Genomic DNA, 57,671 nt, shown 5'->3' on the forward strand with positions numbered 1-57,671 from the left:
TGGCGGGGCGCGGTGCAGCACAGCCCGGACGTGCTGATCGCCGCGCGCGACGCGCAGGCCGTGCGGGACGGCGACTACCGGTGGGTGCTGGGCGAGGTGCACCCCGGCGTGAACACCGCGCGGTCGGCGCTGTTCGTGTCGCAGCACCCCGACCCGGAGCAGCTGCGCACCGCGATGGCCCGGGACCTGGGCGGGCCGCGGGTCGTGCTGGCCACCACCCGCGAGGAGGGCGGCACGCCGCAGCGGCTGGCCGACGCGCTCGTGCTGCCGAGGGACCTCAAGATCGTGTTCGGGCACGACGCGTGCGGGCCGGGCCTGGCGGGCGCGGTGCCGGTGGGCGCGTGCGAGGTCGTCGAGGTCGGCGGGCGGCTGCTGGCCCGCAGCCGGGACGGCCGGGTGGACCACGACCTGGTCGAGCTGCTCAACGAGCAGGTCATGGCGCAGCTGGTGCAGCACTTCCGGCTGCTGCCGGCGGGCGGGCACACGCCCCGGGTGAGCGTCGACCGGCTCGTCGTCGCCCGCGAGGGCTGGCGATTACCCGCCGGGAGGTCCGCGTTCGCCTTCGCCGCCGACGAGGGGACCCGCTTCCTGCGCGCGCAGGCGTGGCGCCGCGAGCACGGGATGCCGAGGTTCGTGTTCGTCAAGAGCCCGGTGGAGCACAAACCGTTCTACGTGGACCTGGAGAGCCGGCCGTCGGTCGAGCTGTTCGCGCACGCGGTGCGCGCGCTGGACCGCGAGAAGCCCGGCGCCCCGATGGGCGTGGGCGAGATGCTGCCCGGTCCGGACCAGCTGTGGTTGACCGACGCGCACGGCGCGCGGCACACCGCGGAGTTCCGGGTCGTGGCGGTGGACAGACGTGGTTGGCCGGACAAGGGGGAGGAACCGCGGTGAGCGCAGTGGTACCGGAGGGTCGGGCGGACGAGGTCTTCCTGTTCCCCGCGTCGTCGGGGCAGCGCAGGCTGTGGCTGGTCGACCAGCTGCTGCCCGGCAGCCCCGTCTACAACATCGGCTGGCGGGTCGGCGTCGACGGCCCGCTGGACGTCGCCGCGCTGCGCGCCGCCCTGGACGCCCTGGTCGCGCGGCACGAGGCGCTGCGGACCCGGTTCGCCGTGGACGACGGCGTGCCGGTGCAGGTCGTGTCGGCGACGTCGCCCGTGCGGCTGCACCTGGCCGACGCGCCCGACGTGGACGCCGCGGTGCGCGCGGAGGTCGGCCGGCCGTTCGCGCTGCACGACGGGCCGCTGCTGCGGGCGACCTTGCTCAACGGCGACGTGCTGGTGCTCGTGCTGCACCACGCGATCGCCGACGGCTGGTCGTGCGCGGTGCTGTTCGACGAGCTGGCGGCGCTGTACGCGGCCGAGGTGGGCGGCGCGCCCGCCGACCTGCCCGAGCTGCCCGTGCAGTACCCGGACTACGCGGTGTGGCAGCGCGAGCAGGCCGACGGGGGCGCGTTCGCCGCCGACGCCGAGCACTGGCGGCGCGCGCTGGACGGCGTGCCGACCGTGCTGTCGCTGCCCGCCGACCACCCGCGGCCGGCGGTGCCGACGGGGCGCGGCGCGGAGCTGCGCGGTGACCTGGCCGTCGCCGACGGGTCGTTCGCGCGGCTGCTCGCGGTCTTCCAGTGCGTGCTGCACCGGGTGACCGGGCAGGCCGACTTCCTGGTCGCCACGCCCGTCGCGGCCCGCACGCGGCCGGAGACCGAGGGGCTGGTCGGGTTCGTCGCGAACACCGTCCCGCTGCGCGCGACCTTCACGCCCGGCACGACGTTCGGCGAGGTCGTCGCGGCGGCCGAGGCCGCGACCGTGGCCGCGCTGGCGCACCAGGACCTGCCGTTCGAGCAGCTGGTGGACCTCGTCGCGCCGGAGCGCACCCTGGCGCGCTCCCCGCTCGTGCAGGTGATGTTCGCGGTCGAGCCGGTGCCGCCCGCGCGGGAGGCGGGGCCCGTGACGTTCCGCCCGGAGGCCGTCGCCAACGGCGGCGCGAAGTTCGACCTGTCGCTGACCGTCGAACGGGCCGGTGACCGGTGGTCCGCGCGCTGGCAGTACGACACCGAGCTGTTCGACCCCGCGTCGGTCGAGGCCCTGCACGCGGTGTTCGCCGCCGCCGTGCACGCCTCCCCCGGCGACCGGGTCGCCGAACTGGTGCTCACCGACCGCGACCACGGCGAGCGGGCCGCCCCGGTGCCCGCCGGGACCGCCGCCGAGCTGGTGCTCACCGCGCTGGCCGAGGACCCGGACGGGGTCGCGGTCGAGGGCGAGCTGACCCGCGGGGAGCTGGACCGCGCCGCGAACCGCCTGGCCCACGTGCTCCTCGCGGCCGGCGCGGGACCGGACCGGCCGGTGGCGCTGTGCCTGGACCGCGGCGCGGCCGTGGTCACCGGCATCCTGGCCGCGTGGAAGGCCGGCGCGGGCTACCTGCCGCTGGACCCGACGTGGCCCGCGGCGCGGCTCACCGCCATGGCCGCCGGCTCCGACGTGCCCGTGCTGGTCACCGACGGCGCGGCCCGCGAGGTCACCGGGCCGCTCGACGGGCCGTGGACCGAGGTCGACCTGGACACCGCCGACCTGGCCGGGCAGCCCGGCACCGCCCCGGACGCCGTGCCGCAGCACCCCGGCAGCCTGGCCTACGTCATCCACACCTCGGGCTCCACCGGCACCCCCAAGGGCGTTCGGTGCACCCAGGGCGGTTTGGCCGCGCTGCTGCGCGCCATGGTGGAGCTGACCGGCCTCGGGCCGGACGACCGGCTCGCGTCCATCACCACGCCCGCGTTCGACGTGTCCACGGTGGAGATGCTCGCGCCGCTGGTCACCGGTGCGACGCTGGTCGTGGTGCCCGCCGACGACGTGGCCGACGGCGCGCTGCTGCGCGAGCGGATCGCGGCGACCCGCGCCACCGTCGTGCAGGGCGGTCCGGCGAGCTGGCGGATGGTCGTCGCGGCGGGCGGCGTGCCCGCGTGCGTGCGGCTGGCGATCAGCGGCGGCGAGGCGATGACCCGCGACCTCGCCGACGACCTCCAGCGCGGCGGCGCGGTGCTGATCGACGGCTACGGCCCCACCGAGACCACGGTGTACTCGGCGGCCGGCGTCGTGGCGCGCGCGCCGGACCCGGTGCGGCTCGGCCCGGCGGTGCGCGGCACCTCGCTGCACGTGCTCGACCCGCTGCTGCGCCCGGTGCCGCCCGGCGTGATCGGCGAGCTGCACATCGGCGGCGCGGGCGTGGCACGCGGCTACCACGGCATGCCCGGGACGACCGCCGACCGGTTCCGGCCCGACCCGTTCGGCGACACCCCCGGCGGGCGCCTGTACGCCTCCGGCGACCTGGTCCGGCGGCACGCCGACGGCTCGCTGGAGTTCCTGGGCCGCGCCGACCGGCAGCTCAAGGTCCGCGGCTACCGGATCGAGCCCGGCGAGGTCGAGGCCGTGCTGCGCGCCCACCCGGACGTGGCGCAGGCCGTCGTCGTGGCGTGGTCCGCGCACGCGGCCGACGTGCGGCTCGTCGCCTACGCGGTGCCCGCGGGGGACGTCGCGGACGACGAGCTGCGCCGCCGGCTGCGACCGCACCTGGCGGCGGGGCTGCCGGAGTACATGCTCCCGGCGTCGATCGTCGTGCTGCCCGAGCTGCCCCGCACCGGCACCGGCAAGATCGACCGGGACGCGCTGCCCGCCCCGGTGTGGACGACCGAGGACGTCGAGCGCGTCGAGCCGCGCGACGACACCGAGCGGCGCATGGCGCGGATCTGGCGGGACGTGCTGTCCATGCCGGCCGACTCGCCGCTGGGCGTGCACGACAACTTCTTCGCCCTGGGCGGCCACTCGCTGACCGCGACCCAGATGCTGGCCCGGGTCCGCGCCGCGCTGGGCGCGGACCTGCCGCTGGCCGCGCTGTTCGCCGCGCCGACCATCGCCGAGCTGTGCGCCGGGCTGACCCGCGGCACGGCGGCGCGCGGTCCCGTGCCGCTGATCGACCAGCTCGACGAGCTGTCCGACGCCGAGATCGACCGGCTGCTGGGCACCCTGGCCGACGAGGACCTCGCGTGAGCCGGCACGCGCTGGTCGTCGGCGCGGGCCTGGCGGGGTCGCTCACGGCCGTCTACCTGGCCCGGCGCGGCTACCTCGTGCGGGTGCTGGAACGGCGCGGCGACCCGCGCGCGCCGGGCGTGCGCGAGGAGGGCCGCTCGATCAACCTCGGGCTGTCGCAGCGCGGCATCGTCGCGCTGCGCGAGATCGGTCTGCTCGACCGGTTGGCGCCGCTGACCGTGCCCATGCGCGGCCGGGTCGTGCACCTGCCCGACGGGCTGCGGTTCCAGCCCTACGGGTTGGCCGAGGACCAGATCCTGCACTCCGTGCTGCGGCACGACCTCAACGTGGCGCTGGTCGACGAGGCCGAGCGCCGGGGCGTCGAGTTCCGGTGGGGGCACCGGGTCACCGCCGTGGACCGGGCCCGGCCCGCGGTCACCGCGCTCGGCCCGGACGGCGAGGAGACGCACACCGCGGACCTGGTGGTCGGCGCGGACGGCGCGTTCTCCGCCGTGCGCACCCACCTCGGCCGGGGGCGGCGGGTGGACCTGCACCAGGAGTTCCTGGAGTGGGGCTACAAGGAGCTGCTGATCCCGGTCGGCGACGACGGCCGGCCCCGCACCGAGCTGCGCGCGCTGCACGTGTGGCCCGGCGACGACGGGCTGATCGTGGCGCACCCCAACGCGGACGGCTCGCTCACCGCGACGGTGTTCCTGCCGTTCGACGGCGAGCACGGGTTCGCCGGGCTCACCGAGCCGGACCGGGTGCGGGACTTCTTCGCCCGCCGCTTCCCCGACACGCTCACCCTGATCCCGGACGTGGTGGCGCAGTTCCTCGACCACGAGGCCGCGAGCCTGGTCACCGTGCGCACCTCCCCGTGGCACGTCGCCACCGACGAGGGGCGCGGGACCGTGCTGATCGGCGACGCCGCGCACGCGGTGTACCCGTTCTTCGGGCAGGGCATGAACGCCGCGTTCGAGGACTGCTCGACCCTCGACCGCTGCCTGGCCGCCCACCCGCACGACCTGCCGCGCGCCCTCGCCGAGTTCGAGGCCGCCCGCAGGCCGCACACCGACGTGCTGGCCGAGCTGTCCAAGCGGAACTTCGTGGAGCTGCGGGACCGGCTGCGCTCGCCGCTGTTCCTGGTGCGCAAGAAGCTCGACCTGGCGCTGCACCGGCTGTTCCCGGACCGGTGGGTGCCGCTCTACACGCTCATCGCGCACACCACGACGCCCTACGGCGACGCCCTCGCCCGCGCCCGCCGGCAGGACCGCCTGCTCGGCACGGCCCTGGGCGCCACCGCAACGCTCGCCGGCGCCACCCTCGCCGGGCTCGTCACCCGCTCCCGCGGCACCCGGTCGCGGGGCGGGAGGAAGGTGAAGTGATGCTGGTCCACCCGACCGGCCAGGCCCACCACCTGGTGGAACCGGCCGACTTCGCGGGCACCCGGCTGCCCGAGGAGGTCGCGGCGCACGAACTGCCGCTGCGCACCGTCCTCGCGTGGGCCGACGAGTACCTGGGCGGCCCGCACCCCGACCTCGGCAGGCGGGGCGCGGTGTGCCCGTTCACCGACACGTCGTTGCAGCGCGGGCTGTTCTACCTGTCGGTGCGCCCCGGCACCCCGGAGAGCACCGACGAGCTGGCCGCGCTGCTGCTGCACTACCGCGACTGGTTCACCGAGCTGGAACCGCGCACCGGTCCGGGCGCGCAGTTCAAGACGATCCTGGTGCTGTTCCCGGACCTCGTCGAGTTCGACGTGGTGGACCGGACCCAGCAGCTGCTCAAGGCGGAGTACACGCGGATGGGGCTGATGCTGGGCGAGTTCCACCCCGGCCCGCCGCAGAAGGCCGGCCTGTGGAACCCGGCCTTCCGGCCGCTGACCAGCCCGGTGCCGCTGCTGGCGATCCGGCACATGGTGCCGACCGACTTCCCGTTCCTGCGCGACGACGACGAGACCGTCGCCGCCTACCTCCAGCGGTTCGGCGACCGCGTGCCCACGCACCTGCGCGGTGACGTGCGCGCCGCCGCCGACCGGCTCGCGACCACGGCGGGGAGCTGACCATGACCGACCGGACGTCGTCCGAGAGCAAGCGCGAGCTGCTGGCGCGGCGGCTGCGCGCGCGGGCCGCCGCGCCCGCCGCCTACCCGCTGTCGTTCGGGCAGCAGCGGCTGTGGTTCCTGGACCGCTTCGCGCCCGGCAGCGCGGTCTACAACGTGCCGGTCGCGCTGCGGCTGCGCGGCGCGCTGGACCGGGCCGCGCTGCGGCGGGCGCTGGACGTGCTGGTGGAGCGGCACGCCGCGCTGCGCACCACGTTCCCCGACTCGGGCGGCGAACCCGTGCAGCTGGTCGCGCCGACCGGCACGGCGACCGTCACCGAGCACGACCTCCCGGGCCACGACCTGCCCGACGGCGACCGGGACGCCGAGGCGCAGCGGTTCGCCGACGAGCGCGGCGGCGTCGGCTTCGACCTGCACCGCGGCCCGGTGTTCCGGGTGAGCCTCGGCCGGTTCGCCGACGACGACCACGTGCTGGTGCTGAACCTGCACCACATCTGCTCGGACGCGTGGTCGCTGTCGGTGCTGCTGGGCGAGCTGGGCACGGCCTACGACGCGGCCCTGGCCGGCCGCGCGCCGGAGCTGCCGCCGCTGACGCTCCAGTACCCGGACTACGCGGTGTGGCAGCGCGACCGGATGGGCGACGACCTGGTCGCCGAGCACCTGGACTACTGGGCGCGGCACCTCGACGGCGCGCCCGAGCTGCTGACGCTGCCCACCGACCGGCCGCGGCCCGCCGTGGTGTCCTACCGGGGCGCGCTGCGCTACGGCTACCTCCCGGCCGGTCCGCTGGCCGCGCTGGAGGGGGTGGCGCGGGAGCACGGCGTGACCACGTTCATGGTGCTGCTGGCGGCGTTCGCGGCCCGGCTCGGCCGGCTGGCCGGGCAGGACGACGTGGTCGTGGGCACGCCGGTCGCCGGCCGGTCGCACCCCGACCTGGAGGGCCTGGTCGGGTTCTTCGTCAACACGCTCCCGCTGCGGGTGGACGTCGGCGGCGACCCGACGTTCAGCGAGCTGCTGGCCCGGGTGCGCAAGTCGGTGGTGGACGGGCTGGCGCACGCCGAGCTGCCGTTCGAGCGGCTCGTGGAGCACCTGAGCCCGCAGCGCAGCACCGGCCACGCGCCGCTCCACCAGGCGCAGCTGATCTTCACCAACACCCCCGCGATGGTGCTCGCGATGACCGGCCTGGAGGTCTCGCCGCTGGTGCCCGACCCGAAGGTGTCGAAGTTCGACCTGACCGTGGCCGCCGACCGGCAGGGCGACCGGCTGGCGCTGGGCGTGGAGTACAACAGCGACCTGTTCGACGAGGACACCGTCGCCGAGTTCACCGACCGGCTGATCGCGCTGCTCACCGCCGCCGCGGAGCACCCCGACCGGCGGATCGGCGAGCTGGACGGGCTGACCGGCGTGCAGCGCTGGCAGGTGCTGGAGGGGCACAACGCCACCGACCTGCCGCTGCCGCCCGCCGCCACCGCGCTCGACCTGGTCACCGGCCGGGGCACCGCGGTGTCCGGGGTGGGCGGTCCGCTCACCTACGACGAGCTGGCCGCGCGCTCCGAACAGGTCGCCGGGCTGCTGCGGGCGCACGGCGCGGGCCCCGGCTCGGCGGTGGCGCTGTGCCTGCCGCGCACGCCCGACCTGGTGGCCGCCGTGCTCGGGGTGTGGAAGGCGGGCGCGGCGTACGTGCCGCTGGACCCGGGCTGGCCGGCCGACCGGCTCGCGCTGATGCTCGCCGACTCCGGCGCGTCCGTGCTGCTCACCGACCGGGCGTTCGCCGGCTGGGACGGGGCGGTGCTGGGGCTCGCCGACGCCGACGCGTTCCCCGCCGCGCCGACCGGCACCCCCGCGCCCGCGTCCCCGGCGACCGGCGAGGACCTCGCGTACGTCATCTACACGTCCGGTTCGACCGGCACGCCGAAGGGCGTGGAGGTGCCGCACCGGGCGGTGGTCAACCTGCTGGTGTCGTTCCAGCAGCTGTTCGCGCTCGGCCCGGGGGACCGGCTCGCGGCGGTGACGACGCTGTCGTTCGACATCTCCGTGCTGGAGCTGCTGCTGCCGCTCACCGCGGGCGCCGAGGTGCTGGTGGTGCCGGCGGAGACCGCCGCCGACGGCAACGCCCTGCGCGCGCTGCTGGTGGAGCGCGAGGTGACCGCGCTCCAGGCCACCCCGGCGACGTGGCGGCTGCTGCACGCGGCGGGCGGCGTGCCGGCGGGCGTAGTGACCCGGGTCTGCGGCGGCGAGGCGCTGCCCCGCGACCTGGCCGACGACCTGCTGTCCGACGACGCCCTGCTGTGGAACGCCTACGGCCCCACCGAGACCACCGTGTGGTCGTCGGCCGGGCTGGTCGAGGACTCCCCCGCGCCCGTCGTGCTGGGCCCGCCGATCGGCAACACCCGGCTGTACGTGCTGGGGCCGGCGCTGGAGCCGGTGCCGCCGGGCGTGGTGGGCGAGCTGCACGTCGGCGGGTCCGGCGTGGCGCGCGGCTACCACGACCGGCCGGCGCTGACCGCGTCCCGGTTCGTGCCCGACCCGTTCTCCCGCGAGCCGGGGCGGCGGCTGTACGCCACCGGCGACCTGGTGCGGCACCGCGGGGACGGCACGCTGGAGTTCCTGGGCCGCGTCGACCACCAGGTGAAGGTGCGGGGCTTCCGCATCGAGCTGGGCGAGGTCGAGGCCGCGCTGGTGGCCTGCGACGGGGTGCGCGAGGCGGTGGTGCTGCCCGTCGACGAACGCCTGGTCGCCTACCTGGTGGTGGACGACCCGGGCGACGGGCTGTGGGCGCGGGTGCGCGCCCGGCTCGCCGAGCGGCTGCCGGACTACATGCTGCCCGCGACCGCCGTGCTGCTGGACGCGTTCCCGCTCACGCCCAACGGCAAGACCGACCGCAAGGCCCTACCGCCGCCGGTGTGGGCCGCCGGGGGCGGGCGGGTCGCGCCGCGCGACGCCGTGGAGCAGGTGCTGGCGGGGCTGTGGGCCGAGGTGCTCGGCGTGGCCGAGGTGGGGGTGCACGACGACTTCTTCGCGCTCGGCGGGCACTCGCTGCTCGCGGCGAAGGTGCTGACCCGCGTGCAGGGCGCGTTCTCGGTGGCGGTGCCGATCGGCCGGGTGTTCGCCGCGCCGACCGTCGCCGGGATGGCCGCCGCGCTGGCGTCCCTGGACGACCCGCCGGGTCGGGTGGCCGCGGTCGCGGAGCTGCGCGTGCAGCTGGCCGGCCTGTCCGCCGAGGAGGTCGAGGCGATGCTCGGGGAGGGGACCGGATGAGTTCACCAGGGGTGCACCCGGGGTTGCGGCGGTTCGCCGTGGTGTGGGCCGGGCAGCTGGTGTCCGTGATCGGCTCCGCGCTGACCGCGTTCGTGCTCGGCGTGTGGGTCTACCAGGGCACCGGCTCGGTGACGCAGTTCGTGCTGATCCAGTTCTGCGCGGTGGTGCCGGGCATCCTGCTCGCGCCCTACGCGGGCGCGGTCGCCGACCGGTACGACCGCAAGCGGATCATGCTGGTCGCCGACTCGGGCGCGGGCCTGGTGACGGTGGCGCTGCTGCTCGCCGTGTCCGCCGGCGGTCTGGCCGTGTGGCAGGTGTACGTGGCGACGGCGCTGACCGCGACGCTGAACTCGTTCCACGTCATCGCCTACACCGCGCTCGTGCCCGCCCTGGTGCCCAAGGAGCACCTGGGCCGGGTGAACGGCCTGGTGCAGGTCACCCAGGGCGTGCAGATCGCCGCGCCGCTGGTCGCGGGCGCGCTGCTGGCCTTCGTGGGGCTGCGCGGCGTGCTGGTGGTGGACGTGGTGACGATGGCGTTCGCGGTGACCGCGCTGCTGCTCGCCCGGCTGCCCGGGGAAGCGGTGCGCCCGGCGGGCGCGTCCGCCGGCGGCGAGCGGGGCGTCCGGGCGGGCCTCGCCTGGCTGCGCGGCGCACCCGGGCTGTTCGCGCTGGTCACCGTGTTCGGCGCGTGGAACTTCCTGTTCGCCGTCGCGGGCGGGCTGGTGCAGCCGCTGATCCTGTCGTTCTCCTCGCCCGCCACGCTGGGCGTGCTGATGGCGGCGGGCGGCAGCGGGTTGTTCGTCGGCGGCCTGGTGATGGGCGCGTGGGGCGGGCCGAAGCGCCGCGTGCACGGCGTCTACCTGGGCCTCGGCCTGGGCGGGGTGTTCCTGGTGCTGCACTCCCTGGCGCCCTCGCCGTGGCTGATCGGCCTCGCCGCGCCCGCGTTCCTGTTCACCCTGCCGCTGATGAACACCGCCTGCGTCACCCTGGTCCAGACGAAGGTCGACCCGGCCGTCCTCGGCCGCGTGCTGGGCGTCGTGCGGGTGCTGGGCACCGCCGCCATGCCCATCGCGTTCCTGCTGGTCGGGCCGCTCACCGACGGCGTCGCCGAACCGCTGATGGCCCCGGACGGCGCGCTCGCGTCGAGCCTGGGCGCCGTCATCGGCACCGGCGAGGGCCGCGGCATCGCCTTGATCTTCCTGGTCGTCGGCGTGCTGATGCTCGCCCTGACCGCCTACGCCTGGTCCCTCCCGCGGCTGCGCGCCGTGGACGACCTGCCCGACGCGGTGGCCGACGGGGAGCCGTCGCCGTCGCCCGAAAGGACTGCGCCGTGACCGAACTGCCCGACCACCGCGAACTCCTGCTGGAGAAGCTGCTCGCGCAGCGCGGTCTCGCCACCGCGCCGCGCCCGGCCGTGCCCCGGCGCCCCGAGGGGGCCGTCGTGCCGCTGACCGGCGACCAGCGCGGCCTCTGGCTGACCGGGCGGCTCGGCCTCGACGCGGGCGCGTACGTCATGTACGCCGCGCTGCGCGTCGCCGGCGACGTGGACGAGGAGCGCCTGCGCGCCGCCGTGCGCGCCGTGATGGCGCGGCACGAGGCGTTGCGCACCCGCGTCGTCGACACCGACGGCGTGCCCGAGCAGCAGGTCCTCGACGAGGTGGCCGAGGACGTGGTGGTCGTCGAGGTCGCCGACGAGGAGGCGCTGCGCGCGTTCGTGCTCTCCGAGGTGGACGCGCCGTTCGACCTGGGCACCGCCCCCCTGTTCCGGGCGCGGGTCGCGCGGGTCGCCGCCGGTGACACCGCCCTGGTGTTCAGCGCGCACCACGTCGTGTGCGACGACGTGTCGCTCGGCGTGGTCGCGGACGAGATCGGCGAGGTCTACGCGGGCCGCGGGCTGCCGCCCGCGGGCGCGCAGTTCCCCGACTACGCGCACTGGCAGGCCGACCGGCTCGCCGACGGCGAGCGGCAGCGGCAGCTCGACCACTGGGCCGACCGCCTGGCCGGCGCGCCCGAGGTGCTCGACCTGGCGCTGGACCGGCCGCGCACCCCGCACCGCACGGTCGCGGGCGCGAGCCACCGGTTCACCGTCCCGCGCGCGCTGGCCGACGGCCTCACCGGGCTGACCCGCGCGCACGGCTGCACGACGTTCGCCGGTCTGCTGGCCGCGTTCGGCGTGCTGCTGGCCCGGCGCTCGGGCGCCGACGACCTGGTGATCGGCTCGCCGACCACGCACCGGCCGTTCCCCGAGCTGGAGCGCTCGGTCGGCATGTTCGTCACCACGACCGCGCTGCGCCTGGACCTGTCCGGCGACCCGACCGCGGTCGACCTGCTCGGCCGGGCGCGGGCCACCGCCGTCGACGCGCTCGACCACGCCGCGGTCGGCTTCGACGAGGTGGCCGCCCGCGTGGCGCCGCGCCGCGACCTCGCGCACCACCCGCTGTTCCAGGTGATGCTCGTGCTCAACCGGGGCGGCGGCTCCGGCGAGTGGGGCGGCCTCGGCGCCGCGCCGCTGCCCGCGGACCGGGCGACCAGCCGCTTCGACCTGACCCTGCACGTGCGCGAGACCGACGGCGACTGGCCCGCGAACCTCGACTACAGCACGGACCTGTTCGACGCGGACACCGTGGCGCGGATGGCCGACCACCTGCTGGCCGTGCTCGCCGCCCTGGTCGCGGACCCGACCGCGCGGCTGTCCGGGCTGGACACGAGCACGGCGGCCGACCGGGAGGCCGCGGCGGCGCTGAACCGCGCCGAGCCGGTCCGGCACCCGCACGTGCTCGCCCGGATCGCCGAGCAGGTCGCCGCCCACCCCGGCGCCACCGCCGTGCTGGACCTCGCCGACGGCGCGTCGCTCACGTTCCGACAGCTCGACCGGCGCGCCAACCGGGTCGCGCGCCTGCTCGCCGAGTGGGGCGTGGGCCCGGAGACGCCCGTCGGCCTGGCCGTGAAGGCCGGTCCGGACGCGCTGGTCGCGCTGCTGGCCGTGCTCAAGGCGGGCGGCGCGTACGTGCCGCTGGACCCGGCGAACCCGCCCGCCCGGCTCGCCGCGCTGCTCGCCGACTGCGCCGCGCCCGTCGTGGTCACCGCGCCCGGCGACCGGGACCGCTTCGGCGGGTACCGGGGCGCGCTGCTGGACACCGCCGACGAGGCGTTCACCGGCGAGGACGACGCGCCCCCGGTCGTGGCGACCGCCGAGGGGGCGCTGGCCTACGTCGTCTACACCTCCGGCTCGACCGGCGTGCCCAAGGGCGTGCAGGTGCAGCACGACACGCTGGCCAACCTGACCGGCGCGTTCGTCGACCTGCACGGGTTCGCGCCCGGTCAGCGCGTCCTGATGGTGCCGCCGCTGAGCTTCGACGCCTCGGTGGGCGACGTGTTCCCCGCCTGGTGCTCCGGCTCGGCCGTCGTCGTGCACCCGGAACCGGCGACGGTGGGCGGCGCGGACCTGCTCGCGCTGTGCGCCGAGCACGGGATCACCGCGGTCGACGCGCCCGCCGCGCTGTTCAAGCGGTGGGTCGCGGACCTCGCGGGCCTGTCCGGGCAGGGCGTGGACCCCGGCCCGCTGACCACCGTGATGATCGGCGGCGAGGCCGTGCCGACCGCGACGGTCGCCGAGTGGGCCGCGCTCACCGGCGGGAAGGTGGAGGTGGTCAACCACTACGGTCCCACCGAGACCACGGTGTGCGCCACCACCCACCGCACGGTCGACGCCTCCGAGGTGGACCCGCGCGCCGCGACCCTGCCCATCGGCAGGCCGCTGCCCGGTGTGCGGGCGTACGTGCTGGACGGCGCGCTGCGCCCGGTGCCGGTCGGCGTGCCCGGCGAGCTGCACGTCGGCGGCCTCGCACCCGCCCGCGGCTACCGGGGCGACCCGGCGCGCACCGCGTCGGCGTACCTGCCGGACCCGGTCGTCCCGGGCGGTCGCGCGTACCGCACCGGCGACCTGGTGCGGCTGCTGCCCGACGGGGCGCTGGAGTTCCTGGGCCGGGTGGACGACCAGGTCAAGCTGCGCGGCCACCGCATCGAGCCCGGCGAGGTGCGGGCGGCGCTGCTGGCGCACCCGGACGTCGCCGAGGCGGCCGCGGCGGTGCGCGGCGACGTGCTGGTCGCCTACGTCGTGCCGCGCGCCGGCGGCACCGCGCCCGGGCTGGACGAGCTGCGCGCGTTCTGCGCCGAGCGCCTGCCCGAGGCGATGCTGCCCGGCGCCCGGGTCGAGCTGGACGCGCTGCCGCTCACCCGGCACGGCAAGGTCGACCCGGCCGCGCTGCCCGACCCGGACGCGTCCGCGCGCACCGCGCCGTACGAACCGCCGCGCACGCCGGTGGAGCGGACCCTGGCCGAGATCTGGTCGGAGGTGCTCGACGCGCCGCTCGTCGGCCGCCGCGACAGCTTCTTCGGCCTGGGCGGGCACTCGCTGATCGCCGCCGCCGTGCTGGCGAAGGTGCGCGCCCTGCTGGGCGTCACGGTGCCGCTGCGCGCCCTGTTCGCCACCGCCGACCTCGCCGAGCTGGCCGAGGTGGTGGAGCAGGCCGCCGCGTCCGACCACACGTTCGCGAAGGAGTACCGGTCGGGCCTGCCGAGCGTGCCGGAGATGCGGCTCGACGCCGTCCCGCCGGACGACGTCGCGCCGCACCACCCGGTGCGCACCGGCCCCGCCGAGCGCGTGCTGCTGACCGGCGCCACCGGGTTCCTCGGCGCGCACCTGCTCGGCGAGCTGCTGACCCGCACCGACGCCGAGGTGCACTGCCTGGTGCGGGCCGAGACGCCGACCGTGGCCGCCGCGCGCATCCGCGCCAACCTGCGCCGCGCGCACCTCGACGTGCCCGAGGAGCAGCTGGCCCGCGTGGTGCCCGTCGTGGGCGACATGTCCCGGCCGCTGCTCGGCCTGCCCGAGAAGGACTTCGACCGGCTCGCCGAGAGCGTGGACGCCGTCTACCACAACGGCGCGGTGATGAACTTCGTCCTCACCTACCGCTGGATGATGCCGCCGCACGTGGGCAGCACCGTCGACGTGCTGCGGCTGGCCACGCGCTACTCGACCAAGCCGCTGCACCTGATGTCCACGCTGGGCGTGTTCCTCGGCGCGACCTACGACCGGCAGCGGGTCACCGAGTCCGACCGGCCCGAGGACCCGACCGGCCTGGACACCGGCTACCACACCACCAAGTGGGTGGCCGACATGATGGGCGTGCTCGCGCGCGACCGCGGCCTGCCGGTGTCCATCCACCGGATCGCGGCGATCGTGGGCGACGTGCGCACCGGCACGGCCAAGACCGAGTCGTACCTGAGCCGCCAGATCTCGACGTGCGCGCACGCCCGCGCCGTGCCGCGGACGAACGACGTGATCGACATGCTGCCGGTGGACCGGCTGGCCGCGGCCATCGCGGGCATCTCGACGAACCCGGAGCTGCACGGCCGCGACTTCCACTACTACCGGGCCGACGGCTTCACCTACGCCGACCTGGGCGGCGTGCTGGCCGCCAAGGGCTACCCGAACCGGGTGCTGGAGTACCCGCAGTGGCGGTCGCTGATGCTGGAGAGCCCGGACAGCGCGTTCGGCCCGCTGGCGTTCGGCCTGACCACCACGCACCGGGCGCACCCGGTGTTCGACTGCACGGCGACCTGGGACGCCGCCCGCTCGTGCGGCGTCGAGTTCCCGCCCGCCGACGCCGAGATGATCGCCCGCCACGTCGACTACCTCGCCTCGGCGGGGGTCATGCCCGAGAGGTCCTGACCGTGCCCCTGCACCTGCCCCCGGACGACGGCCCGCCGTCGTTCCACGACATGCTCGCCACCGCCGGCTACCGGGCGCTCACGGCGGGCCTGCGGCTGGGCGTGTTCGACGCCCTCGCCGACGGCCCCCGGTCGGTCCCGGCGCTGGCCGGCGCGCTCGGCACCGACCCGCGCGGCACCGCGCTGCTGGGCGACCTGCTGGTGTCGTTCGGCTACCTGGTCCGGGAGGGCGACGGCCTCGCCAACGCCCCGGCGACCACGTCGTGGCTGACCGGCGCCGGGTACGCCGACGTGCAGAAGTTCTGGTCGGTCGTGCTGTTCGACTCCTGGCTCGACCTGGAGGGGTCGGTCCGCACCGGCGAGCCCGCCCTGGACTTCTACGCCTGGCTCGCCGAGCGGCCCGACGTGCTGCGGCGGTTCCAGGGGATGCTGTCCGGGCACGCCGACCACATCGCGCCGGAGGTGGCGTCGACCGTGCCGGTGGGCGCGACGCTGCTGGACGTGGGCGGCGGCCACGCCAAGCACGCGATCCGGCTGTGCGCGGCCCACCCGTCGCTGCGGGCGACCGTCGTCGACCTGCCGGACGCGCTGGCGGTCGGCGCGGCGGCGGTGGCGGAGGCGGGCCTGGCGGACCGCGTCGCGCTGCGGCCGGGCGACTACGACGAGCTGGACCTGGGGTCGGGCTTCGACACGGTGCTGCTGTTCAACGTCGTGCACGGCCGCACGGCGGAGGCCAACGAACGGCTGCTGGCCCGGGTCGCGGACGCGCTCGCGCCGGGCGGCGCGGTCGTGCTGCTGGAGCACGACGAGCACGTGGACGACCCGGCGTCCGACGCGTTCGCCCGCGTGTTCAGCCTCAACCTGTTCCACGGCCAGGGCGGCCAGGTCTACTCGGCCGACGCCATCGCCGGCTGGCTGGCCGCCACGGGCTTCGACGCGCCCTCCGCGCACCCCCTGGAGAGTTCGCCGGGGCAGTCGCTGCTGGTGGCGCGCAAGCGGTAGGACCGCCGGCGGGAACCCGGGCGCCGGGCGGGCCACCCCCAGTAGAGTCGGACCGGAGATCATCCACGGCGATCAGCCCAGCGGAGGACGCGATGAAGCGCAACATCACCTGCCCGTGCGGCGTGCACATCACCGGCGAGGACGAGGACGACATGGTCACCAAGACCCAGCAGCACCTCAAGGAGAACCACCCGGGCCACGACTACTCGCGCGACGAGATCCTGTTCATGGCGTACTGAGTACGGCCGAACCCCTCCCGGTCCGCCCGGTCCCGGGGGAGGATGCGCCTCTTCACGCCGTTCCGACGAAGAGACGCAGGTGATCCCCCATGGGTTCGGCACTGACGGGCATCGGCCTCCCGGCCGCGCTGGCCGTGGTCATGTTCGGGCTCGGCCTGTCGCTGGCGGTGGGCGACTTCGCGCGGGTCGCGCGGGAGCCGCGGGCGGTGGCGGTGGCGCTGGCGACGCAGCTGGTGCTGCTGCCGCTGGTGTGCTTCGGACTGGTCACGGCCCTGGGGCTGGACCCGCTGCTCGCGGTCGGCATGATGCTGCTCGCCGCGTCGCCGGGCGGGACGACGGCGAACCTGTTCAGCCACCTGTTCCGCGGCGACGTGGCGCTCAACATCACCCTGACGGCGGTGAACTCGGTGCTGGCCGTGGTCACGCTGCCGCTGGTGGTGAACTTCGCGCTGTCCTGGTTCGAGCCCGCGGGCGGCGGCGCGGTGGGCCTGGAGTTCGGCAAGGTCGCGCAGGTCTTCGCGATCGTGCTGGTGCCCGTGGTGCTGGGCATGCTGGTGCGGCGGTGGTCGGCGGCGTTCGCGGACCGGGCGGACAAGCCCGTGCGGATCTTCTCCGCCGCGGTGCTGCTCGCGGTGATCGTCGGCACGATCGTGGCCGAGCGGGAGAACGTCGGGGACTACCTGGCCGACGTCGGCGTGGTGGCGGTCCTGTTCTGCGCGTGCAGCCTGGCGGCCGGGTACCTCGTGCCGCGGTGGGCGCGGGTCGGCCGGCGGCAGGCGGTCGCGTCGGCGTTCGAGGTCGGCGTCCACAACAGCACGCTGGCGATCACGGTGGCCGTGACGGTGCTGGGCAGCGAGCGGCTCGCGGTGCCGGCGGCGGTGTACGGCGTGGTGATGTTCCCGCTGGCGGCGCTGGCCGGGTACCTGCTGACCCGCGTCGGGGACCGCGCCGCGGAACGACCCCTATAACGGTCCCGACACCGATGCCCGAGTGGTAAACCCACTTTTGAGGGGTTGCCACTCCCCCGCGCGGGTGAGACCGGCCGGTAGGCCGAACCCGCTCGTTCAAAACAGAGCGTGACAGAGAAACGCCATGTCACCCTTTCGTGCTCACCCAAAAGTGGCACGAAAGGAACACATCTCACCATGCGTTTACTCCGCCGCAGACGCCTCACCTCACGTTCAAGACGCACGACCGCCGTGGCGGCCGCGACCCTGGTGGTCGCGGCCGGCGTGGTGGCCGTCCAGCCCGTCGCGGCCGCCGCCGTGCCGACCGGTTTCACCGACACCCTCGCCATCGGCGGCCTCACCTCGCCGACCGCCGTGTCCTTCGCGCCCGACGGCAAGGTGTTCATCGCCGAGAAGAGCGGCCTGGTCAAGGTCTTCGACTCGCTCGCCGACACCACCGCGACCACGTTCGCCGACCTGCGCCCGCAAACCCAGGACTTCTGGGACCGCGGCCTGCTCGGCCTGGCCGTGGACCCGCAGTTCCCGACCCGCCCGTTCGTCTACGTCGCCTACGCCTACGACGCGGTGCCCGGCGGCACGCACCCGCGCTGGGGCGACCAGTGCCCCACCCCGCCCGGGGCCACCGACCAGGGCTGCGTGGTCACCGGCCGGGTCTCCAAGCTGACGATGGGCCCCGGCGGCACGGCCACCGCGGAGACGCCGCTGGTCACCGACTGGTGCCAGCAGTACCCGAGCCACTCGATCGGCACCGTCGCGTTCGGCCCCGACGGCGGCCTCTACGTCGGCGGCGGTGACGGCGCGAGCTTCAACTTCGCCGACTACGGCCAGGTCGGCAACCCGTGCGCCGACCCGCCGGGCGCGGCGGGCACCAACCTGACCTCCCCGACCGCCCGCGGCGGCGCGCTGCGCTCCCAGTCGGTCCGCCGCCCGGCGGGCGAGCCGGTGAGCCTGGACGGCACCATCGTCCGCATCGACCCCGACACCGGCGCGGGCCTGCCCGGCAACCCGTTCGCGGCCGCCGCAGACGCCAACGCCAAGCGCGTCATCGCGCACGGCCTGCGCAACCAGTTCCGGTTCGCCTTCCGCCCCGGCACCGACGAGCTGTGGGCCGGCGACGTCGGCTGGAACACGTGGGAGGAGGTCAACCGGATCACCGACGTGAACGACGCGTCGGCGGAGAACTTCGGCTGGCCGTGCTACGAGGGCGGCGCCCGCCAGGGCGGCTACGACGGCGCGAACCTCGACCTGTGCGAGTCGCTCTACACCGGCGCCGGCCAGACCGCGCCGTACTACGCCTACAACCACTCGGCGAAGGTCGTCGCGTCCGACCCGTGCCCGACCGGCGGGTCGTCCGTCTCCGGCATCGCGTTCGAGTCGACCAGCAACTACCCGGCCGCCTACGACGGCGCGCTGTTCTTCGCCGACAGCTCCCGCGGCTGCATCTGGGCGATGCAGACCACGGCCGGCCAGCCCGACCCGGCCAAGCTGGTGCCGTTCGTGACCGGAGTGAACGTGCCCGTGCAGATCACCACCGGCCCCGGCGGCGACCTGTTCTACATCGCGCTCGGCGCGGGCCAGCTGCGCCGCGTCAGCTACCCGACCGGCAACCGCGCGCCGACCGCCGTGGCGACCGCGACCCCGCAGTCCGGCCCGGCCCCGCTGGCCGTGCAGTTCAGCGGCACCGGCTCCACCGACCCGGACGTCGGCGACACGCTGAGCTACGCGTGGGACCTGGACGGCGACGGCCAGTACGACGACTCCACCTCGGCCACGCCGACGCGCACCTACACCTCGGCGGCGACCGTCACCGCGGGCCTGCGCGTGTCCGACCAGCTCGGCGCGTCCGGCACCACGACGGTCACGGTCACCGTCGGCACCCCGGTCGCCCAGGACCCGGTGCCGGTGATCGACACGCCGACCGCGCCGCTGAACTGGGTGGTGGGCCAGAACGTCCCGTTCACCGGCCACGCCACCGACGTCCAGGACGGCACCCTGCCCGCGTCCGCGCTGAGCTGGAAGCTGAGCATCCAGCACTGCGCCTCGACCGGGTCGTGCCACGAGCACGTGGTGCAGACCTGGACCGGCACGGCGTCGGGCTCGTTCACCGCCCCCGACCACGAGTACCCGTCCTACCTGGACCTGACCCTGACCGCGACCGACTCCTCGGGCCGCACCAAGAGCACCACGACCAAGCTGGACCCGCGGACGGTGAACCTCACGTTCACGTCCAGCCCGAGCGGCCTCCAGCTGAGCGTGGGCGGCACGGCCCAGGCCACGCCGTTCACCCGCACGGTCATCGCGGGCTCGAACAACTCGATCGGCGCGCCCAGCCCCCAGTCCGGCCCCCTGGGCCTCGGCTGGCGCTTCCGCGACTGGTCGGACGGCGGTGCGCAGACGCACAACATCACCGCCCCGACCACGGCCACCAGCTACAACGCCAGGTACAGCCTGTGCCTGTGCTGACCGCCTGACGCGCCGCAGCGGCCGGTCGCACCCGCGACCGGCCGCCGCGACCCGGGACCGGGCCGCCCGGAATCGGGCACCTCGGGTCAGGGCACCTCGGACCAGGGCACCTCGGGTCAGACCGCGGAGGCGGGGAACCTCTCCCACACGCGGTGCGCCGGCAGGAGGCCCTGGAGCTGCTCCAGTGCTTCCACCGCCGTCTCGGTGACGACCACGCCCGGCTCACCCGGCACCAGGCCCGCCTCGGCCAGCGCGGTCGGCCCGGTGCCCCAGGCGACGACCGCCTTCGCGTGGCGGTAGACCTCCTGGAGCATCAGGACCACGCGCGGGTCGACGGTGAGGGCCGGGGCACCCGCCTTCGCGTCGCGCTGCGGCAGGGCGTCCGGCGCCGGGGCGGGCGCGGCGGACACCAGCAGCGCGTCGAACTCCACCGAGCGCGCGGTGAGGAACGTGCGCTGGGCGGTCAGGCCGTCCTCCAGGACGCCGCCGCGCGCCGCGATCAGCAGCGGCACCATGCCGGCCGCGGAGATGGCGCTGCGCAGCGCGTGCAGGTCTCCGAGCGTCTCCGGGGCGTCCGCGTCCACGACGATGCCGATCATGCGGCCGTCCGGCGGCCACTCCTGGCCGAGCTGGGACAGCGCCGGGCTCGGCGTCACGTCGGCGAGCGGCTCGCTCGGCTCCGGGGCCGGCAGGCCCAGCCCGGCTGCCACCTGCGCGCACAGCTCCGGGTCGATGTTGGCGAGCACGCGCAGCTCGCGCTCCTTGACCGCCTGCTCGTAGCACTTGCCGAGCTCGAACGTGAACGCCCGCACGATGTGCTCGCGCTCCACCGGCGTCATGCTCAGGTAGAACAGGCGCGCCTGGCTGAAGTGGTCGTCGACCGTCACGTGCGTGCGGCGCTCCTTGACCGCCTCCACCACCGGCTGCGCCACCTCGGTGAACGCCCCGGTGTCCGCGCCCGCGAAGAACGGGCAGCCGCCGTCGAGGGTGTTCGGCTTGTACGGCGCGACGCCGCGGTGCACGGCGTGCTGGTGGAACCCGTCGCGGAACATGTCGTTGACGGGCGCGTGCGGCCGGTTGATCGGGATCTGGTTGAAGTTCGGGCCGCCCAGCCGGGTGATCTGGGTGTCCAGGTAGGAGAACAGCCGGGTCTGGAACAGCGGGTCGTCGGTGACGTCGATGCCGGGCACCAGGTTGCCGAGGTGGAACGCGACCTGCTCGGTCTCCGCGAAGAAGTTCGTGGGGTTGCGGTTGAGGGTGAGCATGCCGATCGGCTGCACCGGGGCCAGCTCCTCGGGCACGATCTTCGTGGAGTCGAGCAGGTCGATGCCCTCGAAGGTCTGCTCCGGGGTGTCCGGGAAGACCTGGATGCCCAGCTCCCACTGCGGGAACGCGCCCGACTCGATGGCGTCGTACAGGTCGCGCCGGTGGAAGTCCGGGTCCACGCCGTTGATCATCTGCGCTTCCTCCCACGTCAGGGAGTGCACGCCGAGCTTCGGCTTCCAGTGGAACTTCACCAGCGCCGTCCCGCCCTCGGCGTTGACCAACCGGAACGTGTGGACGCCGAAGCCCTCCATCATGCGGTACGAGCGCGGGATGCCGCGGTCGGACATGTTCCACATGACGTGGTGGGTGGCCTCGGTGTGCAGGGACACGAAGTCCCAGAACGTGTCGTGCGCGCTCTGCGCCTGGGGGATCTCCCGGTCCGGGTGCGGCTTGGCGGCGTGGACGATGTCCGGGAACTTGATGCCGTCCTGGACGAAGAACACCGGGATGTTGTTGCCCACCAGGTCGAACGTGCCCTCGGACGTGTAGAACTTCGTCGCGAAGCCGCGGGTGTCGCGCACGGTGTCGGCCGAGCCTCGCGAGCCGAGCACGGTGGAGAAGCGGACGAACACCGGCGTGGTGACGCCCTCGCCGAGGAACGCGGCCTTGCACACGTTCGTGGCGTTGCCGTAGCCCACGAACACGCCGTGCGCCCCGGCGCCGCGCGCGTGCACGACCCGCTCGGGGATGCGCTCGTGGTCGAAGTGGGTGATCTTCTCCCGCAGGTGGTGGTCCTGCAACAGCGTCGGCCCGCGCCGGCCCGCCTTGAGCGAGTGGTCGGTGTCGTGCAAGCGCGCGCCCTGCGAGGTCGTCAGGTACTCGCCCTGCTGCTCCCGCACCTCGGCGTCGGCGCCGGTCCGGGCGCCGGTCGCCGTCCGGGTCTGCGGCGACGCCTGGTCCGCCTTGCGCGGCGGCGCGGGCTTCGGCTCCGTGGGCTCCTCCAGCGCGGGCGGTGTGCTGCCCGGCGCTCCCGGCACCGGCGGGGTCACCAGGTCGGCGACTTTCTCCACCGCCTTCTCCAGGGCGTCCTTGACGACTTTGGCGGGCTTGATGGGGTCCACGTACTCCTCCTCGTCGGCAGTCCCCCCGCGACTACCCGAACGCGAGCGGACTACACGTCCCGGTCGCCGGCAGCCGCGAGGGCGTCGTCGAGGGTGTCGTGCAACGACAACTCCCGGTGCAGGCCCACCGTGACGAGGGTCCGCCGGACGAGGGGCGCGGTGACCACGCGCAACGTGGCGCCGGCGTCCCGGAGGCGTTGGTGGGCGGTGAGGAGGGCCTCGATGCCGGGCGAGGAGAAGAACTCGACCCCGGCCAGGTCGGCGACCACCGTGCCGCCCTCGGCGGCGCACCCGACCAGCTCCATCAGGGGGCGGCGCAGCGCGGTGACCGTGGCGATGTCCACCTCGCCCCGTGCGACGAGGACGACGACGCCGTCGTCGCCCCGGACCGTGGTGGTGCTGAGTTCCGCGCCGCCTGGTGCCATTCCGCCCGTCCTGGTCGAGTGCGCTCCGGTCCAGCAGATCACACCGGACCGGGCTCGGCACGACGGGTGGGGCGGAACCCGGCGACGACCCGCCGACCGTGGTCGAGGTGGTGCCGGGCGCGCGGGTGGTCGACGAGCACGCGCGCCATCTCGTCCATCGCGATCCCGGTCGACGACGGCGGCACGCCGCGCGCGTGCAGCACGTCGCAGGTCCAGGCCAGGAACCGGCCGAACAGCTCCCGGTCGTCCACGTAGACCGCCGCGGCGAGGAAGTCCACGACGTGGCCGAGGTCCTCGGCGGTGGCGTCGAGCTGCCGCTCGTCGTACCCGCGCAGCGGCGGGAACCGGTCGTGCAGGGCCACCATCGACGCCGCGACCAGCTCGCCGCGCCGGGAGCGCAGCGCCGCGTACTCGGGGGCGGGCGCCCGCGGCGGGCCGGGCTCGCCGGTGCCGCGCCACCCGTCCCCGTCGAGCAGCTCCGCGGCGGACGCGGCGTCCGGGGCCCACGTGGGTATGCCGAGCGCCCGCGCCCACCGGCCGTCCGCGCCGAACCCGGCCCCGCCGACCAGGACGGGCGTGCCCGTGCCGCGGCACGCGGCGACCACCCGGTCGGCCTGCGGCAGGGCGCGCGACAGCGTGCAGCTCAGCGCCACCGCGTCCGGCCCGTGCTCGTGCAGGTGGGCCACGAGGTGCGGGCCGGGCACGCTCGCGCCGAGGAACGTCACCCGCCAGCCGCGCCCGCGCAGCACCTCGGCGACGATGCGCGGCGGCACGGCGTGCCACTCGTCGCTCAGGCAGGCCACCACGACGTGGCCCCGCGCGGGCGGCGGGCGGACGTGCGACGCGACGGCCGCGATGACGCGCTCGACGACCGCGGTGGCCGCGTGCTCCCGCGCCACGTTCCACAGGTTGGCCTGCCACCGCGCGCCGACCTCGACCTGGACGGGGGCGACCAGGTCGAGCAGCACGTCGTCCGACGTCGCGCCCGCGCCGAGCAGGCGCGTCGCCACAGCGATGGCGGAGCGCTCGTCGGCGGCCCCCGCGGCGGCCAGCAGCTCCTCGCGGTCCGCGGCCCGGACGCCGCTCACGCCGGCCACCCGGACGGCGACGCCCTCGGCGCGCGGACCACCAGCACGGCCATGTCGTCGTGGTCGCGACCGCCGAGCCACGCCTCGGCGCCGAGCACCGCCCGTTCGGCGACGGCGGACGCGGGCAGCGCCTGGCAGTCCGCCAGGAACACCGCGAGCCGGCGGGCGCCGAACTCCGCCCGGCCGTCCACGCCCCCGCGCGCCCGGGTGATGCCGTCGGTGAGCAGCACGCACGACTCGCCGGGGTCGAGGTCCACCGAGGTCGTGGTGAACACCGGCCGCTCCACCGCGCCGACGGGCGTCCCGCCGACCTCGACGAACTCGACCTCGCCGGTGCCGCGCAGCACCACCGGCGGCAGGTGCCCGCCGCCGGTCAGCTGGAGGCGCAGCCCGAGGGGGCCCGCCACGACCCGGCCGAGCACGACCGTCGCCGCCTGCGCGCGCCCGTCGGCCGCGCCGTCGAGCAGGGCGCTGTTCAGGACCTCCAGCGCCCGCCGCGGCCCGACCGGCACGCGGCTGAGCACGTCCAGCGCCTGCCGCACCCGGCCGCTGGTGACGGCCGCCTCCACGCCGCTGCCGACGACGTCGCCCAGCACGAACACCGCGCCGTCCGCCACCGGCAGCACCTCGTAGAAGTCGCCGCCCAGCACGTCGGCGCCGGACGCGGGCCGGTGGTGCGCGCCCAGCTCGACGCCGGGCACGGTGGGCAGGCCGATCGGCAGCAGGCTGTCGCGCAGCACGGCGGAGGTGCGCACCTGCGCGGCGTGCACGTCGGCGGCGGCCAGCGCGAGGCCGGCGCGGGCGGCGAACTCGGCGAACACCTCCTGCTCGGGGTCGTCGACGCCGGGGTCGGCGTCCCGGCCCACCCACAGCACCAGCGCCGGGCCGGGGAGCCGCGAGCCGGGCAGCGGTGCGGTGACCACCTCGGCGGTGCCGGGTGGCGCCGGGGCCCAGTCTGCGGCGAACAGGTCGGCCGGGTGGCGCTCCGGGCCGATCGCGGCGCCGTCCAGGGTCTCCAGCAACTCGGTCGGCAGGTCGTCGCGCCGCCACTCCCCCTCGCTCGCCACCCCGTCCCGCCCGACGTGCGCGTACCGGCCGTCGGGCAGCACCACGGTGGCGGCGGCGTCGGTCAGCTCGACGGCCAGCCCGGCGGCGGTGCGGGCCGTGCGCAGCGGGTTGAGCGACAGGCCGAGCCGGCGGCCGGCGCGCGCCAGGAAGCGGGTGCGGGCCCGTTCGGCGCGCAGGACCCGGTCGCGGTCGCGGTCGCCGGTCACGTCCTCGAACAGCCACGCGGTCCAGCCCCCGGGCAGGTCGCCGCGCGTGCCCACGACGACGGACCGGTCGACCACCGACTCGAAGGAGTCGTCGTCGGTGCCCAGGGCGGCGATGAACTCCGCCGGACCGGTGGGCGGTTCGCCCACCACGAGCCCCGGCACGACCTCGGCCGCGCGGGCGCTGACCCGGCGCACCCGACCGTGCTCGTCGCACACCGCGACCGCCAGGTCGAGCGCGTCGAGCAGCGGGACCTGCCCGCACGGGAGCGGGCCGTCCGAGGTGTCCGCGCTGTCCGAGGTGTCCGGGCCGCTCGAGGTGTCCGGGCCGCTCGAAGTGCCCAGGCCGTCCGAGGACGCGGCCGGCGGGCGCGAACCGCCCTCCCCGTCCACGGCGCTCACCCCCGCACTCGGTCGTCGTCCGACGCGGAGTGGCCCGCGGGCCACTCCCCGCCTCGGTTCTAGCAGCGGGGTCGAGCACGGCCAAGGGGCCGTTCAGGTGCGCCCGGGGCGGACGCTCAGGGCGCGATGAGGCCCCGTCGGCCGGCCGGAACCCGCGCGGCGTGGGCGACCAGCGCCGCTCCCGCCCCCTGCACTCGATCACGTCGCCGGCGTAGGCACCGGTTCCCCCGCAGCATCAGACCGTGGTCCGACCACCAGGTCCGGACCACGGTCCGATCCGGCCGACGGCTCCCTCGGGCACGGTGGTCCCATGACGACCCACTCCCCCGCCCAGTCCCTTTCCCCCCTCCCCATCGCCCCCCTCCCCACCGCCACCCTCCCGACCCCCTACTCCTTCCCGGGCCGCTGGACCGGCGCGACCGCGATGGTGCTGGGCCCGCTGCTGCTGTTGACCGCGACGCTGCTGCGGTGGCCGTTCCACTTCTTCTTCCCGCGGCAGCTCATCGCCGTGGCCGAGCAGCCCGGGGTGATGGCCGCCGCGCACGCGGCGGCGCTGGCGGGCACCGTGCTGCTGTTACCGGCCGTGCTCGTGGTCGCCCGCGACGCGGGCCGACTGAGACCGGTCCTGGCCTCGTGGGGCGCCGGGCTGGTGCTGGTGGGCCTGGTCGAGCGGGTCTTCCACGCCGGCGTCGACCAGGCGGCGCACGGCCTGGTCCGGCGGCACGGGGCCGGGTTCGCCACGGACCTGGTCGCCCAGTCGTACGGCGACCTGCACCTGTTCAGCTTCCTGTCGTTCACCGTCCTGCTGGGCTGGCCGGTGCTGGCGTTCGCCGCGCACCGCGCCGGCGCACTCGGCGGCGGCAGGTTCGGCGCGGTGCGCGCACTGGCCCTGGGCACGACCTGCCTCCTGCCGCTGGGCGTGCTGAAGGGCACCGAGGTCACCTCCGTGGTGGCTGTGGTCGGCCTGTGCGTGGCACTGGTGCCCGGCGGCGTCCGGCTGTTCCGGACGGGCCCCCGCCCACCACGCCGCGCACTGCTGACAGCACTGGCCACCGTGCCGGTGCTGGGTGCCCTGGCCCTGGTCAGCACGCTGGGGTAGGCGGGCGGCGCGCGAGCCGCGGTGAGGCCGTCCGGCTCCTGGCCGCACCGCCAGCCCTCGCCGGTCGGGCGGGACTCAGTGGTCGGACAGGGTTCAGTGGTCGGGGAGGGCTCAGCGGTCGGGGGTTGTCCGACGTGGTCGGGCGGTCAGTGCAGGCGGCTCAGCTCCGCGACGGCGAAACGGGCCGGGCGCCCGGCGCGCAGCGCCTCGTCCACGGTCGGGTAAGGGCGCAGCTGCGCGTCCAGGCCCGAGATCTCGAACGGCCGCAGGACGTGCCGCTGCCGGGCGACCACGTGCAGGGCGACGCCCGCCGCCCTGGCGGCGGACAGGTCCCAGTACAGCTCGTTGAGCCCGGCCGCCGCGAGGAAGGCGACGCCGAGCAGGTCGATCACGACCGGTGCGGGAGGGGTGACCAGTGCGAGGGCGATCCGCACCTCGCGCCTGATCTCGGGGGTGGTCGAGGCGTCGACCTCGCCGGTGACGCGCAGGACCACGGCATAGCCGTGCACCTCCCGCTCCACGCGGATCTGGTCGTCGAACCGCTCGACGATCATGGCGGCCTCCTCGGGGGCGAAGAAGCAGTGGCTGCGGTCTCACCGCCTGCGTGGGGCCAGACCGTACGCCCCCGAAGGCGATTACGCAGCTCATGGGGCGGACGCTTGCCGTTCACCCCCTGAGGCGATTGCATGGGGCCAGGCTCGGCGTGCGTCACCGGTGCCGAGGCTGGTGGTCCCGCCGGTTAAAAAGCAGCCGGCGGGACCGTCGCGGTCCTCGCCGCGGCGTGCAGGTGCTCCAGGGCTCGGCGCACGCGCTCCCGACGCGACCACTCCAGCCACCGCGCCGCCCCCTCGACCATCCCGTCCGCGTCCGCCAGCTCCTCGGCGGTCGGCAGCCGGTCGCGCGACTCGTGGAAGGTGGTCACGACCGCGAGGCACTCGCCCTCGGTGGACAGCAGCGGTGTGCTCACGAGGGCGCGCGCGCCCAGGGCGACCAGTTCGTCGGTCGTCGGCGAGCCGGCGAACAGCGGGTCGCCGGTCACGTCGGCGACCACGACCCTGGTCCGCCTCCGGCGGGCCGCCCACGCGGTGACCGCACCGGCCCCGTCGCCCCTGGTGGGCAGGGTGACGACGTGGCCGTGCCCCCGACCGCCGAGGACCGCGTCACCGAGGTCGGCCTCACCCGGGTCGGCCTCACCCGGGTCGGCGTCACCCGGGTCGGCGTCACCGAGGCCGGTGACGTCCCGGCGGGTGTCACCGGAACCGGTGTCGGGCCGGGCGGTACCGGACCGGGCGATACCGGGCCGAGCCGTGTCGGCGCGAGCTGCGTTGACGCGAATGGTGTCGGCGTGAGCCATGTCGGTCGGGTCGAGGTGGACGGCTACCCGCAGCCCGCCGGATTCGGCCAGCCGCACCTCGCCGCCGACCGCCCAGGTGCCCTGCACCACCGCGTCCAGCAGGTCGCTCAGCACGGCCCCCTGGGCGCGGGCGGCGCTGAAACCGAGCGCGGGCGCGGGGGCGGCGGGGGGCCACGGCTCGACCCCGCACGGGCGGGGCAGGTCGACCAGGGTTTCCGCCAGGTCGCGCATCCGCACGTTGGCCCGTTGGGAGACCCCGCGCAGCAGGGCGAAGGCGCTGTCCGAGTCGGGCAGCAGGTAGCGCTCCTGGAGCATGCCCATCGCGCGGGCGATGACGGGGCGGCCCGCGAGCTTGGCGCGCAGCTCGCGGACCTCCCGGGCGAGCCTGAGCACGGTCGCGTCCTCGTGCCTGCCCACCGCGTCGCCCTGGGCGCCCAGCGCGCCGTCGACCGTGCCGTGCACGTCGACCACGTCCGGCACCCGCTTGTAGCGCAGCACGCGGGTGACCGCCGGGCTGCCCGCCACGATCCTCAGCCGCCTGCCGGTGCCCGCGAGGGCGTCGGCGACGCCGAAGAGGGCCGTCACCCCGGCCCCGGACAGCAGGCGCACCCCGGTGAGGTCGACGACCAGGTCCCCGTGGCCCTCCTCGACCAGCTCCGCCAGCCGGGCCGCGACGGCCGTGCTCGCCGCCGCGTCCAGTTCACCCGACAGGGTGACGACCTGGGCCTCACCGGCGGCCACCTCGGCGGGGGTGAGCACCGCGACGTCCACCCGGACCTCCGCACCGGTCACGTAGCCCGCCGCCTCGGTCCGGCCCGTCGTCCTCCGGTCTGCCGCCGCCACCCGCTCAATGCTGCCGGCGGGGGTGCGGCGCGTCCTGTCGCCGGCGTCGGGTTGCCGTTCCCGAGTGGCAGTTTCACCCGTATGGTCCAGAGCATCGCGGTCAGCCGACGAGTCCTTCGAAGTGCGGCTTCATCGACGGGTAGTAGTCGTCGAACACCGGCAGCGGGGCGCCGTCGCGGGAGGCGACGAGCATGTCCAGGTAGTACTCCCAGCCCGGTCCGACCTCGCCGATGCCCTCCTCGGTGTCGAGGTGGTGCACGAGGCTCAGCTCCGTGACGCCGTCCACTTCGGACAACAGGATCTCCAGCCGCCAGGTGCCCGCCTCGTCGAGGGTGGACACGGCGAGCCTGCGGGGCGGGTCGCACACGTCGATGCGCACCTCCATCCAGGGCTGCTCCTCCTCGTGCACCATCCGCACCCGGACGGTGCGGCCCGGGGCGCCCTCCCCCTCCCAGGGGCCGAACCACCTCGCGGTGCGCTCGGGTTCGGTGATGCTGGCCCACACGTCGTCCGCTAAAGCGCGGAACGTGCGGGTGACGACCAGGTCGCTGCCTCCGCCGGTGCGGACCAGGCGGCCGGTGGCCAGGGGGCGGGGACGGGTCATGCCGTGTTCTCCTTCGGGTGGTGGGTGCTGCGTTCCCGCCGGGTCCGGTGGACCTCGGTCTCCAGGGCGTCGAGGTGGTGCGCCCAGCCGGTGGGCCGGGTGAAGCCCGCGAGCCACCGGGTCAGGGGGGCGAGGCGCGAGGCGTCGAGCGCGTAGAACCGCTGCCTGCCGACGAGTTCGTCGCGCACCAGGCCGCTCTCGCGCAGCACCCGCAGGTGCCTGCTGACGGCCGGGCGGCTGATGTCGAACCGCTCGGCGATCTGCCCGGCCGACAGCCGCGCGTCGTCGCGGAGCATCTCCAGGATGGCGCGCCGCACCGGGTCGGCCACGGCCGCCGCCACCTCGTCCACGCCCTGAAGCGTAACCAGTTAGTTACGCTTTGGGCAAGGGCCCCGGGTGATCACGCGCGGGCTGCTCGGGTGGTCACGCGATGGCGTCCAGGAACGCGGTCAGCGCCCGCCGGTACGGGCCGACCGTGGTCAGGTCGGCGTGCTCGTCCGGGCCGTGCTGCCCGTCGCCGCCCACGCCGAAGATCACCGCGTCGACGCCGTGGCGGTAGAAGAACCGGGAGTCGGCCGCGCCGTGCTTGCGCAGCAGGTCGCCGGAGAAGCCCTGGGCGCGGGCCGCCTCCTGGAGGGCGCGCACGTCCGGCGAGGCGGGGTCGACGTGGTGCGGCGGCTCCAGGGCGTCGACGTGCGCGGTCACGCCGGGCGGGCACAGGGCGGTCAGGTGCTCGGCGACCTGCTCGGGCGTGCGGCCGGTGAAGTCGGCGTCCTCGGCCGGGAAGCGGACGTCGAGCCACGCGGTGGCGTGGGCCGGGACCTGGTTGAGCGCCTGGTCGCCGGTGGTCAGGCGGGCGACGTTGACCGTGGTGCGCCACTCCTCCCGCTCGGCCACGGGGTACTTCGCCAGCACGGCCTGCACCGCTCCCACGACCTTGAGCAGGGCGTTGTCGCCGAGCCACGGGTAGGCGCCGTGCGCGGCGCGGCCGGTGGCGGACAGGCGGACGGCGGCCAGGCCCCGGGACTCGGTCACCACGCGCAGGGCGCTGTGCTCGCCGATCACCGCGAAGTCCGCCGTCACCCCCTGCTCCAGCTGGTGCAGGGTGCCGTCCCGGCCGCCGACCTCCTCGTCGGTGACGAGCTGGAGGCCGAGCGGGTACGGCAGGTGCGGCGCGCGGTCGCGGAAGACCTCGGCCAGCACGAGCGCCGACAGCTTCATGTCCTGCGCGCCGCGGGCGACGAGCCGGTCGCCCTCGCGGCGGGGCGTGAACTGGGCGTCGTCCCCGGGCACCACGTCGAGGTGGGCGTTGAAGAGGACCCGGAAGCGGGGCCGTTCACCGGCGGTGCGGACCAGGGCGCTCGGCACGCCCCCCGACTCGAAGCGCTCGACGGTGAAGCCGGGGCCCACCACGTCGAGCACGAGGTCGAGCGCGCGGCGCAGGTCCTCGGGCCGGTCGGTGGTCGAGCGGATGCCGAGCAGGTCCACGGCGCGGTGCGGCAGGTCCATGCGCCCATCGTGCCAAGGTCAGCCCACGTCCGACACCGCGTGGGCCGCGCTCGTGGCGGACGGGCAGCGCGGGCGGGCGCGCAGCTCGACGACGCCGACCACCAGGGCCAGCGCCACCGCGACGGCCGCCGCCCCGACCGCGACGAGCGCCGCCACCCCGAAGTCCCGACCCGACGCGCTGAGCACCGCGTAGAAAGCGCCGGTCAGCGCCGCCGTGCCCACCGCGGACCCGATGCGCTGCCCGGTCTGGAGCGCGCCGCCCGCCGCGCCCGCCATCGCCACCGGCACGTGCCGCAGCGTCAACGTCGTGTTCGGCGAGATCACCCACCCGCCGCCGATGCCCGCCACGAGCAGCGCGGGCGCGACGGCCCAGCCCGCGAGGTGGGCGGGCGCGAGCCACAGCACGAGCGCCGTCACCGCGAGCCCGGCGACGACCAGGCTCAACCCGGTCACGGTGAGCTTGCGCCCCCAGGTCGCCACCAGCCGGCCGCCGACCACCGCGGACGCGGCCGAGCCGACCGCGAACGGCGTCACCGCCAGCCCGGACTCCAGCGGCGTGTAGTCGAGGCCGGTCTGGAAGTACAGCGCGAACACCAGCCAGATGCCGCTGAACCCGACGAAGTAGACCAGGCCGAGCAGCGCGCCCGTGCCGTACCCGGGGGTGGAGGTGAACATGCGCACGTCCAGCAGGGGGCTGCGGTCGCGCGCGGCGACCTTCCGCTCCCAGCGCACGAACAGCACGAGCAGGACGGCGCCGAGCACGAACAGCCACCACAGCTCCACCAGCCCGCCCGCCTCGGCCAGCACCAGCGGCAGCATCACGGCCAGCACGCCCGTGCCGAGCAGCGCGGCGCCGACCAGGTCGAGGTGCCCGCGCGGGGCCTTGCCGCCGCGCGGCAGCAGGCGGGCGGCGAGCACCAGGGCGACCACCCCGATGGGCACGTTGACGTAGAAGATCCAGCGCCAGCCCTCGTCCTCCCCCGCCACGGCGAGGATCACGCCGCCGACCACCGGTCCGACCGCGGTGGAGAAGCCGACCGTGGAGCCGAAGAAGCCGAACGCCCGACCGCGTTCCGCGCCCCGGAACAGCTGCTGGATGAGCGCCGAGTTCTGCGGCGCCAGCGCGCCCGCCGAGATGCCCTGGAGCAGGCGGGCGACGATCAGCACCTCCGTCGTCGGCGCGAGCCCCGCGATGGCGCTGAACAGGACGAACCCGGTGAGCGCGCAGAGGAACATGGTGCGCCGGCCGATCGCGTCCCCCAGCCGCCCGGCGGGCACCAGGGCGAGGCCGAACGCGAGGGCGTAGCCCGACACGACCCACTGCACGCCGGCGGGCGACGTGCCCAGGCCGTGCTGGATCGACGGCAGCGCGACGGACACGATGCTCACGTCGAGCAGGCTCATGAACCCGGCGACCAGGGTGACCGTGAGCGCCTTCCACCTGCGCGGATCGGGCTCGTACTCGCTGCTCATCACCTTTTCCTACCCGCAGGCGGCGGCACCTGCACCACGACGGGGCGGCCGGGTGACGAACGGGACGCTTGATCACCCGCGCGGTGGGATACCCCACGCACATGGACACGACGCAGCTGGAGCAACTCCGCGGTTTCATCCTCGACGGCCTCGCCGACGACGAGGAGCGCGTGGCGCGCGGCGACGCGCCCCTGGTGGCCGACGCCGAGGCCCGCGGCCGGTTCCGCGTCCTGCGCTCGGACGACGGCGACGGCCTGCTGCTGGTCCCGGGCGACCTGTCGCTGGAGGACGAGGGCTCCCCCGTGTCGCACGAGGAGAAGATCCGCGCGCTGCGCTCGGAGGTGGAGAGCACCGACTCCGGGGACGTGCTCCAGCTCGTGGCGACGGCGTACGAGGGCCGCCACGGCTGGCTGGAGGAGTGGCGCGCCGCCACCCCGTGACGTCGGCGGGCCGTGACGTCGGCGGGCCGGCCCGGTTCGCCACGACGTGACGCTCGGGTCCACGCCGCTCGCGGACGTCGCCGACCGGGAGAGCGGGCACCGGGTGGCCGCCGCACGCGGCGTCGTGCGGCGGCCACGAGATCCGGCAGCGGTATCGCCCCTTCCCTGCTTCGGTGTCGTGGGATGACCACTGGACCTCTTGGAGGCGGTCCACCTCGTGTCTACCTGCCACGACGGACGGCCGGGGCGACGTTGACCGCATCGGCGGACGCCCACCGGCCGGTCAGGTGACGACCCCTCACCTATGACGAACCGTGACCTCGCCGCCCCACGCGGCGCGCGCGGGTCTGGCAGGCTTCCCCTCGTGCCGGCGACCGCCGCGCGGGAGGAACGGGGAGACGTGAGCGCTGGAGACCGCCGCTGGGCCGACCGCGGCGAGGCCATCGGACGTGGGGTGACGTGGCTGGCGCGGTGGAGCACCCGCGTGGCGCTGGCCGCGCTGGGGTTCGTGCTGCTGTGGTGGCTGATCGGCAAGCTGTGGGTCGTGGTCATGCCGGTGCTGCTCGGCCTGCTCATCACCACGGTGCTGTGGCCGCCCGCGCGGTGGCTGCGCAAGAAGGGCCTGCCGCCCGCGCTGGCCGCGACGATCGTGCTGCTCGCCGGGCTGGGCGTGCTGGGCGGCGTGCTCGCGCTGATCTCGACGTCGATCGCCTCCGGCGTGCCGGAGATCGCCGACAGCGCCACCAAGGCCCTCCAGCAGGCGCGGGACTGGCTGTCCGGGCCGCCGTTCAACCTCGCCGACAGCAAGCTCGACCAACTGGTCGAGCAGGGCGTCGACCAGCTCCAGTCCAGTGTGGGCACGATCGCCAACGGCCTGCTCACCGGCGTCGGCACGGTCACCTCCGGCCTGGTCACCGGCATCCTGGCGCTGCTGCTGGCGTTCCTGTTCGTCAAGGACGGCCCGCGCTTCACGCCGTGGCTGCGCGGCGTGGTCGGCGAACGCGCGGGCGGGCACCTGACCGTGGTGCTGGACCGCATCTGGACGACGCTGGGCGACTTCATCCGCACGCAGGCGATCGTGAGCCTCGTCGACGCGGTCCTGATCGGCATCGGCCTGGTCGTGCTGGGCGTGCCCCTGGCGGTGCCGCTGGCGGCGCTGACGTTCCTCGGTGGGTTCATCCCGATCGTGGGCGCGTTCGTCGCGGGCGCGCTGGCCGTGCTGGTCGCGCTGGTGAGCAACGGCCCGACCACGGCGCTCATCATGCTGGTGGTCGTGGTGGTGGTGCAGCAGGTCGAGGGCAACGTGCTCCAGCCGGTGCTCCAGTCCCGCAGCCTGCGCCTGCACGCGGCCGTCGTGCTGCTCGCGGTCACGGCGGGCAGCAGCCTCTACGGCATCGCGGGCGCGTTCCTGGCCGTGCCGGTGGTCGCGGCGGTGTCGGTGGTGATGCGCTACCTGGACGAGGTGATCAAGCTCGGGTCCGCGCGGGACGGGGACGACCCGGTGCCCGCCGAGCGGGAGCGACCCGCACCCGAGGGGTGACCGGCCGTCCCCCGCGCGGTGGTGGCCACCGCGCGGGGAGGGCGGTCAGCGGCGGCGCAGCACGCGCGGGTCGGCGTCGAGGTCGTCGCCCAGCCGCAGGGTGATGAACTCGTTGTCGTCCGGCCGGCCCGGCGTGCGGCCCGACGACGACGGGAAGTTGTTGTCGTTGAGCACGGCGATGGTGCGGTCGTCCAGGATCACCAGGTCCTCGATCGTGGTGAACGGGAACGTGAACCTCTCCCCGCCCCCGCCGAGGCGGCGCGGGTCGGCGATGTCGAGCAGGTCGGCCACGAGGGTCTTGTCGAGCTTGCCGTCGCGGTCGCGGTCGCGCTTGTCGGCCAGGTAGACCTTCTTGGTGACCGCGTCGACGCCCTGCGCGCCGTCGCGCTCGACCACCAGCAGCCGGTTGCGGTCCACGGCGATCGCGTCGCCGATGGCGTGCTCCGGCTTGTCGAGCTGGTAGACCCACTTCGTGCCGGTGTAGCGACCGCGCTGGAGGTCGAACTCGTTGAGCCGCAACGACCCCGGCGCGTCACCGGCGACGGTGCCCTCCAGCAGCGCGTCGAGCGTGCGGCCGTCGGCGGACAGCGCGAGGCCCTCGAACCCCTTGCTGCCGCCCAGGTTGGCCGTGCCCGCCGGGTTCTCCGGGGCGAACACGCCGGGCAGCGGCACGGGCGGCGCGAGCAGCCGTCCCGCGCGGTCGAAGTGCAGCAGGTAGGGGCCGAACTCGTCGCCGATCCAGTAGGTGCCGTCCGCGGTGCGCTGGATCGACTCGACGTCGAAGTCGGAGCCGGTGAGCACGCGGTCGGGTCGGGTGAGCGCGAACGGCACGTGCCCGTGCGGGTCGGTCAGCACGACGCCGCCGACCACGTCCACCGCGCCGGTGCCGAAGTCGGGGGCCAGGCGCTGGACGCGCAGGAGGAAGTCGGCGCTGTTGGCCTTGGTGCCGAAGCCGTTGTCCGACAGCACGTCGTAGGTGCCGTCGGCGTTGCGCAGCACACCGCTGAAGCCCTGCACGGGCTGGTCGGCGAACGGCGGCACGACACCGTTGACCGGTGCGGTGCCCAGGGCGGCGCCGGACGGCTCGCTGCCCGGCACGAACGTGAGCGCGGGCAGCGAGGCGAACCCGGACAGCGTGGCGCGCCCGAAGGCGTGGCGGTCGGTGGGCGACGCCGCGCCGGGCACCGCCACCGCCACCAGTGCGAGCGCGGACAGGCCGAGGACCAGTGGTCTCCTCATCGGTGTTCCGTTCTGCCGTGGCGCGACCCGTCGGGGTCACGCGGTGCGCGGAACGCTAGGAGCACCCGGTGAACGGCTGGTGGCGCGCGGGGTCACGGCCGGTGGACCGGGGTGATCCGGTCGTTGCGCAGGTGCTGGTAGACCACGGAGGTGCGCACGTCGGCGACCTCGGCCCGCTCGGTGAGCCGGTCGACGACGAAGGTGTAGAGGCTCTCGTTGTCGGGCACGGCGACGTGCAGCAGGAAGTCCTCGTCGCCGGTGGTGACGAACACGCCCAGCGTGTCGGGCTGCGCCACGGCCCAGGCCCGGAACTCCTCGATCACCCGGCGCGCGGGCGGCCGGACGCGCACGGCGATCAGCGCCTGCACCGGGCGGCCGATGGAGGGCAGGTCGACGTCGAGGATCGCGCCCTTGATGACGCCGCGCTCGCGCAGCAGGCGGGTCCGGTCGAGCGCCGTGGTGGGCGCGACGCCGACCGCCGCGGCCACGTCCCGGTTGCTGCGCCGTGCATCGACCTGCAATTCGCGCAGGATCTTCGTATCAAGTTCGTCCACGACCACCCACAAGGCTCTCTGCCCGAATCATCATCGGATCACTTGGTCCAGCTCCGTACACGTGCCTAGCATTCTGCCATCAACCCGATGGATGCACGGAGGACCTGGTGACCGCTGTCGGCTTCGAGCCGCACGAGATCGACCCGCTCCAGCCGACCCGGGCGGCCCGCCTGAAGTGGGTCGTCGTGGTGGACGCGGGGTTGCCGCCGGGCCGCGCCGTCAACGCCGCGGTGTGCGTGGCGTCGGCGACGGCGCAGGCGGTGGGCGGGCTGCTCGGCCCGGACGGGAAGGACGCGACCGGCTCGCTCCACCCCGGTCTGCCCTGGGCGGGCTGCACGGTCCTGGCCGCGACCGGCGACCGGTTGGCCGGGCTGCGCGCGAAGGCCGCCGACTCCCCCGGCGTGTTCGTCGCCGACATGCCGGTGCAGGCCCAGCACACCCGCGTGTACGACGACTACCTGACGCAGCTCTCCGAGGAGTCCGCCGTGGAGTACTACGCGGTCAGCGTGGTGGGCCCCCGCAACCGGGTGGACAAGCTCGTGAAGGGGCTGGAGCTGATGCCGTGACGCGCTACCGGGCGCCCTCGGCCCACCTGCGCCGGGCGCTGCCCACCACACCGCGCAGCAGCAGCACGACCGCGCCGCCGATCACCAGGTTGAGCACGGCGGTGAACGCCTTCGCCTCCGGGCTCGCGCCCAGGCTGAGCGGCAGCACCACGGCGATCGCGGTGAGCAGCACCATGATCCAGGAGAAGAACCGGATGGCGTTCGGCGTCGTGGCCAGCAGGAGCTGGAGCAGCGCGGTGGCGCCGAGCGCGCACCCCGCGGAGCCCAGGGCGTAGGTCAGGGTGTTGGCGTTGCCCCACACCCCGTCGCCCTTCGGCGCGAGCACGTCGACCCCGAGCAGGCCGCGGGCGACGAGGATGCCGACGATCGCGAGCAGACCCGTGACCAGGGCCGTCGCCACGCTGCCCGCCCACAGCGTGGCGGCGTCGAACTGGCGGCCCGGGTCGGGCGGCGCGAGGGGCCGGCGACGCGGCGGCCGGAGCACGGCCGTCTCCGGCGGGGCGTCGCGGAACGAGTCGCGCACGGGGCGCCGCGGCTCGGGTGCGCCCACCACGGGCTCGAAGCTGGTCGTCCGGCGTTCGTCAGCCATGTCCGCGAGTATCGGGCGGTCCCCGGCGCGGCGCGCGGCAGCCGCACCCATCAGGTGACCCCCGTCCGGGACGCCGTCCGCGCGACGTGCCGCTACCCCTTCAACTTGTCGCGGATCGCCGAGACGAGGCCGACCAACTCCCCCGGGCTGCCGCCCCGGTAGACCAATCCGTCCGGCAGGTCGGCGGGCAGCTCCCCCAACCCCACCAGGAGGATGCGCTCCGGCGCCCGGGTCGCCACCGCGTCGTACTCGATCCTCGTCCAGTGCTTGGCGACGTACACCGGCGTGCACAGGACCAGGACGTACCTGCTCGCCACGCCGTAGGTGTTGGGCAGGACCCGGTTGAGGTCGGTGCCCCACAGCTGGGGGCCCTGGTCCGGTGCGTAGAAGACGCGGAAGTCGTCACGCAGGTGCGCGTTGAGCTGCCGGGCCAGGGCCTCGTCCTCGGAGGCGTAGGAGATGGCGAGGTCGAAGGAGACCTCCTCGGGGGAGCGGCGGAGGAACCAGTCCCCGAACAGGCGGGGCCCGTGCCGCAGCCGGCCGGCCTCGACCCGCAGGACGCCGATGCTGCGGCCCGACCTCGCCGCCTCGCGGAACCGGGCCCAGCGGCCGGCGCGCAGGTCTGCCTTGGTGAGCCCGTCGGCCGGTAACAGGCGCAGCAGCGACCGGCCGTCGTCGCCGAGCTGCCGCTCCCACACCGGGAACGTGCCGGAGACGAGGTCGAACACGTCGTCGAGCGCGTCGTCGAACGGCCTGCCGCCGTGCAGCGCCGCCAACAGGTGGGTCGTCAACCAGGGGTGGCCGCCGCACTGCTCCACGAGGGCGTCGAGGTCCACGCCGTCCACGTGGACCGCCAGCTCGGCGACCGCCGCGCGGTCGAGCGGGTCCAGGAACCGCGGCACGGCGGTGTTCAGCGGTGGCGAGCCGCGGTCGTCGGGGTCGCGGAACACGGCGAGCACCGGTCCACCGGCGAGCAGGATCGCGATGTCGTCGCGCAGGTGGGTGTCGTCGAGCCAGCGCAGGAACGAGAAGAAACCCGGTCCCCACTGCGCCAGCAACACCCGGTCGGCCTCGTCGACGACCAGCGCGACCGGTCGGATCGCGTCCAGCGCGAGCGCCACCTCGTGCCTGCTCGCTCGCGCGTGCGCGGTCTCCTGCGCCCCCCGCACCGCGCTGAGCAGCGCACCCAGCGCGGCTTCCTCGGAGGTCAGGTCCCAGCCCGCGACGTCGGTCCTCACGACCGCGCGGCCCACCACGTCCTCGGTGACGTGGCGCGCGAACGTCGTCTTGCCCGCCCGTCGCCCACCGATCAGCAGCGCGGACCGGCCCTGCCGGAGCAGTTGGGTCACCTCGGCGAGCTGCGCGGCGCGCCCGACGAACAGGGAGCGGGAGTAGTAGGGGTTGTCGGCCGTCACGGCTCCGCCTCCCGGAGCCAGTCGCGGAACACGCCGATCCGGACGTCCTCGCCGTCGAGGAGGCCCTGCGACCGCAGCGCCGAGCGCGCCTGCTTCCGGTCGGTCGCCGGGACGAAGTCGGCCACGGGCCGGCCGCCGACCACCGCGCGCACGACCTCCCGCTCGGCGACCGTCATCAGCTGCCACAGGTTGTTGCGCAGGAAGAAACCCACGGTGTCCGCGTCGTCCAGGTGGTCCTGCGCCGTGACGAGGTCCGCCGCGGTGAGCTCGTAGGGCAGCTCCCGGCGGCGGTACGCCTCGGCGGCCACGGTCCGCACCAGCGACGGGTGCCCGCCGGTGAGCCGGAACAGGCCGGAGGTGAACTCCTCGGACACGCGGTCGATCCCCATCGCCCGCCCCAGCGTGCCCACCATCTCGTCGACCGCGCGCTCCTCCAGCAGGGGCACCGGCATCTCCTGGAAGAAGGAGAAGAACGGGTTGGTGCCGGCGACGCCGAGGTCGTTGTCCCGGTTGACGTCGGGCCTGAGGTCCGCGCCGATCACCACGACGTGGCGGCGGTCGCCCTGGGCGAGCGCGCGCAGGGCGCCGCTGGCCCGCACCCACTGCCGCGCGGCGTGCACCTCGCCGCGCGCCGGGTACACGCGTTCGAGTTCGTCGAGCACGACGACGAGCGTGGTGGCGGGGTGCCCCGAGTCCCGGAGGTGCTGCTGCCTGCGGTCGAGTTCGCGCTCCAGCTCGGTGGTCGTGGTCGGCGAGGGGGTCCGGAACGGCCATCCCCGGTGCTCCGCCCGCCCCCAGCGGTCGAACGCCGCGAGCAGCAGGGCGAACAGGGCGGGCGGCCAGTCCTCGTGGTGCCGGTCGAACCGCTGGAGGTCAACCTGGCAGACGGGGCGGTCGGCCAGGTGCTGGCGCAGGATGTTCAGCAGGCTCGTCTTGCCCACCTTGCGCAAGCCGGTGACCAGGACGTGCTCGTGCCGGCGGATCGCGCTGCCGATCGTGTTGAGCAGCACGTCGCGCCCGAACAGGAACCTCTCGTTGATCAGGGCGTTCCTGGTGTCGAACAGATTGTCGTGGTTGCCGTAGTCGCGTTCCAGCTCGTTCAGGAACGCGTCGACGTGCTGGTCGGCGTGCGCGGCCCGCAGCGCCCGCGCGGTCACGGTGACGACGGGCTTGCCGCCGACGCGCATCTGGTCGAGCACGACCTGGGCATCCCCGCGCAGGTCGCCGACGTGCACGAAGTAGCCGAGCCGCCCGTGCGCGAGGTGGGCGGCGAAGCGGTCCACCTCGGCGGCGGACGGCGTCACCTCCGCCGAGACCCACACCGGGCCGGGCAGCAGCACCTGCGGCTGCCCGGGGTCGGGTCGCACGGGCCGCCCGGCCGCCCCGAACGCCTCGGCCACCCCGGTGCGCAGGTCGTCCAGCTCGACCGGGTCCAGTCGACCGGGTCCGGCGAGCCGCTCGCGCGGTCCCCTGACGCGGACGGCGCGGCGCACGGCGTCGACCAGTTCACGAGCGGGGTCCCGCGACGCGAGGTCGAAGGCGATCCCCCGCTTGCGCGCGAGGCCGTACGGCAGCGACTTGGCGGCGGCCGTCGGGGAGACGCCCGCGTAGACGACGACCACGGGGACGTCGCCCGCGAGCGCCGACTCGATGTCGCGCCGCACCGGGTGCCCGGGCGAAGCCTCGCCCGTGACCACGACCACCAGCGCGTCGGTCGGCTCGGACGGCGCCTCGCGGCCGTGGGGCCCACCGGTCGCCATCGCGCTCCCGACCACCATCCCGGCCGCCTGGAGACCGTCGACGACCGCCGCGACCTCGGCGTCCGCTCCGTCGAAGTGGACGACCACCACGTCGGGCACGCCGAGGACGGCCTCCGCCTCGGTGTTCGACGCGGACCTGCGGGTGTCCGGGTGATCGTCCCCCAGCACCCGGCGACGCCGCTCCAGCACCTCGCCGTCCAGCGCACGAGCCGACTCGTACTCCCCCAGCTGCCGCAGCACGACCGCCAGGTTCGCCGCCGACCGCATCGTGTCCGGGTGCTCCTCCCCCAGCACCCGGCGACGCCGCTCCAGCACCTCGCCGTCCAGCGCACGAGCCGACTCGTACTCCCCCAGCTGCCGCAGCACGACCGCCAGGTTCGCCGCCGACCGCATCGTGTCCGGGTGCTCCTCCCCCAGCACACGACGACGCCGCTCCAGCACGTTCCGGTAGGAGTACGCGGCCCGCCGCAGGTCGCCCGAGCGCTGGAGGAGCACCGCGAGGCTGCTCTCCGCGACGAGCGTGTTCGGGTGGTCGGGCCCCAGTGCGGACAGCCGCGCGCGGTGCAGCGACTCCACCTCGAGCAGGGCCCCGCGGACGTCGCCCGCCGCGCTGCGCCACTCGGCCAACCCGTCGTGGGTGGCCAGCGTGTCGGGGTGGTCCGGTCCCAGGACGCGCACCCGCATCTCCAGCAGGCGTTCGAGTTCCGCCACCGCGGCGGCGGGGTCCCCCGCGGCGCCCCGCCAGTCGGCGAGCCCGTGCAGGGTCGCCAGTGTGTACGGGTGGAAGGGGCCCAGTACCCGCGACTGGTCGTCGAGCAGGCGCTCCAGCAACCCGGTGGCCTCCACCGGGTCGCCGGAGTTCCCGATCCAGTGGGCGAGGTTGAGGCGGGCGTTGAACGCGTCCGGGTGGTCGGGCCCCAGCACCCGGTCGTAGGCGCGGGTCAGCTCCTCGAACGCGGCCACCGCACCGGGCAGGTCCCCGGCGATGCCGGTCCACTGGGCGAGGCTGTCCCACGAGGCCAGGGTGTCCGGGTGGTCCGGGCCCAGCACCCGGGCGCGCGCCGCGCTCACGTCGGAGAACGCCGCGACGGCACCCTTCGGGTCACCGCTCTCCCCGATCCACGACGCCCTGTTGTGCCTCGCCGCGAGGGTGTCCGGGTGGTGGGGCCCCAGGACGCGGGCCCGGTCGGCGGCCACCTCGGCGAAGAGGGCCGCGGCGCGCGGGGCGTTGCCCGCCATGCCCGTCCAGTGCGCCAGCTGGCCGGCGAGCGTGAACGTGTCCGGGTGATCGGCGCCCAGGCTCTCACCGGCCATCGCGTGGAGGCCGCGGAAGTAGTCCCGGGCCTCGGTGGCGAACCCGTCCTCGCCGAGGCTCCGTCCCCTGAGGACCAGCACCTCGTGGCACCCGCCGGCCCACAGGTGGTGGCCGGCGACCCGGGCCAGGGCGTCGGTGTTGGCGCGCAGCACCCGTGCCGCCTCGGGGCCGTCCGCCCCGTGCCACCGCTCCACCAGCGCCGACGCCGCGGTGAGGGCGACGACCCGCAGCGCCTCCGGGGGCAGGGCGTCGCGGACCACCTGCTGGACCACCCCGTGGCTCCGCACCGACAGGCGCCCGAACCGCAGGTCGACGTCGAGCAGGCTCAGCTTCTCCAGCGCGTCCAGCACGTCCGCCAGGTCGTCACCGCGCACGGGGCGTCCCGCGCGGGTGGACAGCAGGTCCAGCACGTCCGGGGTGCCGAGCAGCGCCTCGGGGATCGAGGTCGGGTCGAGCACGCTGGTGATCTCCAGCAGTGGCCGTGCGACCCCGACCGGAGCCGACTTGGCGGCCAGGTCCAGGGACAGCGCGCACGTGGCGGCCACGGGCGCGGGTTCCGCGCGGACCGGACCGCCCGCGGTGCGCGGGAAACCGCTCAGCTCGGTCAGGTACCGGGCGCACGACAGGTGTCGTTCGCCCAGGTAGGCGGCGGCCTGCGCGAGCGCCAGCGGCACGTGGCCGAGTTCCCGCGCGAGTTCGGCGGCGCCGTCGAGCGCTCCGTCCCGCACGACCCGGGTGAGGTAGGAGTGCGCCTCCCGGGGGCTGAGCGCCCCGACGTGGATGAGGCGCCGCCGGACCCGCCGGAGGTCGGCGTCCCGGCGCCGGGTGGTGACGACGAGCCGGCCGGACGGCGTGGACGGCGGCCACAGGTCCGAGACGGCGGCCGGGTCCAGCACGTCGTCGAGCACCACGACCCACCGGAGGCCGGTCTGCGCGAGCCAGTCCAGCAGCCGCCGGGCACCGCGCCCGGGGACGGTCTCCTCGATCGAGGTCAGGTTCGCGTGCAGGTCCGCGTAGGCCGCCACGACGGCTTCCCGCGACGAGGCGTCCACCCACGCGACCAGGTCCACGTCCCCGGTCTGCCACCGGGCGGTGGTGTACTCGGCCGCCAGGCGGGTCTTGCCCATGCCGCCCGGACCGGACAGCACCGCCGTGTCACCGCGTTCGAGCACCTCGGCCAGCACGCGGGACAGGTCGCGGGGCTGCGTGACCGGTGCGTGCAGCGGCACCGCCCCGTACCGGTAGGGCAGGGGGACGGAGAGGCGTTCGGGTACGCGGGTGGGGTAGGAGAGGTGGATGTCGCCGCCGGACATGAGCCCGACCTGGACCACCGTCCCGGACACGTCGCCGGAGAGGAAGTTGTAGTTCCCGCGCTGAGGTGGGACCGATCCCTCGCTCACCCGGCGAGTATCCCCGGTGACGGGCGGGCACACGGGCACGAACGATCAGCGTGACCCGGATGGCGGTACGCGGGTGCCTCCCGGCGTCGTTGCCGGGAGGCACCCGCGTACCGGATCAGGCCGCGTGCGCCTCGAACTCGGCGAGCTGCGCGGCGGGCCAGCCCGTGTTGGCGGTGAACGTCAGGCGGAGGTGGCGGTGGTTCGCGGTGACCGGGACGGTCACCTGGTTGCCGGTCGCCGGGTCGAAGCGGTGGTCGGTGGGGGCGAGCAGCTGGGTGTAGGTGGTGCCGTCCGCGCTGCCGGAGACCGCGAGGGTCTGGGTGCGGGCGGCCCAGGCGGCGGCCGGCGGGAGCTTGAGCACGAGCCGGTTCACCGCGGTGCGGGCGCCCAGGTCGACGGTGAAGGTCTGCGGGAACTGGTTGTTCGGGCTCTCCCAGTAGGTGTTCGGGTCGCCGTCCACGGCGTTGGCGCCCGGGAGGCCGCCGGTGGCGGCGGCCTGGACCGGCTTGCCGCGGGCGACGTTGCCGGTGGGCGGCGGGGTGGTGGTCGTGGTGGTCGGCGGCGGGGTGGTCGTCGCGTACGCCTCCAGCTCGGCGAGCTGCCCGGCGGGCCAGCCCGTGTTGCCGGTGAACGCCAGCCGCACGAACCGGTGCGCGCCGGTGACCGGGACGGTGACCTGGTTGCCGGTGGCCGGGTCGAAGCGGTACTGCGCCGAGCCGACCACCGGCGAGTACGCGCCGCCGTCCGCGCTGCCCGACACCGACAGGGTCTGGGTGCGGGCGGCCCAGTCGGCGGGCGGGGGCAGCTTCAGCACGAGGCGGCCCAGGTTCTCCGACCGTCCCAGGTCGACGGTCAGGGACTGCGGGAACTGGTTGTTCGCGCTCTCCCAGTAGGACCCGGTGTTGCCGTCGACGGCGTTCGCGGCCGGGAAGCCGCCGGTGGCGGTGGTGGCGGAGGCGGGCTTGCCCCGCGCCAGGTTGCCGCCCGGGGGCACCGTCGTCGTCGTGGTCGTGGTCGTGGTCGTCGTGGTCGTCGTGGTCGTGGTGGTGGTCGGCGGGGCGGTCGGGTCGGTGTAGACCGGCTCGGGCCACGGGCCGCAGTACGGCGTGCCGTCCCACCCGGAGTTGCCCGCGCCGCGGGTGATCTGGAAACCGCCCTCGCCCAGGCAGCTGTAGGTCCCGGCCCGACCGACGCCGGTCGCGGTGACGTTGGTGAACGACGCCGAGCCCGGCGACTGGAGCTGCACGCCGAACGTGCCGGCGCCGGTGATCCGCACGCCGTTGAAGTGCACGTTGGTGATGGTGCCGCTGATGAACTGGATGGCCTCGTAGTTGCTGTCGATCAGATCCGTGTCGGTGACGTCGATGCGGCCGTTCATCGCGCCGTCGCGGGCGTCGAACCACAGCGCGCCCACGCCGAACTGCCAGTTGGAGTCGAGCACGCCCGCGCGCAGGGTCGTGTTGCGCGACAACGTGGTCGTGCCGGACAGCGGCACCGAGGAGAACCGGTTGCCGACGTGGATGCCGCCGCCCTGGTCCTGGGTGTCGGCCACGACGTTCTCGGTGGCGGTGTTGTCCCGGCCGCCGTAGACGGCGATGCCGTTGGCCTTCATCGGCACGACGACGGTGTTGCGCCGGATCGTGTTGGAGTGGTCGGCCTGGTGCTCCGACCAGAACGCGATGCCGTCGTCGGAGATGTTGCGGAACAGGTTGTGCTCGATCAGCACGTTGCTGATGCCCCGGTGCAGGTTCATGCCGTCGGCGAGCTGGTCGACGACCCTGTTGCCGCGGATGGTCAGGCCGTCGAACGGGCCGTCGAGCCACATCCCGACCTTGGTGTGCTGGAGGAACATGCCGGAGATCACCGAGCCGCCGCCCAGCGCGCCGCCGATGGCGTTGGTCTGGTCGCAGTCCACGCGGTTGGTGACCTCGCCGATGATCGCGAAGTCGTGCAGGCCGACGCGGGTGCTGACGCCGGAGTTGCCGCCCTGGCCGCACGACGAGGGCTCGCCGAGGCCGTAGAAGCCGACCCGGTCGCCGGTGACGACGCTGTGCCAGTGGCCCGCGCCGCGCACGGTGACCCGGTCCACGGTGACGTGCTTGGTGACGGTGAAGCGGCCGGCGGGAATCCAGACCTCGCGGCCCTGCGCGCGGGCCGCCGCGACGGCCGCGTCGAACGCCGCGCTGTCGTCGGAGCCGTCGTCCGGGGTGGCGCCGTGGTCGGTGACGGACACCGAGTTGGCCGGGCGCGCGGCGGGGGGCGCGACGAGCTCGAAGTCGGCGAGGTCGATCGTGTACGACGGGGCGGTGTCGCCCGCGTCGACCTGGAGCCGGACCTTGGCGCCGGCCTGGAGCGTGCGGCCGAACAGCGCGCGGGTCGAGTCGTAGAGGTGGTGCGGCTTGCCCTGGTTCGGGTCGTTGGCGTACGGGTAGCCGCCGTAGCGCCAGGCGTACTTCGAGGTGAGCGTGAGGCTGGTCGACTTCTGCCCGTCGAGGTAGAGCGAGAGCGGGGCGGTGATCCCCGCGCCGCCGTTGCCGTCCGGGACGCTGTAGCGGAGGTCGATCGAGTTCGCGGGCTCGGTCAGGGTGAACTCGACGTAGCGGCCCTGGCCGGCCAGGGTCACGGCGCGGCGGCCGGACGCCTCGCCCTCCAGCGTGCCCTGGCGGCGGCCGGGGCCGATCTTCGTGCCGTTCGTGGCGGCGTTCTCGGCCTCGTGCTCGACGAACGGCACGTCCGCGCCGCGGTCGGGCACGTCGAACGGCGAGGAGGGTACGGCCGCGACGACCGGGGCGGACGACGCCTGCGGCGCGGCCGCGACGACGAGCGCGGTGAGCAGGGAGGTGGCCACCGCCGCCGCGCCGAGCGCCAGGGGGCGCCGGTGGGTGGGGTCGACTCGCATGGGTTCAGCCCTTCGTTGGACGGGACCTCTGGTGCGCGCGGGGATGTCGTGGTGGGACAGGGGGCACCACGCCGTGTGGCGTGGCGCACACCATAAGCAGCCCACCCAGGCGAGCGCAAGATGTCTACCGAATCACGCAAAAACCCGACTGCGCTCTAGCGGCGGTCGAGGTGCAGGAGCCCGGTGAGCGCGTCGGCGGTGTCCGGCGAGGTCCGATCGGGCGGCACCGCCCCCGGCGGCCAGGGGCGGCCGTGGCTGACCCACCACGTGCGGAACCCGGCGGCGCGCCCGCCCGCGACGTCCAGCTCCGGGCTGTCGCCGACCACCCAGCCCGACCCTCCCCCGCAGCGCCGGGCGGCGAGGTGGAAGATCGCCGGGTCGGGCTTGCGCACGCCCGCCTCGCCCGACGCGCACCAGCCGTCCAGGTGGGCGGCCAGGCCCGTGCGCCGCAGCTTCGCCCCCTGGTTGTCCGGCTCGCCGTTGGTCACCACGCCGACCCGCCACCCGGACGCCCGCAGCGCGGCCAGCGCGTCGGGCACGCCGGGGCGCGGCACGACCAGTTCCGGCACGCGCGCCCGGTACCGGGCCCACAGCACGTGCGCGGGCTCCGCCAGGCCGAACCGGTCCCGCGCCTCGGCGAACAGCGCGTCCTTGCGGCCGGACGCCCGCGCGCGCAGCCACGGCACGGCGTCGTCGGCCAGGTCGTGCTCGGCGGCGAACTCCCCCGCCCACGCGGCGAACGCGCCCGCGAGGTCGACCAGGGTGTCGTCCAGGTCGAGCAGGACCAGGCCCGGCGGGGCCGGCTTCAGTAGGTGCCCGCCAGCTTGCGGTGGTCCCAGGACACCACCGAGGTCGGCGTGAACCGCAGCCCCACGCGCTTGACCGCCTGCGCGGCGACGAACGCGTCCAGCTCGGGACCGCGGTGGCCGGCGTAGCGGGCCGCGACGGCGCCGCCGATGCGGGCCACCTCGGCGTGCTCCTCCACCAGCCGCACGTCGCACTCCATCGTGACGCCGCGCAGCTCCTCGTAGCTCTCGCCGTCCTCCAGCTGGAGCGTCGCCTCGGGGACGCGGCGCAGGTTCGCGACCTTCTGCGAGGCGCGGTAGGTCCAGGCCAGCAGCTCGCCGTCCTCGACCGCGAACCACAGCGGCACGAGGTGGGGCCTGCCCCCGGGACCGAGGGTGGCCACCGTGACGACGCGCCGCTCCTCCAGGAACGCGCCCACCTCGTCCGGGGTCATCGTGATCAACGCGCGCCGCGACATGCGCGTCAGGATAGGCGGCTGCCCTCCCGGGTCCCGGACGCCCCGGCGATCAGGTCGCCGACGGCCCGCTCCTCCAGCAGGTGCAGGAACGCGTCGACCAGCTCGGGGTCGAACCGCGCGCCGCGACCGGAGCGCAGCTCGCGCTCGGCCTGCTCGGGCGTCAGCGCCCGCCGGTGCGGCCGGTCGGCGCACATCGCCGCCCACGCGTCGCACACCGACAGGATGCGCGCCTCCAGCCGGATCGAGTCGCGGGACAGGCCGTTGGGGTAGCCCGCGCCGTCCCACCGCTCGTGGTGCTGCCGGATCACCTCGGCGACGTCGACGTGGTCGGGCAGCACGCCGACCATCCGCGCGCCGCTGTCGGGGTGCTCGTGCAGCAGGTGCCACTGCTGGTCGGTGAGCGGGCCGGACTCGGTGAGCAGGTCGTCGGGCAGCACGATCATGCCGACGTCGAGCAGGCGGCCGGCGCGGTGCGCGGTGCGGACCTGGGCCGGGTCGCACCCCAGGTGCTCGGCCACAGTCCTGGCCCACTCGGCGATGGCGAGGCTGCGCCCGGGGCTCGCCACGCGCAGGTCGACCAGGTCCGCGACCTGGTTCAGGTAGTCCACCGCGACGTCCTCCCGGTGTTCGGCGATCGAGGCGCCACCGGCCACGGCGCGGTCCCGCCCGAGGTCCTTGGCCAGGTAGAGCGCGCGGTCGGCCGCGGACACCAGCGCGGAGGCCGTGCCGTGGTGCGGCGCGAACGCGGCGGTGCCGGCGGAGAGCGTAACCGTCACCGAGTGCCGGTCGCTCACGGCGATGGGCCGGCACGCGACGCCGTGGCGCAGCTCCTCGGCCAGCCGGGTGGCGTGCTCGGCGTCCGGACCGCCGACGATCAGCGCGAACTCCTCGCCGCCGTAGCGGGCGAGCACCAGGTCGGGACCGGCCGCGGCGCGCAGCCGCGCGGCGACCTCGACCAGCACCCGGTCGCCCGCGGGGTGGCCGTAGCGGTCGTTGATGGCCTTGAAGCGGTCCACGTCGAGGATCACCACGGCCAGCGGCACGCCGGTGCGGCGCGCCCGCGCCACGTCCTCGGCCAGCCGCGCCTCGAAGTACCGGCGGCTGCCCAGCCGGGTGAGGCCGTCGGTGATGGCCAGCCGCCGCTGGTCCACGGCCAGGCCCGCCAGCCGGGTCGCGGTGAGCGCGAACAGCACGGCGCAGCCGGTCGCGATCACCGGCACGTCCTGCTGGGCGCCCCGGGCGTGCTGGACGAGCAGCAGCATCGGGCCGATCAGCGCGCCCGCGGACAGCACGGCCAGGCGCGGCCAACTGAGCCGCAGGACGGGCACCTCGGCGGGTTGCGCGATGCGCCCCATGGACGGGTGCAGCGCGCACGCGCCGAGCGCGAGGTTGCCGCCCAGCCAGATGGCGTCGAGGAAGTTGCCCGCCGCGTAGGTGCCGCCGAGGCGCTGGAGGACGTACACCGTGTCGGCGGTCATGATCGCCGCCAGCCAGGCGGTGAGCAGCACGAACGACCCGTCCCGGCGTCCCGCGCCGAACAGCAGTCGCAGCGAGGCCAGCAGCACGACCAGGTCCATCAGCGGGTAGGCCAGCGAGGTGGCCTCCACCAGCAGCGTCGTGCCCAGGCGGGTCTGCGGCCCGATGACGAACACCCACGACAGCAGGCCGGCGACGACGGTCAGCGACACGGCGTCGAGCAGGCCGGGCAGGTCGCGGTGGGAGCGGCGCTGCCGGATGAGCACCACCAGGCCGACCACGACGAGCGGGTAGTGGCCGAGGTAGAAGACGTCCGCGACGGCCGGGTACCGGGTCTCGTTGAGCACGAAGTGCGACACGTAGAACGTGGCGTCGGCGAGCGCGTAGACGACCTGGCTGAGCCCCAGCACGATCCACGGCGCGCGCGACCCGGGCCGGTTGCGGCGGATTCCCCACCACACCGCGACGGCGGCCGAGGTGCTGACCGCGCAGTACACGACGACCCGCAGCGGAACGGGGCCGACGAAGACGGGCAGCGCGTAGTACGCGCAGACCGCGACGAAGCCGAATAAGAGGTAACCGATCCACGATCGGTTCCGCTCGGCGATCGGGATTTCGCGGCTGTCGTCCGGGGTGGCTTCGGAGACGCGCAATCCCGGTGCTCCTTCTGCGTCTTCGCGTGGTCATGACGGGCGGAGAGCCATTCGCAGTCTTCCACACTCGCCCGGACGTGTGGACCACGGCACGGATAGAGTGCCATTGGTGTCGCACCGCGTTCGACGGCGACGCGGCGACGGGTCGAGGGGGATTGATGGCCAAGGACGCGAAAGCCCTGTTGGAGCGGGTGCGTGAGGAGCTGAAGCACGAGGGCGGCACGAACCGGTTGGTCCCGCTGATCGCGAGCGGCGAGGCGTCGGTCGAGGCGCTGAAGGCGTTGGCGGCGGAGGAAGACCGCATCGTGCGGAGCGACTGGCGAGCCTTCCTCACCTTGGCCGCGCAGTCGACGGAACCTGCGCAGCGCGAGTTCTTCTCGACCGTGGCGGCCGGTGAGGGCCTGGCGCTCGCGAAGCTCGGCGATTTCGCCGCCGCGTGCGGGCTCACCCCCGACGACGTGGCCGAGCACCGCGCGCTGCCGGGGTGCCAGGCGTACCCGTCGTACGTGGCACGACTGGCGCTGGACGGCAATCCGCACGACGCGTTGCTCGCGATTCTCGCGAACTTCGCGGAATGGGGCGGCTATTGCGCGGCGATCGCGGCGGCCTTGCGCGAGCACTACGGATTCGACGACGAGGGCTGCGCGTTCTTCGACTTCTTCGCCGAGCCCTCACCCGAGTTGGACGCGCTGGGCCTGCGCGCCCTGGAGGCCGTGCTCGACACGGGGTGGCGCGTCACGGGCGCGATGCCGAAGGCGAGCCTGCTGCACTCCTACGAGCTGATGTTCTGGAACACGCTGGCCGACGAGAAGGCGTGACCCCCCAGGGCGCGCCCCCGGTGCGCCTCACCCGGCGACTGAGGGCTGGGCGTCCCAGTTCTCCGCCAGGTCGGGGCGCCCGAACAGGTAGCCCTGGGCGTAGTCGCAGCCGGCGGCGCGCAGCCAGTCGGCCTGCGCCTGCGTCTCGATGCCCTCGGCCACGGTGTGCGCGCCCAGCACCTCGGCGAGGTCGATGATGCAGCGCACCACGCCCGCCGTGCGGCCCGCGTCGTCGAGGTTCCCGGTGAACGACTTGTCGATCTTGACGACGTCGAACGGGTAGCGCTGGAGGTAGCTCAGCGACGAGTAGCCGGTGCCGAAGTCGTCCAGGGCGACCCGCACGCCGGTCTCGCGCACGTCCATCAGGCCGCGCATGGCGGCCTCGTCGGCCCACACGGACTCGGTGACCTCGATGGTGAGCAGCTCGGGCGGCAGGCCGGAGGTCTTGAGCACGCGGTCCAGCGAGGGCAGGAACGCGGGCGCGGACAGCTGCCGGGTCGACACGTTCACCGTCACGCCCAGCGCGCGGCCCTGCTCGCGCCACCGCATGGCCTGCTCGCAGGCGCCCGCGAGGACCTTGTTGCCCAGCGGCACGATGAGCCCGGTCTCCTCGGCCAGGTCGATGAACTCGCCGGGGCCGAGCAGGCCGTACCCGGGGCGCTGCCAGCGCACCAGCGTCTCGGCGCTGGTCGCGCGGGCGGTCGCGAGGTCCACGATCGGCTGGTAGTGCAGCACGAGCTGCCCCTCGGCGACGGCGGTGCGCAGGTCGGTCTTGTCGCGCTGGCGGGCCAGCACCCGCTCCCCCATCTCGGGCCGGAACAGCCGGATGCGCGCGCCGCCCTCGCGCTTGGCCACGTACATCGCGGTGTCGGCGTCGCGCAGCAGGTCGGCGGTGCCGATGCCGGGCTGCGACACGGAGATGCCGACGCTGGCCCGGATGACGGTGTCGTGGCCGAGGCCGGTGAGCGGCCGGGCCAGTTCGGAGAGCACGCGGGTGGCCAGGCGCGCGGACTCGCGGACGTCGTGGCCGGGCGCGAGGACGGCGAACTCGTCGCCGCCCAGGCGGGCCGCGGTGGCCACCGGGCCGACCGCGCGGCCGATGCGCTCGGCGGCCGAGACGAGGTACCAGTCCCCCGCCTCGTGCCCCTCGGCGTCGTTGACCTCCTTGAACCCGTCGAGGTCGATGACGAGCAGGCCGACCGCCTCGCCGGAGAGCAGCGCGGCGTCGACCAGGTGCAGGAAGTGGGTGCGCCCGGCGAGGCCGGTCAGCTCGTCGCGCTCGGCGCGGGTGCGCAGCGCGTCCTCCCACTGGCGGCGCTTGCTCACGTCCAGCGCGGTGACCAGGGTGTGCCGCTCGGGGACGTGGTCGACCGGCACGGCCTGCACGGCGAGCACGGCGGTGGTGCCGTCGGGGCGCTCGACGTCGATCTCGACGGGGTCCTCGGAGCCGCGGCAGCCGTGGCCGCAGGCGGTGATGTCCGGGCCGTGCGGGCAGGGCACGCGGCCGGGCCGACCGTCGGGCCAGTCGAACAGGCCGCGCGCGCGGTCGTTGTGCAGGGTGGGCGCGCCGTCGCCGTCGAGCAGCACGAGGCCGACCGGGCTGGCGCGGACGACGGCCTCGACGGTGCGGTGGGCGGCCTCCAGCCGGCGGGCGGAGCGGACGATCTCGTGCAGCGCCAAGGACACCACCGTCAGGCCCACCAGGGGCACCAGGGTCGTGGCGAGGAGCGGCCCGGTGGCCCTGCCCGGGGCGCCGGCCATCCACGCGCCGATGCCGGCGAGGTAGCCCAGCAGCAGGGGGGCGGACTTGACCGGCAGCAGGACCGCGTCGCCGCGCAGCGCGCGCCGCACGACGACGGCGAACAGGAAGCCGACGATGGGGCCGACGTTGGGCAGCACCAGCACCGCGCCGAACGCGGCCGCGGCCTCCGCGCCGGTCGGCCACCACGGGTCGCCGTCCGGGCGCAGCCACCACGACAGCAGCACGACACCCACGAGCAGCGCCAGGGGCACGCGCGCCGGGCCGGAGCCGAGCACGACGAGCTGCGCGGCGAACACCAGGCAGGCGAACCAGGCGAACAGCTCGGCGAACTCGGTGATCCGGCGCACGCCGGCTTGACCGGGTGACGAGATGCCCTCGTCGACCACGGCGCGCGATCGACGAGCCACGCCGCGTTACCCCCAAGTCAAGCTGCGATCGACTGAACTCTTCGGTCGGGAGATCGCACTATGCTGACCCGGAACCCGTTGGGCAACCGCCATTCGGGTGAGTCCACTGTGGACGTGCCCGATCAGTTGATCAGTTGGCCGGGGTGCCCCCGTCCGGCGGCTCGGCGTCGGGCGCGGGGTCGGGCGAGGTCTCGCGCAGGTCCGCCGCGATCGACCTGGCCTCGTCGATCGTGCGCTGCGAGTGGGCCAGCCGCTCGTCCTCGTCGGGGGTCTGCACCTCGGGCACCTCGTTCACGTCGGGCATGGCCCTGGGTTGCCGGGCGGTGGGCGGCACAAACTTGGACAGCGCGTCGGGCGAGGCGTACCGTCGATAACAGCCCACCGGTTCGTAAAGTGCGCGTGCCGGGAACCCGACGAGGAGAGCCCATGTCGACCCGGACGCCCGCGCCGCCCCGCCCCTCCGCGCGGCGGCGCGCCACGTTCACCGCGGTGCTGCTGGTGGTGACCGCCCTGCTGTTCTGGGTGCCGTGGGCCGGCCTGCTGGCGCCCGGCGCGCGGTGGCCGTGGCCGGTGCAGGTGGTGGGCACCGCGTTCTTCGTGGTGGTCTCCGCGGCCTTCCCGCTGCTGCTGGTCCGCGCGCACGGCCGCCGGCACTCCGACCGGGCGTCCCGGGTCGCGCACCTGCTGCTCGGCGTGGCGTGGGTGTTCTTCGCCTGGACGTTGATCACCCACGTGCTGCGCCTGGTCCTGGCGCTCGCGGGCGTGGACAACCCGTTCCGGGCGAGGCTCGTCGCGGTGGTGCTGCTGGTGGTCGCCTCCGCCCTGGTCGTCCACGGCATCCGCGAGGCGCGCCGCGTCCCCCGGGTCAAGAGGACGGACGTGGTGCTGCCGAGGCTGGACCCGGCGTTCGACGGGCTCACCGTCGCGGTGCTGGCCGACACCCACTACGGCGCGATCGACCGCACCAAGTGGTCGCGGGGCACCGTCGAGGCGGTCAACGCGCTGGGCGCGGACGTGGTGGTGCACGTGGGCGACATCGCCGACGGCACGGTGGAGCAGCGGCGCGGCCAGGCGGCCCCGCTGGGCGACGTGCGGGCGGCGCACCGGTTCTACGTGTCGGGCAACCACGAGTACATCGGCAACGCCCAGGCGTGGCTCGACCACATGACCGAGCTGGGCTGGACGAGCCTGCACAACCAGCACCGGGTGCTGGAGCGCGGCGGCAAGCGCCTGGTCTTCGCGGGCGTGGACGACGTCACCGCCGTGCACTCCGGCGAACCCGGCCACGCCGCCGACCTGGACGCGGCGCTGTCCGGCACCCGCACCGACGACCCGGTGGTGCTGCTGGCGCACCAGCCCAGCGAGATCGGCAAGGCCGTCGCGGCCGGCGTGGACCTCCAGCTGTCCGGGCACACCCACGGCGGGCAGATCTGGCCGTTCCACCTGCTGGTGCGGTTGCAGCAGCCGGTGCTGGCCGGGCTGAGCCGGCACGGCGAGCGCACCCGGCTCTACACCAGCCGCGGCGCGGGGTTCTGGGGCCCGCCGCTGCGGGTGTTCGCACCCAGTGAGATCTCCCTGCTGACGCTGCGCGCCGCCTGAGGCGGCATGATCGGCCCATGAGGGTCGTGGTGGTGGGTGCGAGCGGGTTCGTCGGGCAGCACGTCGTGGCGCGGCTGCGGGCGTCCGGGCACGGGGTGACGTCGGTGGCGCGCACGGCGCGGGCGGGGGTCGACCACGCGCTGGACGCGACGACGGCCACGGCGGCGGACTTCCGCGCGCTGCTGGCCGGGCACGACGGCGTGGTGTTCGCGGCGGGCGCGGACGACCGGGAGACGCCGCGCCGGCCCGCCTACCCGGTGTTCCAGCGCGGCAACGTGGCGCCGGTCGTGCGGCTGCTCACCGCGGCCCGCGAGGAGGGCCTGACCCGGGCCGTCGTGCTCGGCTCGTACTACACGCACTTCCACCGCGAGCACCCGCAGTGGCGGCTGGCCGAGCGCCACCCGTACGTCCGGAGCCGGGTGGCGCAGGCGCGCGGGGCGCGGGAGGCGGCCGGGCCGGACCTGCCGGTGGCGGTGCTGGAGCTGCCGTTCGTGTTCGGGCGGGCGCACGACCGGCTGCCGAACTGGGCCGGGCCGCTGGACGCGTGGGTGCGGTCGCGCTCGCCGCTGGTGGCCCCGCCCGGCGGCAGCGCCGCGACGACGGCCGCGCACGTGGCCGAGGTCGCGGTGGACGCGCTGGAGCGGGCGTCCGGCGAGGACCTGCCGGTGGCGCTGGAGAACCTGACGTGGGCGGAGATGATCGGCCGCGTCGCCGAGGCCGCGGGGCACGCGCGACCGGTCCGCCGGCTGCCCGGCGCCGCGGTGCGGGCCGGGCTGCTGGCGACGGGGCTCGCGCACCGGTTGCGGGGCAGGCAGTCCGGGTTGGACCCGCGCCACCTGGGCGGGCTGCTGCTGCGCGAGCTGTTCCTCGCGCCGGGGCGCGGCGGTTCGATCGACGCGGCGGTCGCGGAGACCTTCCCGCGCGACTGACGGGCGGCGGCAGTCGGGCAGTGGCGACGGTCCGGCAGCGCGGGCTATCCGGCAGCGGGGCCGTCCGGCAGGAGCGGCCGTTCAGTAGCGGCGACCGCCGGAGGGGGGCGGCGGCTCGTCGTAGTCGTAGTCGTCGTCCTCCGGGAGGTCGAACGGCAGCGGCCGGTTCGTCCAGGAGTCCAGCAGCAGCACGAGCGCGGCGAACACGACGACCACGGCCCCGACCCAGGCCAGGCCGCCCCACACCATGACCCCCGCCAGCAGCAGCATCGGCACCACCAGGAACAGGATGAACGGGTCGATCCGACCGAACTTCCTGCTTGCCGAACCCGCCATCAACGTCCTCCCAGTCAAGCGCCTCCCTGGGTGAACTTACGCGATCGCGTTCACCCGGCGGTCAACCGGGCGTCACCGACCGCGTTGTTCGCGGTCCGGGTACTGGCCCCGAGAGCGTTCCACAACGGTGGCCACGACGGCCAGCAGGACCATGCCGACGCCGAGCCCGAGGTGCAGCAGGTTGTCGGCGGCGTTGAAGGGCGCGAAGTTCGCGCCGCCGTCCTCGCCGACGATCGAGCCGTAGACCCAGAGCAGCAGGTAGGCGAACCCGCCGGCGACCAGGAACAGCCGGGCGGTGCCGCGCGCCCGGGAGCCGAGGACGCCCGCGACGCCGAACAGCAGGTGCACGAGGTTGTGCAGCACTGAGACCTGGAACACACCGAACAGCAGGGCGTGGGAATGCGTGCCGGCGAAGGCCATCTGGTCGTACAGGGTGGTCACGCCCGGTACGAAACCGAGCACGCCGACCACCAGGAACACCGCGCCCACGAGCAGTGCGAACGCCTGCACAGGCCGGCGACCTGCCTTGACGCGTTCCGCCGAGGTCGTCATCTCGCTCCTCCCATCAGCTCTATCCTGACCGTCATACCCGGAGCCACCGCGACGAAACGGGGGCCGGGTGCGACGCGGAACAGGTGGAACCGGGCTTCATGACCATCGACGTCTTCATGCCGTTCTACGGCGACGTGACCCTCATGCAGGAGGCCGTGCGCAGCGTCCTCGCGCAGCGGGACCAGGACTGGCGGCTGACCGTGGTCGACGACGGCCAGCCGGTCGACGTCGCCGGGTGGTTCACCGAGCTGGGCGACCCCCGGGTGCGGTACCTGCGCAACGAGCGGAACCTGGGCGTGACGGGCAACTTCAACCGCTGCCTGGACCTGGTCGAGCACGACCTCGTGGTGCTCGTGGGCAACGACGACCTGATGCTGCCCGACTACGTCGGGCGGGTGCGGGCGCTGCACGCGCGGTTCCCGACCGCGGGGATCGTGCAGCCGGGCGTCGAGGTGGTGGACCAGCACGGCGCGCCGGCCCTCGGCCTGGTGGACCGGGGCAAGCGCCGGGCGTACGCGCCGAGGGTCGAGGGGCCGACTGCGTTCTCCGGCGAGGACCTGGCGGTGTCGCTGCTGCGCGCGAACTGGCTGTTCTTCCCCTCGTTGTGCTGGAAGGCGGACGCGGTCCGCGAGGTCCGGTTCCGCGAGGAGTTCACCGTCGTGCAGGACCTGGCGCTGGTGCTGGACCTGGTGGCGCGCGGCGTGGTGCTGGTGGCCGACGACGAGGTGTGCTTCCGGTACCGCAAGCACGTCGGCTCGGAGACCTCGCGGGCCATCTCGGACGGCACGAGCTACACCGAGGCCGGGAACCTGTTCCACGAGTACGGGGACCGCTTCGCCGCGCTGGGCTGGAACCGGGCGGCGCGGGTCGCGCGCTCGCACGTGCTGTGGCGGCTGCTCGCGCTGGCGTCGCTGCCCGCCGCGCGCTCCAACCCCGCCGCGGCGAAGGTGCTGCTGAAGCATGCGTTCGGCCGCTGATACCGGCGTGAGTGACTGACCACTTACTAATGCACCTCCTCTGACCAGGCACGCTTGACACGGCTTCGCAGTCGTGTGTTCACTCGTGCATAGAGTGAGTGACCAACCACTCACACAAGGAGGAAGTCATGTCCCAGGTCTCCGCGGAGCAGGTGCTGGAGGTCGTGCTCCCCGGCGTGGTCGAGCCCGGCGGGTTCGAGCTGCGCCACCGCCCGGTGCCCTCCCCCGGTCCGGGTCGGGCGCTGCTGCGGGTCGAGGCGTCCGGGGTGTCGTTCGCCGAGAAGCAGATGCGCCTGGGCAGGTACTACGACCAGCCGGCGTTCCCCTTCGTGCCCGGCTACGACCTGGTGGGCGTGGTGGCGGAGGTCGGCGCGGGCGTGGACCCGGGTCTGGTCGGCGGCCGGTTCGCGGCGCTGACCAAGGTCGGCGGCTGGACGACCCACGCCCTGGTGGAGGCGGCCGACCTGGTGCCGGTGCCGGCGGGGGTCGATCCCGCCCAGGCGGAGGCGTTGGTGGTCAACGGGATCACGGCCTGGCGGATGCTGCACGGCGTCGCGCGGGTGCGGGCCGGGCAGACGGTCCTGGTGCACGGCGCGAGCGGCGGCGTCGGGTCGCTGCTGGTGCAGCTCGCCCGCCTGGCCGGCGCCGAGGTGATCGGCACGTCCTCGGCGCGCAACCTCGACGCGGTGCGCGCGCTGGGCGCCGTCCCGCTCGACTACCGCGCCGACGACGTGCCCGCCCGGGTGCGCGAGCTGGCCCCCGGCGGGGTGGACGCGGTGTTCGACCACGTCGGCGGCCCGGGCGTGCTGGACTCCTACCGGCTGCTCGCGAAGGGCGGCGCGCTGGTGGCCTACGGCAGCGCGTCCACGAAGGACACCTCCGGGTCGGCGAAGGCGGCGGTGCTCAAGCTGTTCGTGCGGTTGCTGTGGTGGAACGCGCTGCCCAACGGCCGCACCGCGACGTTCTTCAACGTCTGGGCGGGCAAGCGC

At 74.9% G+C, this 57,671-nt stretch carries 43 protein-coding genes (2 of these 43 running past the window's edge); 20 read left to right on the top strand and 23 right to left on the bottom strand.

Annotation, left to right across the window (positions count from 1 at the left end; all coding sequences use genetic code 11):
- The 11 genes from ACRAKJ_RS22535 to ACRAKJ_RS22585 form a co-directional block, all read left to right on the top strand.
- On the top strand, positions 1–891 hold the end of the coding sequence (locus tag ACRAKJ_RS22535; RefSeq protein WP_438919836.1) for an amino acid adenylation domain-containing protein. Its footprint begins 5,022 nt before the window's first position; 891 of the gene's 5,913 nt are visible here — the last part of the coding sequence; its start codon lies beyond the left edge, outside the window; it ends in the stop codon at positions 889–891.
- Positions 888–4,037 (top strand): amino acid adenylation domain-containing protein, encoded by a 3,150-nt coding sequence (locus ACRAKJ_RS22540; protein WP_438919835.1) that lies wholly within the window; start codon positions 888–890, stop codon positions 4,035–4,037. Before ACRAKJ_RS22535 ends, ACRAKJ_RS22540 begins: the two co-directional genes overlap by 4 nt.
- Positions 4,034–5,401, top strand: a complete 1,368-nt coding sequence (locus tag ACRAKJ_RS22545) for an FAD-dependent monooxygenase (protein WP_438919834.1) — start codon at positions 4,034–4,036, stop codon at positions 5,399–5,401. The genes ACRAKJ_RS22540 and ACRAKJ_RS22545 overlap by 4 nt, the downstream gene beginning before the upstream one ends.
- On the top strand, positions 5,401–6,075 hold the full coding sequence (locus tag ACRAKJ_RS22550; RefSeq protein ID WP_438919833.1) for a DUF6875 domain-containing protein: 675 nt from the start codon (positions 5,401–5,403) through the stop codon (positions 6,073–6,075). The genes ACRAKJ_RS22545 and ACRAKJ_RS22550 overlap by 1 nt, the downstream gene beginning before the upstream one ends.
- Positions 6,076–6,077: 2 nt before the next feature.
- Positions 6,078–9,332: a non-ribosomal peptide synthetase gene (locus ACRAKJ_RS22555; protein WP_447008645.1), complete on the top strand. Its 3,255-nt coding sequence runs from the start codon at positions 6,078–6,080 to the stop codon at positions 9,330–9,332.
- Positions 9,329–10,666: an MFS transporter gene (locus ACRAKJ_RS22560; RefSeq protein WP_438926273.1), complete on the top strand. Its 1,338-nt coding sequence runs from the start codon at positions 9,329–9,331 to the stop codon at positions 10,664–10,666. The genes ACRAKJ_RS22555 and ACRAKJ_RS22560 overlap by 4 nt, the downstream gene beginning before the upstream one ends.
- On the top strand, positions 10,663–15,066 hold the full coding sequence (locus ACRAKJ_RS22565; RefSeq protein ID WP_438926274.1) for an amino acid adenylation domain-containing protein: 4,404 nt from the start codon (positions 10,663–10,665) through the stop codon (positions 15,064–15,066). Before ACRAKJ_RS22560 ends, ACRAKJ_RS22565 begins: the two co-directional genes overlap by 4 nt.
- A gap of 2 nt (positions 15,067–15,068) precedes the next feature.
- Positions 15,069–16,067 (top strand): methyltransferase, encoded by a 999-nt coding sequence (locus ACRAKJ_RS22570; RefSeq protein WP_438926275.1) that lies wholly within the window; start codon positions 15,069–15,071, stop codon positions 16,065–16,067.
- A 92-nt stretch (positions 16,068–16,159) separates the two neighbouring features.
- The gene (locus ACRAKJ_RS22575) at positions 16,160–16,306 is read left to right on the top strand and encodes a DUF1059 domain-containing protein (protein WP_438926276.1); all 147 of its coding nucleotides are present in this window, start codon (positions 16,160–16,162) and stop codon (positions 16,304–16,306) included.
- A gap of 89 nt (positions 16,307–16,395) precedes the next feature.
- Positions 16,396–17,274: a bile acid:sodium symporter gene (locus ACRAKJ_RS22580; protein ID WP_438926277.1), complete on the top strand. Its 879-nt coding sequence runs from the start codon at positions 16,396–16,398 to the stop codon at positions 17,272–17,274.
- A gap of 231 nt (positions 17,275–17,505) precedes the next feature.
- Positions 17,506–19,737 carry a PQQ-dependent sugar dehydrogenase gene (locus ACRAKJ_RS22585; protein WP_447008646.1) on the top strand — a complete coding sequence of 744 codons (2,232 nt, stop codon included), beginning with the start codon at positions 17,506–17,508 and terminating at the stop codon, positions 19,735–19,737.
- 116 nt (positions 19,738–19,853) lie between these two features.
- Here ACRAKJ_RS22585 and ACRAKJ_RS22590 read toward each other — a convergent pair whose 3' ends face one another.
- From ACRAKJ_RS22590 to ACRAKJ_RS22605, 4 genes are read right to left on the bottom strand one after another with little or no spacing between them, the layout of a single operon-like run.
- Positions 19,854–22,124: a catalase gene (locus tag ACRAKJ_RS22590; RefSeq protein ID WP_438923650.1), complete on the bottom strand. Its 2,271-nt coding sequence runs from the start codon at positions 22,122–22,124 to the stop codon at positions 19,854–19,856.
- Between the two features lie 50 nt (positions 22,125–22,174).
- A complete protein-coding gene (locus ACRAKJ_RS22595; RefSeq protein WP_438923651.1) occupies positions 22,175–22,549 on the bottom strand; it encodes an anti-sigma factor antagonist in 375 nt (124 codons plus the stop codon).
- Between the two features lie 38 nt (positions 22,550–22,587).
- Positions 22,588–23,637: a cobalamin-dependent protein gene (locus ACRAKJ_RS22600; RefSeq protein WP_438923652.1), complete on the bottom strand. Its 1,050-nt coding sequence runs from the start codon at positions 23,635–23,637 to the stop codon at positions 22,588–22,590.
- Positions 23,634–25,310 (bottom strand): SpoIIE family protein phosphatase, encoded by a 1,677-nt coding sequence (locus ACRAKJ_RS22605; RefSeq protein WP_438923653.1) that lies wholly within the window; start codon positions 25,308–25,310, stop codon positions 23,634–23,636. Before ACRAKJ_RS22605 ends, ACRAKJ_RS22600 begins: the two co-directional genes overlap by 4 nt.
- 310 nt (positions 25,311–25,620) lie before the next feature.
- Here ACRAKJ_RS22605 and ACRAKJ_RS22610 point away from each other — a divergent pair, with 310 nt between their 5' ends.
- Positions 25,621–26,409, top strand: a complete 789-nt coding sequence (locus tag ACRAKJ_RS22610; protein WP_438923654.1) for a hypothetical protein — start codon at positions 25,621–25,623, stop codon at positions 26,407–26,409.
- A gap of 146 nt (positions 26,410–26,555) precedes the next feature.
- Here ACRAKJ_RS22610 and ACRAKJ_RS22615 read toward each other — a convergent pair whose 3' ends face one another.
- The 6 genes from ACRAKJ_RS22615 to ACRAKJ_RS22640 form a co-directional block, all read right to left on the bottom strand.
- Positions 26,556–26,963 (bottom strand): anti-sigma factor antagonist, encoded by a 408-nt coding sequence (locus ACRAKJ_RS22615; protein WP_438923655.1) that lies wholly within the window; start codon positions 26,961–26,963, stop codon positions 26,556–26,558.
- Between the two features lie 185 nt (positions 26,964–27,148).
- Complete coding sequence (locus tag ACRAKJ_RS22620; protein WP_438923656.1) at positions 27,149–28,606, bottom strand: ANTAR domain-containing protein; 1,458 nt, start codon at positions 28,604–28,606, stop codon at positions 27,149–27,151.
- Between the two features lie 100 nt (positions 28,607–28,706).
- A complete protein-coding gene (locus ACRAKJ_RS22625; protein WP_438923657.1) occupies positions 28,707–29,210 on the bottom strand; it encodes an SRPBCC domain-containing protein in 504 nt (167 codons plus the stop codon).
- Entirely contained in the window at positions 29,207–29,560 is a 354-nt protein-coding gene (locus ACRAKJ_RS22630; protein ID WP_438923658.1) for a metalloregulator ArsR/SmtB family transcription factor, read from the bottom strand. The genes ACRAKJ_RS22625 and ACRAKJ_RS22630 overlap by 4 nt, the downstream gene beginning before the upstream one ends.
- A 73-nt stretch (positions 29,561–29,633) precedes the next feature.
- The gene (locus tag ACRAKJ_RS22635) at positions 29,634–30,719 is read right to left on the bottom strand and encodes a M20/M25/M40 family metallo-hydrolase (protein WP_438923659.1); all 1,086 of its coding nucleotides are present in this window, start codon (positions 30,717–30,719) and stop codon (positions 29,634–29,636) included.
- 18 nt (positions 30,720–30,737) lie between these two features.
- Entirely contained in the window at positions 30,738–32,192 is a 1,455-nt protein-coding gene (locus ACRAKJ_RS22640) for an MFS transporter (RefSeq protein WP_438923660.1), read from the bottom strand.
- 101 nt (positions 32,193–32,293) lie between these two features.
- Between ACRAKJ_RS22640 and ACRAKJ_RS22645 the strand changes: the two genes are divergently transcribed.
- On the top strand, positions 32,294–32,632 hold the full coding sequence (locus ACRAKJ_RS22645; RefSeq protein ID WP_438923661.1) for a hypothetical protein: 339 nt from the start codon (positions 32,294–32,296) through the stop codon (positions 32,630–32,632).
- Positions 32,633–33,032: 400 nt separating this feature from the next.
- Positions 33,033–34,172 (top strand): AI-2E family transporter, encoded by a 1,140-nt coding sequence (locus tag ACRAKJ_RS22650; RefSeq protein WP_438923662.1) that lies wholly within the window; start codon positions 33,033–33,035, stop codon positions 34,170–34,172.
- Between the two features lie 45 nt (positions 34,173–34,217).
- On the opposite strand, the gene ACRAKJ_RS22655 is transcribed toward ACRAKJ_RS22650, so the two are convergent.
- Together ACRAKJ_RS22655 and ACRAKJ_RS22660 are read right to left on the bottom strand one after the other, a co-directional pair.
- Complete coding sequence (locus tag ACRAKJ_RS22655; RefSeq protein ID WP_438923663.1) at positions 34,218–35,411, bottom strand: esterase-like activity of phytase family protein; 1,194 nt, start codon at positions 35,409–35,411, stop codon at positions 34,218–34,220.
- Positions 35,412–35,503: 92 nt separating this feature from the next.
- Complete coding sequence (locus ACRAKJ_RS22660) at positions 35,504–35,965, bottom strand: AsnC family transcriptional regulator (RefSeq protein ID WP_438923664.1); 462 nt, start codon at positions 35,963–35,965, stop codon at positions 35,504–35,506.
- Between the two features lie 107 nt (positions 35,966–36,072).
- On the opposite strand from ACRAKJ_RS22660, the gene ACRAKJ_RS22665 reads away from it, so the two are divergent.
- Positions 36,073–36,531 carry a DUF2000 domain-containing protein gene (locus tag ACRAKJ_RS22665; protein WP_438923665.1) on the top strand — a complete coding sequence of 153 codons (459 nt, stop codon included), beginning with the start codon at positions 36,073–36,075 and terminating at the stop codon, positions 36,529–36,531.
- Between the two features lie 4 nt (positions 36,532–36,535).
- Here the strand turns inward: ACRAKJ_RS22665 and ACRAKJ_RS22670 are convergent, their stop codons facing one another.
- The 7 genes from ACRAKJ_RS22670 to ACRAKJ_RS22700 form a co-directional block, all read right to left on the bottom strand.
- Complete coding sequence (locus ACRAKJ_RS22670; RefSeq protein ID WP_438923666.1) at positions 36,536–37,120, bottom strand: DUF6069 family protein; 585 nt, start codon at positions 37,118–37,120, stop codon at positions 36,536–36,538.
- A gap of 92 nt (positions 37,121–37,212) precedes the next feature.
- Complete coding sequence (locus ACRAKJ_RS22675) at positions 37,213–38,535, bottom strand: TIR domain-containing protein (protein WP_438923667.1); 1,323 nt, start codon at positions 38,533–38,535, stop codon at positions 37,213–37,215.
- Positions 38,532–43,010 (bottom strand): tetratricopeptide repeat protein, encoded by a 4,479-nt coding sequence (locus ACRAKJ_RS22680; protein WP_447008647.1) that lies wholly within the window; start codon positions 43,008–43,010, stop codon positions 38,532–38,534. Before ACRAKJ_RS22680 ends, ACRAKJ_RS22675 begins: the two co-directional genes overlap by 4 nt.
- A gap of 115 nt (positions 43,011–43,125) precedes the next feature.
- Entirely contained in the window at positions 43,126–45,909 is a 2,784-nt protein-coding gene (locus ACRAKJ_RS22685; RefSeq protein WP_438923669.1) for a discoidin domain-containing protein, read from the bottom strand.
- Positions 45,910–46,064: 155 nt separating this feature from the next.
- A complete protein-coding gene (locus ACRAKJ_RS22690) occupies positions 46,065–46,748 on the bottom strand; it encodes an HAD-IA family hydrolase (RefSeq protein ID WP_438923682.1) in 684 nt (227 codons plus the stop codon).
- Complete coding sequence (locus ACRAKJ_RS22695) at positions 46,715–47,173, bottom strand: TIGR03618 family F420-dependent PPOX class oxidoreductase (protein WP_438923670.1); 459 nt, start codon at positions 47,171–47,173, stop codon at positions 46,715–46,717. Before ACRAKJ_RS22695 ends, ACRAKJ_RS22690 begins: the two co-directional genes overlap by 34 nt.
- A 5-nt stretch (positions 47,174–47,178) precedes the next feature.
- On the bottom strand, positions 47,179–49,302 hold the full coding sequence (locus ACRAKJ_RS22700) for a diguanylate cyclase (RefSeq protein WP_438923671.1): 2,124 nt from the start codon (positions 49,300–49,302) through the stop codon (positions 47,179–47,181).
- Between the two features lie 158 nt (positions 49,303–49,460).
- Here ACRAKJ_RS22700 and ACRAKJ_RS22705 point away from each other — a divergent pair, with 158 nt between their 5' ends.
- On the top strand, positions 49,461–50,120 hold the full coding sequence (locus ACRAKJ_RS22705; protein ID WP_438923672.1) for a thiaminase II/PqqC family protein: 660 nt from the start codon (positions 49,461–49,463) through the stop codon (positions 50,118–50,120).
- Between the two features lie 27 nt (positions 50,121–50,147).
- Here ACRAKJ_RS22705 and ACRAKJ_RS22710 read toward each other — a convergent pair whose 3' ends face one another.
- A complete protein-coding gene (locus ACRAKJ_RS22710; RefSeq protein WP_438923673.1) occupies positions 50,148–52,289 on the bottom strand; it encodes an EAL domain-containing protein in 2,142 nt (713 codons plus the stop codon).
- 130 nt (positions 52,290–52,419) lie between these two features.
- Positions 52,420–52,593, bottom strand: a complete 174-nt coding sequence (locus ACRAKJ_RS22715) for a hypothetical protein (RefSeq protein ID WP_438923674.1) — start codon at positions 52,591–52,593, stop codon at positions 52,420–52,422.
- A 122-nt stretch (positions 52,594–52,715) separates the two neighbouring features.
- Here ACRAKJ_RS22715 and ACRAKJ_RS22720 point away from each other — a divergent pair, with 122 nt between their 5' ends.
- Positions 52,716–53,888, top strand: a complete 1,173-nt coding sequence (locus tag ACRAKJ_RS22720; RefSeq protein WP_438923675.1) for a metallophosphoesterase — start codon at positions 52,716–52,718, stop codon at positions 53,886–53,888.
- Between the two features lie 17 nt (positions 53,889–53,905).
- Entirely contained in the window at positions 53,906–54,817 is a 912-nt protein-coding gene (locus ACRAKJ_RS22725) for an NAD-dependent epimerase/dehydratase family protein (protein ID WP_438923676.1), read from the top strand.
- An 81-nt stretch (positions 54,818–54,898) separates the two neighbouring features.
- On the opposite strand, the gene ACRAKJ_RS22730 is transcribed toward ACRAKJ_RS22725, so the two are convergent.
- Positions 54,899–55,153: a hypothetical protein gene (locus ACRAKJ_RS22730; RefSeq protein WP_438923677.1), complete on the bottom strand. Its 255-nt coding sequence runs from the start codon at positions 55,151–55,153 to the stop codon at positions 54,899–54,901.
- A gap of 72 nt (positions 55,154–55,225) precedes the next feature.
- Positions 55,226–55,705, bottom strand: coding sequence for a DUF4383 domain-containing protein (locus ACRAKJ_RS22735; protein WP_438923678.1), 480 nt, complete (start codon positions 55,703–55,705; stop codon positions 55,226–55,228).
- Positions 55,706–55,803: 98 nt separating this feature from the next.
- Here ACRAKJ_RS22735 and ACRAKJ_RS22740 point away from each other — a divergent pair, with 98 nt between their 5' ends.
- Positions 55,804–56,682 carry a glycosyltransferase gene (locus ACRAKJ_RS22740; protein WP_438923679.1) on the top strand — a complete coding sequence of 293 codons (879 nt, stop codon included), beginning with the start codon at positions 55,804–55,806 and terminating at the stop codon, positions 56,680–56,682.
- 128 nt (positions 56,683–56,810) lie between these two features.
- Positions 56,811–57,671, top strand: the 5' portion of a protein-coding gene (locus ACRAKJ_RS22745) for a medium chain dehydrogenase/reductase family protein (protein WP_438923680.1). 177 nt of this gene lie beyond the right edge of the window; the window shows 861 of its 1,038 coding nt (coding positions 1–861); its start codon is at positions 56,811–56,813; its stop codon lies off the right edge, out of view.

The sequence above is a fragment of the Saccharothrix sp. DSM 118769 genome, from assembly GCF_052936295.1.

Excerpts from the sequence above, each read along its gene's own strand:
- ACRAKJ_RS22725 (WP_438923676.1), top strand. The coding sequence starts at position 53,906 with ATGAGGGTCGTGGTGGTGGGTGCGAGCGGGTTCGTCGGGCAGCACGTC.
- ACRAKJ_RS22670 (WP_438923666.1), bottom strand. The coding sequence starts at position 37,120 with ATGGCTGACGAACGCCGGACGACCAGCTTCGAGCCCGTGGTGGGCGCA.
- ACRAKJ_RS22615 (WP_438923655.1), bottom strand. The coding sequence starts at position 26,963 with ATGATCGTCGAGCGGTTCGACGACCAGATCCGCGTGGAGCGGGAGGTG.
- ACRAKJ_RS22560 (WP_438926273.1), top strand. The coding sequence starts at position 9,329 with ATGAGTTCACCAGGGGTGCACCCGGGGTTGCGGCGGTTCGCCGTGGTG.
- ACRAKJ_RS22625 (WP_438923657.1), bottom strand. The coding sequence starts at position 29,210 with ATGACCCGTCCCCGCCCCCTGGCCACCGGCCGCCTGGTCCGCACCGGC.
- ACRAKJ_RS22555 (WP_447008645.1), top strand. The coding sequence starts at position 6,078 with ATGACCGACCGGACGTCGTCCGAGAGCAAGCGCGAGCTGCTGGCGCGG.
- ACRAKJ_RS22740 (WP_438923679.1), top strand. The coding sequence starts at position 55,804 with ATGACCATCGACGTCTTCATGCCGTTCTACGGCGACGTGACCCTCATG.
- ACRAKJ_RS22735 (WP_438923678.1), bottom strand. The coding sequence starts at position 55,705 with ATGACGACCTCGGCGGAACGCGTCAAGGCAGGTCGCCGGCCTGTGCAG.
- ACRAKJ_RS22640 (WP_438923660.1), bottom strand. The coding sequence starts at position 32,192 with ATGAGCAGCGAGTACGAGCCCGATCCGCGCAGGTGGAAGGCGCTCACG.
- ACRAKJ_RS22610 (WP_438923654.1), top strand. The coding sequence starts at position 25,621 with ATGACGACCCACTCCCCCGCCCAGTCCCTTTCCCCCCTCCCCATCGCC.
- ACRAKJ_RS22685 (WP_438923669.1), bottom strand. The coding sequence starts at position 45,909 with ATGCGAGTCGACCCCACCCACCGGCGCCCCCTGGCGCTCGGCGCGGCG.
- ACRAKJ_RS22655 (WP_438923663.1), bottom strand. The coding sequence starts at position 35,411 with ATGAGGAGACCACTGGTCCTCGGCCTGTCCGCGCTCGCACTGGTGGCG.
- ACRAKJ_RS22580 (WP_438926277.1), top strand. The coding sequence starts at position 16,396 with ATGGGTTCGGCACTGACGGGCATCGGCCTCCCGGCCGCGCTGGCCGTG.
- ACRAKJ_RS22720 (WP_438923675.1), top strand. The coding sequence starts at position 52,716 with ATGTCGACCCGGACGCCCGCGCCGCCCCGCCCCTCCGCGCGGCGGCGC.
- ACRAKJ_RS22695 (WP_438923670.1), bottom strand. The coding sequence starts at position 47,173 with ATGTCGCGGCGCGCGTTGATCACGATGACCCCGGACGAGGTGGGCGCG.
- ACRAKJ_RS22730 (WP_438923677.1), bottom strand. The coding sequence starts at position 55,153 with ATGGCGGGTTCGGCAAGCAGGAAGTTCGGTCGGATCGACCCGTTCATC.
- ACRAKJ_RS22715 (WP_438923674.1), bottom strand. The coding sequence starts at position 52,593 with ATGCCCGACGTGAACGAGGTGCCCGAGGTGCAGACCCCCGACGAGGAC.
- ACRAKJ_RS22635 (WP_438923659.1), bottom strand. The coding sequence starts at position 30,719 with ATGGACCTGCCGCACCGCGCCGTGGACCTGCTCGGCATCCGCTCGACC.
- ACRAKJ_RS22595 (WP_438923651.1), bottom strand. The coding sequence starts at position 22,549 with ATGGCACCAGGCGGCGCGGAACTCAGCACCACCACGGTCCGGGGCGAC.
- ACRAKJ_RS22705 (WP_438923672.1), top strand. The coding sequence starts at position 49,461 with ATGGCCAAGGACGCGAAAGCCCTGTTGGAGCGGGTGCGTGAGGAGCTG.
- ACRAKJ_RS22575 (WP_438926276.1), top strand. The coding sequence starts at position 16,160 with ATGAAGCGCAACATCACCTGCCCGTGCGGCGTGCACATCACCGGCGAG.
- ACRAKJ_RS22550 (WP_438919833.1), top strand. The coding sequence starts at position 5,401 with ATGCTGGTCCACCCGACCGGCCAGGCCCACCACCTGGTGGAACCGGCC.
- ACRAKJ_RS22645 (WP_438923661.1), top strand. The coding sequence starts at position 32,294 with ATGGACACGACGCAGCTGGAGCAACTCCGCGGTTTCATCCTCGACGGC.